The organism is Bowdeniella massiliensis, from assembly GCF_023634005.1.
GTDB classification, from domain to species: Bacteria; Actinomycetota; Actinomycetes; order Actinomycetales; family Actinomycetaceae; genus Bowdeniella; species Bowdeniella massiliensis.
On record NZ_JALIQR010000003.1, the window covers coordinates 1 to 55580 of the forward strand.

General features: G+C 65.0%; 66 protein-coding genes. 58 read left to right on the forward strand and 8 right to left on the reverse strand.

Translation table 11 applies throughout. The features are described 5' to 3' along the window. A partial coding sequence (locus MUN85_RS02255; RefSeq protein ID WP_250505022.1) for a hypothetical protein occupies window positions 1-196 on the reverse strand: 196 nt, incomplete at its 3' end. Window positions 197-814: 618 nt separating this feature from the next. On the opposite strand from MUN85_RS02255, the gene rplJ reads away from it, so the two are divergent. The 39 genes from rplJ to rplQ all read left to right on the forward strand — a co-directional run bounded on the left by rplJ (window position 815) and on the right by rplQ (window position 31225). Further along, on the forward strand, window positions 815-1336 hold the full coding sequence (gene rplJ / locus MUN85_RS02260) for a 50S ribosomal protein L10 (protein WP_250505213.1): 522 nt from the start codon (window positions 815-817) through the stop codon (window positions 1334-1336). A gap of 57 nt (window positions 1337-1393) precedes the next feature. Then, complete coding sequence (rplL, locus tag MUN85_RS02265) at window positions 1394-1789, forward strand: 50S ribosomal protein L7/L12 (RefSeq protein ID WP_092562787.1); 396 nt, start codon at window positions 1394-1396, stop codon at window positions 1787-1789. A gap of 165 nt (window positions 1790-1954) precedes the next feature. Continuing rightward, window positions 1955-2539, forward strand: coding sequence for a hypothetical protein (locus tag MUN85_RS02270; RefSeq protein ID WP_250505214.1), 585 nt, complete (start codon window positions 1955-1957; stop codon window positions 2537-2539). A gap of 134 nt (window positions 2540-2673) precedes the next feature. After that, the gene (gene rpoB / locus MUN85_RS02275; protein WP_250505215.1) at window positions 2674-6174 is read left to right on the forward strand and encodes a DNA-directed RNA polymerase subunit beta; all 3501 of its coding nucleotides are present in this window, start codon (window positions 2674-2676) and stop codon (window positions 6172-6174) included. An 86-nt stretch (window positions 6175-6260) separates the two neighbouring features. Continuing rightward, window positions 6261-10142 (forward strand): DNA-directed RNA polymerase subunit beta', encoded by a 3882-nt coding sequence (locus MUN85_RS02280; RefSeq protein WP_250505216.1) that lies wholly within the window; start codon window positions 6261-6263, stop codon window positions 10140-10142. A gap of 309 nt (window positions 10143-10451) precedes the next feature. Continuing rightward, window positions 10452-10826 carry a 30S ribosomal protein S12 gene (rpsL, locus tag MUN85_RS02285; RefSeq protein WP_092562797.1) on the forward strand — a complete coding sequence of 125 codons (375 nt, stop codon included), beginning with the start codon at window positions 10452-10454 and terminating at the stop codon, window positions 10824-10826. Next, window positions 10826-11296: a 30S ribosomal protein S7 gene (rpsG, locus tag MUN85_RS02290; RefSeq protein WP_092562801.1), complete on the forward strand. Its 471-nt coding sequence runs from the start codon at window positions 10826-10828 to the stop codon at window positions 11294-11296. Before rpsL ends, rpsG begins: the two co-directional genes overlap by 1 nt. Before the next feature lie 44 nt (window positions 11297-11340). Next, window positions 11341-13458, forward strand: coding sequence for an elongation factor G (gene fusA, locus MUN85_RS02295; protein ID WP_250505217.1), 2118 nt, complete (start codon window positions 11341-11343; stop codon window positions 13456-13458). A 117-nt stretch (window positions 13459-13575) separates the two neighbouring features. Beyond that, window positions 13576-14784: an elongation factor Tu gene (tuf, locus tag MUN85_RS02300; protein WP_250505218.1), complete on the forward strand. Its 1209-nt coding sequence runs from the start codon at window positions 13576-13578 to the stop codon at window positions 14782-14784. A 528-nt stretch (window positions 14785-15312) separates the two neighbouring features. Then, the gene (gene rpsJ, locus MUN85_RS02305; protein ID WP_092562810.1) at window positions 15313-15621 is read left to right on the forward strand and encodes a 30S ribosomal protein S10; all 309 of its coding nucleotides are present in this window, start codon (window positions 15313-15315) and stop codon (window positions 15619-15621) included. Between the two features lie 10 nt (window positions 15622-15631). Then, window positions 15632-16300, forward strand: a complete 669-nt coding sequence (gene rplC / locus MUN85_RS02310) for a 50S ribosomal protein L3 (protein WP_250505219.1) — start codon at window positions 15632-15634, stop codon at window positions 16298-16300. Between the two features lie 2 nt (window positions 16301-16302). After that, the gene (rplD, locus tag MUN85_RS02315; protein WP_092562816.1) at window positions 16303-16959 is read left to right on the forward strand and encodes a 50S ribosomal protein L4; all 657 of its coding nucleotides are present in this window, start codon (window positions 16303-16305) and stop codon (window positions 16957-16959) included. Next, window positions 16956-17261, forward strand: coding sequence for a 50S ribosomal protein L23 (rplW, locus tag MUN85_RS02320; RefSeq protein ID WP_092562819.1), 306 nt, complete (start codon window positions 16956-16958; stop codon window positions 17259-17261). Before rplD ends, rplW begins: the two co-directional genes overlap by 4 nt. Beyond that, entirely contained in the window at window positions 17261-18097 is an 837-nt protein-coding gene (rplB, locus tag MUN85_RS02325) for a 50S ribosomal protein L2 (protein ID WP_250505220.1), read from the forward strand. Before rplW ends, rplB begins: the two co-directional genes overlap by 1 nt. A gap of 12 nt (window positions 18098-18109) precedes the next feature. Then, entirely contained in the window at window positions 18110-18391 is a 282-nt protein-coding gene (rpsS, locus tag MUN85_RS02330; RefSeq protein ID WP_073715479.1) for a 30S ribosomal protein S19, read from the forward strand. Window positions 18392-18441: 50 nt separating this feature from the next. Continuing rightward, entirely contained in the window at window positions 18442-18804 is a 363-nt protein-coding gene (rplV, locus tag MUN85_RS02335) for a 50S ribosomal protein L22 (RefSeq protein WP_250505357.1), read from the forward strand. Then, window positions 18804-19622 carry a 30S ribosomal protein S3 gene (rpsC, locus tag MUN85_RS02340; RefSeq protein ID WP_092562828.1) on the forward strand — a complete coding sequence of 273 codons (819 nt, stop codon included), beginning with the start codon at window positions 18804-18806 and terminating at the stop codon, window positions 19620-19622. Before rplV ends, rpsC begins: the two co-directional genes overlap by 1 nt. A gap of 3 nt (window positions 19623-19625) precedes the next feature. Beyond that, window positions 19626-20045, forward strand: a complete 420-nt coding sequence (rplP, locus tag MUN85_RS02345) for a 50S ribosomal protein L16 (protein WP_092562831.1) — start codon at window positions 19626-19628, stop codon at window positions 20043-20045. Further along, window positions 20045-20281, forward strand: coding sequence for a 50S ribosomal protein L29 (rpmC, locus tag MUN85_RS02350; protein ID WP_073715475.1), 237 nt, complete (start codon window positions 20045-20047; stop codon window positions 20279-20281). The genes rplP and rpmC overlap by 1 nt, the downstream gene beginning before the upstream one ends. Window positions 20282-20297: 16 nt before the next feature. Next, complete coding sequence (rpsQ, locus tag MUN85_RS02355) at window positions 20298-20585, forward strand: 30S ribosomal protein S17 (RefSeq protein ID WP_250505221.1); 288 nt, start codon at window positions 20298-20300, stop codon at window positions 20583-20585. Between the two features lie 349 nt (window positions 20586-20934). Beyond that, complete coding sequence (rplN, locus tag MUN85_RS02360; RefSeq protein ID WP_092562837.1) at window positions 20935-21303, forward strand: 50S ribosomal protein L14; 369 nt, start codon at window positions 20935-20937, stop codon at window positions 21301-21303. Next, on the forward strand, window positions 21304-21645 hold the full coding sequence (rplX, locus tag MUN85_RS02365) for a 50S ribosomal protein L24 (RefSeq protein ID WP_092562840.1): 342 nt from the start codon (window positions 21304-21306) through the stop codon (window positions 21643-21645). It begins immediately after the preceding gene. Continuing rightward, complete coding sequence (gene rplE, locus MUN85_RS02370; protein ID WP_250505222.1) at window positions 21645-22205, forward strand: 50S ribosomal protein L5; 561 nt, start codon at window positions 21645-21647, stop codon at window positions 22203-22205. The genes rplX and rplE overlap by 1 nt, the downstream gene beginning before the upstream one ends. A 3-nt stretch (window positions 22206-22208) precedes the next feature. Then, window positions 22209-22394, forward strand: coding sequence for a type Z 30S ribosomal protein S14 (locus MUN85_RS02375; RefSeq protein WP_073715467.1), 186 nt, complete (start codon window positions 22209-22211; stop codon window positions 22392-22394). A gap of 61 nt (window positions 22395-22455) precedes the next feature. Beyond that, window positions 22456-22854: a 30S ribosomal protein S8 gene (rpsH, locus tag MUN85_RS02380; RefSeq protein WP_250505223.1), complete on the forward strand. Its 399-nt coding sequence runs from the start codon at window positions 22456-22458 to the stop codon at window positions 22852-22854. A gap of 22 nt (window positions 22855-22876) precedes the next feature. Then, complete coding sequence (gene rplF, locus MUN85_RS02385; RefSeq protein WP_250505224.1) at window positions 22877-23416, forward strand: 50S ribosomal protein L6; 540 nt, start codon at window positions 22877-22879, stop codon at window positions 23414-23416. Between the two features lie 3 nt (window positions 23417-23419). Beyond that, entirely contained in the window at window positions 23420-23791 is a 372-nt protein-coding gene (gene rplR / locus MUN85_RS02390) for a 50S ribosomal protein L18 (protein WP_092562852.1), read from the forward strand. Between the two features lie 32 nt (window positions 23792-23823). Then, a complete protein-coding gene (rpsE, locus tag MUN85_RS02395) occupies window positions 23824-24504 on the forward strand; it encodes a 30S ribosomal protein S5 (RefSeq protein WP_092562855.1) in 681 nt (226 codons plus the stop codon). Next, a complete protein-coding gene (gene rpmD / locus MUN85_RS02400) occupies window positions 24504-24686 on the forward strand; it encodes a 50S ribosomal protein L30 (protein WP_092562858.1) in 183 nt (60 codons plus the stop codon). The genes rpsE and rpmD overlap by 1 nt, the downstream gene beginning before the upstream one ends. Window positions 24687-24688: 2 nt before the next feature. Continuing rightward, on the forward strand, window positions 24689-25144 hold the full coding sequence (gene rplO, locus MUN85_RS02405; RefSeq protein WP_092562861.1) for a 50S ribosomal protein L15: 456 nt from the start codon (window positions 24689-24691) through the stop codon (window positions 25142-25144). Between the two features lie 208 nt (window positions 25145-25352). Continuing rightward, window positions 25353-26639 carry a preprotein translocase subunit SecY gene (secY, locus tag MUN85_RS02410; RefSeq protein ID WP_250505225.1) on the forward strand — a complete coding sequence of 429 codons (1287 nt, stop codon included), beginning with the start codon at window positions 25353-25355 and terminating at the stop codon, window positions 26637-26639. Then, on the forward strand, window positions 26636-27202 hold the full coding sequence (locus tag MUN85_RS02415; RefSeq protein ID WP_250505226.1) for an adenylate kinase: 567 nt from the start codon (window positions 26636-26638) through the stop codon (window positions 27200-27202). Before secY ends, MUN85_RS02415 begins: the two co-directional genes overlap by 4 nt. Then, window positions 27202-28038 carry a type I methionyl aminopeptidase gene (gene map, locus MUN85_RS02420; protein ID WP_284500856.1) on the forward strand — a complete coding sequence of 279 codons (837 nt, stop codon included), beginning with the start codon at window positions 27202-27204 and terminating at the stop codon, window positions 28036-28038. The genes MUN85_RS02415 and map overlap by 1 nt, the downstream gene beginning before the upstream one ends. Window positions 28039-28194: 156 nt before the next feature. Then, window positions 28195-28416 (forward strand): translation initiation factor IF-1, encoded by a 222-nt coding sequence (gene infA, locus MUN85_RS02425; protein WP_092562870.1) that lies wholly within the window; start codon window positions 28195-28197, stop codon window positions 28414-28416. Window positions 28417-28454: 38 nt separating this feature from the next. Further along, on the forward strand, window positions 28455-28568 hold the full coding sequence (rpmJ, locus tag MUN85_RS02430) for a 50S ribosomal protein L36 (protein WP_015746489.1): 114 nt from the start codon (window positions 28455-28457) through the stop codon (window positions 28566-28568). Between the two features lie 138 nt (window positions 28569-28706). Beyond that, complete coding sequence (gene rpsM, locus MUN85_RS02435) at window positions 28707-29081, forward strand: 30S ribosomal protein S13 (RefSeq protein ID WP_092562873.1); 375 nt, start codon at window positions 28707-28709, stop codon at window positions 29079-29081. A 57-nt stretch (window positions 29082-29138) separates the two neighbouring features. Beyond that, a complete protein-coding gene (rpsK, locus tag MUN85_RS02440) occupies window positions 29139-29546 on the forward strand; it encodes a 30S ribosomal protein S11 (RefSeq protein ID WP_092562876.1) in 408 nt (135 codons plus the stop codon). A 99-nt stretch (window positions 29547-29645) separates the two neighbouring features. Beyond that, window positions 29646-30647, forward strand: a complete 1002-nt coding sequence (locus tag MUN85_RS02445) for a DNA-directed RNA polymerase subunit alpha (protein ID WP_092562879.1) — start codon at window positions 29646-29648, stop codon at window positions 30645-30647. A gap of 74 nt (window positions 30648-30721) precedes the next feature. Then, a complete protein-coding gene (gene rplQ, locus MUN85_RS02450; RefSeq protein ID WP_431603536.1) occupies window positions 30722-31225 on the forward strand; it encodes a 50S ribosomal protein L17 in 504 nt (167 codons plus the stop codon). A gap of 75 nt (window positions 31226-31300) precedes the next feature. Here the strand turns inward: rplQ and MUN85_RS02455 are convergent, their stop codons facing one another. Then, window positions 31301-32062: an ROK family protein gene (locus tag MUN85_RS02455; protein WP_250505229.1), complete on the reverse strand. Its 762-nt coding sequence runs from the start codon at window positions 32060-32062 to the stop codon at window positions 31301-31303. A gap of 36 nt (window positions 32063-32098) precedes the next feature. Between MUN85_RS02455 and truA the strand changes: the two genes are divergently transcribed. Then, window positions 32099-32974 (forward strand): tRNA pseudouridine(38-40) synthase TruA, encoded by an 876-nt coding sequence (gene truA, locus MUN85_RS02460; RefSeq protein ID WP_250505230.1) that lies wholly within the window; start codon window positions 32099-32101, stop codon window positions 32972-32974. Between the two features lie 21 nt (window positions 32975-32995). On the opposite strand, the gene MUN85_RS02465 is transcribed toward truA, so the two are convergent. Together MUN85_RS02465 and MUN85_RS02470 are read right to left on the reverse strand one after the other, a co-directional pair. After that, the gene (locus tag MUN85_RS02465; RefSeq protein ID WP_250505231.1) at window positions 32996-33811 is read right to left on the reverse strand and encodes an aldo/keto reductase; all 816 of its coding nucleotides are present in this window, start codon (window positions 33809-33811) and stop codon (window positions 32996-32998) included. 2 nt (window positions 33812-33813) lie between these two features. Then, window positions 33814-34272, reverse strand: coding sequence for a hypothetical protein (locus tag MUN85_RS02470; protein ID WP_092562894.1), 459 nt, complete (start codon window positions 34270-34272; stop codon window positions 33814-33816). Window positions 34273-34550: 278 nt separating this feature from the next. Here MUN85_RS02470 and rplM point away from each other — a divergent pair, with 278 nt between their 5' ends. The 5 genes from rplM to MUN85_RS02495 all read left to right on the forward strand — a co-directional run bounded on the left by rplM (window position 34551) and on the right by MUN85_RS02495 (window position 38653). Continuing rightward, on the forward strand, window positions 34551-34994 hold the full coding sequence (gene rplM, locus MUN85_RS02475; protein ID WP_092562897.1) for a 50S ribosomal protein L13: 444 nt from the start codon (window positions 34551-34553) through the stop codon (window positions 34992-34994). 41 nt (window positions 34995-35035) lie between these two features. Then, on the forward strand, window positions 35036-35524 hold the full coding sequence (rpsI, locus tag MUN85_RS02480; protein ID WP_092562899.1) for a 30S ribosomal protein S9: 489 nt from the start codon (window positions 35036-35038) through the stop codon (window positions 35522-35524). 126 nt (window positions 35525-35650) lie between these two features. After that, on the forward strand, window positions 35651-36541 hold the full coding sequence (locus MUN85_RS02485; RefSeq protein WP_250505232.1) for a variant leucine-rich repeat-containing protein: 891 nt from the start codon (window positions 35651-35653) through the stop codon (window positions 36539-36541). A 106-nt stretch (window positions 36542-36647) separates the two neighbouring features. Further along, complete coding sequence (glmM, locus tag MUN85_RS02490; RefSeq protein ID WP_250505233.1) at window positions 36648-37994, forward strand: phosphoglucosamine mutase; 1347 nt, start codon at window positions 36648-36650, stop codon at window positions 37992-37994. Further along, window positions 37991-38653: a DedA family protein gene (locus MUN85_RS02495; protein ID WP_250505234.1), complete on the forward strand. Its 663-nt coding sequence runs from the start codon at window positions 37991-37993 to the stop codon at window positions 38651-38653. Before glmM ends, MUN85_RS02495 begins: the two co-directional genes overlap by 4 nt. Window positions 38654-38665: 12 nt before the next feature. Here MUN85_RS02495 and coaA read toward each other — a convergent pair whose 3' ends face one another. Next, a complete protein-coding gene (coaA, locus tag MUN85_RS02500; protein ID WP_250505235.1) occupies window positions 38666-39607 on the reverse strand; it encodes a type I pantothenate kinase in 942 nt (313 codons plus the stop codon). 83 nt (window positions 39608-39690) lie between these two features. On the opposite strand from coaA, the gene glmS reads away from it, so the two are divergent. From glmS to tsaD, 13 genes are all read left to right on the forward strand, one after another. Beyond that, entirely contained in the window at window positions 39691-41550 is a 1860-nt protein-coding gene (gene glmS / locus MUN85_RS02505; protein WP_250505358.1) for a glutamine--fructose-6-phosphate transaminase (isomerizing), read from the forward strand. A 9-nt stretch (window positions 41551-41559) separates the two neighbouring features. After that, on the forward strand, window positions 41560-41940 hold the full coding sequence (locus tag MUN85_RS02510) for a holo-ACP synthase (RefSeq protein WP_250505236.1): 381 nt from the start codon (window positions 41560-41562) through the stop codon (window positions 41938-41940). Continuing rightward, window positions 41940-43412 carry an NAD(P)H-hydrate epimerase gene (locus MUN85_RS02515; protein WP_250505237.1) on the forward strand — a complete coding sequence of 491 codons (1473 nt, stop codon included), beginning with the start codon at window positions 41940-41942 and terminating at the stop codon, window positions 43410-43412. The genes MUN85_RS02510 and MUN85_RS02515 overlap by 1 nt, the downstream gene beginning before the upstream one ends. Beyond that, the gene (alr, locus tag MUN85_RS02520) at window positions 43409-44557 is read left to right on the forward strand and encodes an alanine racemase (protein ID WP_250505238.1); all 1149 of its coding nucleotides are present in this window, start codon (window positions 43409-43411) and stop codon (window positions 44555-44557) included. Before MUN85_RS02515 ends, alr begins: the two co-directional genes overlap by 4 nt. Further along, on the forward strand, window positions 44554-45036 hold the full coding sequence (tsaE, locus tag MUN85_RS02525) for a tRNA (adenosine(37)-N6)-threonylcarbamoyltransferase complex ATPase subunit type 1 TsaE (protein WP_250505239.1): 483 nt from the start codon (window positions 44554-44556) through the stop codon (window positions 45034-45036). The genes alr and tsaE overlap by 4 nt, the downstream gene beginning before the upstream one ends. Next, a complete protein-coding gene (locus tag MUN85_RS02530; protein ID WP_250505240.1) occupies window positions 45033-45863 on the forward strand; it encodes a hypothetical protein in 831 nt (276 codons plus the stop codon). The genes tsaE and MUN85_RS02530 overlap by 4 nt, the downstream gene beginning before the upstream one ends. 10 nt (window positions 45864-45873) lie before the next feature. Then, on the forward strand, window positions 45874-46497 hold the full coding sequence (gene tsaB / locus MUN85_RS02535; RefSeq protein ID WP_250505241.1) for a tRNA (adenosine(37)-N6)-threonylcarbamoyltransferase complex dimerization subunit type 1 TsaB: 624 nt from the start codon (window positions 45874-45876) through the stop codon (window positions 46495-46497). Then, on the forward strand, window positions 46497-46967 hold the full coding sequence (gene rimI / locus MUN85_RS02540) for a ribosomal protein S18-alanine N-acetyltransferase (RefSeq protein ID WP_250505242.1): 471 nt from the start codon (window positions 46497-46499) through the stop codon (window positions 46965-46967). Before tsaB ends, rimI begins: the two co-directional genes overlap by 1 nt. A gap of 137 nt (window positions 46968-47104) precedes the next feature. Then, the gene (locus MUN85_RS02545; RefSeq protein WP_250505243.1) at window positions 47105-47803 is read left to right on the forward strand and encodes a succinate dehydrogenase cytochrome b subunit; all 699 of its coding nucleotides are present in this window, start codon (window positions 47105-47107) and stop codon (window positions 47801-47803) included. 15 nt (window positions 47804-47818) lie between these two features. Further along, window positions 47819-49774, forward strand: a complete 1956-nt coding sequence (locus tag MUN85_RS02550) for a fumarate reductase/succinate dehydrogenase flavoprotein subunit (RefSeq protein WP_250505244.1) — start codon at window positions 47819-47821, stop codon at window positions 49772-49774. Continuing rightward, entirely contained in the window at window positions 49771-50514 is a 744-nt protein-coding gene (locus tag MUN85_RS02555) for a succinate dehydrogenase/fumarate reductase iron-sulfur subunit (protein WP_092562941.1), read from the forward strand. Before MUN85_RS02550 ends, MUN85_RS02555 begins: the two co-directional genes overlap by 4 nt. Before the next feature lie 425 nt (window positions 50515-50939). After that, entirely contained in the window at window positions 50940-51062 is a 123-nt protein-coding gene (locus tag MUN85_RS12635) for a hypothetical protein (protein ID WP_284500850.1), read from the forward strand. Window positions 51063-51183: 121 nt separating this feature from the next. Continuing rightward, entirely contained in the window at window positions 51184-52230 is a 1047-nt protein-coding gene (gene tsaD, locus MUN85_RS02560; RefSeq protein ID WP_250505245.1) for a tRNA (adenosine(37)-N6)-threonylcarbamoyltransferase complex transferase subunit TsaD, read from the forward strand. Between the two features lie 194 nt (window positions 52231-52424). On the opposite strand, the gene MUN85_RS02565 is transcribed toward tsaD, so the two are convergent. The 3 genes from MUN85_RS02565 to MUN85_RS02575 form a co-directional block, all read right to left on the reverse strand. Next, entirely contained in the window at window positions 52425-52838 is a 414-nt protein-coding gene (locus MUN85_RS02565; protein ID WP_092562955.1) for a CBS domain-containing protein, read from the reverse strand. An 89-nt stretch (window positions 52839-52927) separates the two neighbouring features. Continuing rightward, entirely contained in the window at window positions 52928-54139 is a 1212-nt protein-coding gene (locus tag MUN85_RS02570; protein WP_250505246.1) for a glutamate--cysteine ligase, read from the reverse strand. Between the two features lie 53 nt (window positions 54140-54192). Next, the gene (locus tag MUN85_RS02575; protein ID WP_250505247.1) at window positions 54193-55410 is read right to left on the reverse strand and encodes a class I SAM-dependent methyltransferase; all 1218 of its coding nucleotides are present in this window, start codon (window positions 55408-55410) and stop codon (window positions 54193-54195) included. Window positions 55411-55580 lie beyond the last annotated feature (170 nt).

A 55580-nucleotide genomic window follows, 5' to 3' on the forward strand; every position in this document is an offset into this window, starting at 1 on the left:
AGGCGCGTTCGATGTTGCGTGCCGCGATCAACTTATGCAGCGCCTCCGGCAGGTCAACACCGTTCTCGACCGCTGCCGCGAGGATCCCAATCCCGAGATTCAATAGGCCTTCCGACACGACCGGAGCAGATCCTGCTGCGGGATGGCTGGTGGGCACATCAAGACCAGCCGCTTCGAACAGTGACGTCAGTTCCATGATGCGCCTCCCTCCCGCCAATCAGTGAGTGGATGATCTGTGCCTGCTGCGGGGTGCTGCAGGCGACTACCAGAAGGAAACCAAATGCCACAACCCCGAAAATCGAACACCCACCACAACGGGAATGCGAGAGGCGTCGGGAGGCGGGGTGTGGAGAACGACGGCCAGGCCAACAAACCCTCACCACAGAGCCACAAGGTCAACAGGCCGCAACAATCACACCCTCGCGCGCTGGTAGATAGGCTTGGGTACGAGGGTGCGTGCATATGAGGACGGGCCTGTAGCCGTCTGTTCGCGCAGGATGGTTGGGGAGCGAGGGGGTAGCCCGTGGCGGTGAGCGCGCAGAACTCTGTGAGATGGTGGCCTTGCCCGAGGTGGTCGATGTCACCCGTCGATGCGCGCCGCGCTACTTTACGTCTCGTCGCTCGCCTTGCTAGTGTTGTGGTTGCCGAAGACCGCCGGTCTTCCCGTCAGGGAAGCGAAGTCCGCAAGGAGCCCGCGTAGGTGGAAAGAGATACAGAGTTTTCTGTTGCCCTGTCCGCTTATGCGTGCAGGGTTTTTATTTTGCCCTCCTCGCTGCTTTGAGAAAGATCTGCGGCACCGATCGAAAGGAGGGCCATGGCGAGGCCTGATAAGGCAGCTGCCGTTGCCGAGATGGTGGAACTTTTCCGCTCCTCCAATGCGGTTGTGCTGACCGAGTACCGCGGACTGAAAGTGGAGCAGCTGAAAGAGCTGCGCCGTTCGCTTCGCGAGCACGCAACCTACGCCGTGGCGAAGAATACTCTCGCAGCCATCGCTGCCAAGGAAGCGGACATCGAAGGACTCGACGAGTACTTCGCTGGCCCGACCGCGGTGGCATTCGTATCCGGCGAGGTTCCGGATGCGGCCAAGGCGCTGCGTGATTTCGCCAAGGCGAACCCTCTGCTCGTGATCAAGGGCGCCTACATGGACGGCAAGGTTCTGCCGACCGAAGAGGTTTCCAAGCTCGCTGATCTCGAGTCCCGCGACGTCCTGCTGGCCAAGGCGGCTGGTGTCCTCAAGGCCACCATGTTCCAGGCTGCTTACGTCTTCAACGCACCCCTGTCCAAGGCGGTTCGTACTGTCGATGCCCTGCGCGACAAGCAGGCAGCCGACGCTTAAGTCGGCATTAACAACCCCCTGCTCGCGTAGCAGAAACTCTAAGGAAGGAAAGCCCCCATGGCTAAGCTCACCAACGAAGAGCTGCTCGATGCTTTCAAGGAAATGACCCTCATCGAGCTGTCCGAATTCGTCAAGCTGTTCGAGGAGACCTTCGAGGTCACCGCTGCTGCTCCGGTTGCCGCTGTGGCTGCCGGTGGCGCCCAGGCTGCTGGCGGCGACGCCGGCGCTGGCGAGGAAGAGAAGGATGAGTTCGACGTCATCCTCGAATCCGTCGGCGACAAGAAGATCCAGGTCATCAAGGCTGTTCGTGGCCTGACCTCCCTCGGCCTGAAGGAAGCCAAGGACCTCGTGGACTCCGCTCCGAAGCCGGTCCTGGAAGGCGCCAAGAAGGAAGACGCCGACAAGGCCAAGGAAGAGCTCGAGGCTGCCGGCGCGACCGTCACCCTCAAGTAACTCCTTGCAGGCGCTAGCCTGCTGAAGCGAGACGCTTACTCAAAGACCCGCTCATCCCTGGGGGTGAGCGGGTCTTTTGGGATCCGCGGGCGTCGTGAGATCGCTCGCAGCGAGCAGGAAAACATGGTCAAGGTATGGGGATCATCGAGGGTATGTAAGTCTTCCTTGCTCCGCGCCGCAGTCCTAGCAATCTCGGTTTCCACCGTTGGTGCACTGGCAGCCTGCACCGATTCGGAATCAACACAGTCGCCGACGAGCGCGTCGGCCGAGTCGGACAAGCTCTTCGAGCAGACCTACCAGAATCCCACGAAGGGCGGGGTAGAGGAGTATCTGTCGAAGAACCCCAAGATGTGGCTCTCACTCATTCCGTCGGAGCCTTACCCCACCTATGTCTCCTCGGTGGTCAACGGCGAAGATCTCACGGCGGACGTCAAGGTCAAGGACAACGAGGAAGTTGTCATCGTGCCAGTGTGTGCCGAGGAGGACTCGAAGTTCGCCCTGCTGGTCAACGGTAAGGAACAGGGCGAGGGCCCGTGCGGTTCGCCGACGTCGTCCTACCGGTTTGGCCCGATGCCGGTAACGCCAAGCTCGAGTTCACGTTCTCCAAGGAGACGCCATTCGAGGTGGCGATCTACACGCGCGAGCTGCCTAAGAAATAGCTCGGGGGCTCCCGGCGGCGGTAGTGTACCGCACGTGAGCAAGGCCATGAAGTCGACATCTAGACACGCGCGTAATTTGACCCTAATGTAGAGAGTTGCGCTTATCGTGTCCGAGGTGGACTGTGGTCCGGCATCCGTTTCCGCGCGCAGGATGTGGTTGGAACAGTACCAGGTAGGGGCCGATGACGCGCCAGTGCGCATGAGAACCGTAGGGAAGGACACCCTTTGGCTGCCTCGAGCACCCCATCGGCTGACGCCATTAAGAATCGTACGGCTTCGCGCCGTCAGTCATTCGCAAAAATCCACGAACCGCTGCAGGCCCCCGATCTTCTCGGGTTGCAGACCGAGAGCTTTGACTGGCTCCTCGGCTCGGAGGCTTGGCGGGAGCGGGTAGCTGCCGCAAAGAAGAGCGGCGACCGTCAGATCCCCGAGACCTCCGGCCTGGAGGAGATCTTCGCTGAGATCTCTCCGATCGAGGACCTCGGCCAGACTATGGAGCTGACGTTCAAGGAACACCACTTCTACGAGCCGAAGTACACGGTCGAGGAGTGCCGCGAAAAGTCCAAGACGTATGCGGCTCCGCTGTACGTCGTGGCCGAATTCATCAACCACGCCACCGACGAGATCAAGTCCCAGACGGTCTTCATGGGCGACTTCCCGCTCATGACCGACAAGGGCACCTTCATCATTAACGGCACCGAGCGTGTCGTCGTCTCCCAGCTTGTCCGTTCTCCGGGCGTCTACTTCGAGCGCAGCGAGGACCGCACCTCCGGTCGCGATATCTTCACCGCGAAGATCATCCCGTCGCGCGGCGCGTGGCTGGAATTCGAGATCGATAAGCGCGACGCCGTCGGTGTTCGTATCGATCGCAAGCGCAAGCAGTCCGTCACCCACTTCCTGCGGGCCCTTGGCATGACGACCGAGGAGATTCGCGAGGAGTTCGCGAACTACCCGGTCGTGCTGGAGACCCTGGAAAAGGACACCGTCACGACGCAGGATGAAGCGCTCGTTGACATCTACCGCAAGATTCGTCCCGGTGAGCCGCCGAGCGCGGACGCGGGCCGTAACCTGCTCAACAATTTCTACTTCACGGGCAAGCGCTACGACCTGGCGAAGGTCGGACGTTACAAGGTCAACAAGAAGCTTGGCCTGGACGCGGACCTGTCCGAGTCGGTCATGCGCGTGGAAGACGTCGTCGCGACGATCAAGTACCTCGCTGCGCTGCACGCCGGCCACGAAACGATGCCGGGCGTCAAGAAGGGCAAGGAGATCGAGGTTCGCGTCGAGACCGACGACATCGATCACTTCGGCAACCGCCGCATCCGCGCCGTCGGCGAGCTCATCCAGAACCAGGTTCGTACGGGCCTGGCTCGCATGGAGCGCGTCGTGCGTGAGCGCATGACCACGCAGGACGTCGAGGCGATTACCCCGCAGACGCTCATCAACATCCGCCCGGTGACGGCCGCGATCAAGGAGTTCTTCGGGACCTCGCAGCTCTCGCAGTTCATGGATCAGAACAACCCGCTCGCGGGCCTGACCCACAAGCGTCGTCTCTCGGCGCTCGGCCCGGGTGGCCTCTCGCGTGATCGCGCCGGCATGGAAGTGCGCGACGTGCACCCCTCCCACTACGGCCGCATGTGCCCGATCGAGACGCCGGAAGGCCCGAACATTGGTCTGATCGGTTCGCTCGCGACGTTCGCGCGCATCGATCCGTTCGGCTTTGTGGAGACCCCCTACCGCAAGGTCGAGGGCGGCAAGGTCACCGATAAGGTCGTCTACCTGACGGCCGACGACGAGGATCGTCACATCATCGCGCAGGCCAACGCCAAGCTCACCGACGATGGCCACTTCGAAGAGGATCACGTGCTGTGCCGCGTTTCCGGTGGCGAGCCGATCCTCGCGCCGATCGAGCAGGTCGACTACATGGACGTCTCCGCGCGCCAGATGGTCTCCGTCGCTACCGCGATGATTCCCTTCCTGGAGCACGACAACGCTAACCGCGCCCTCATGGGTGCGAACATGCAGCGTCAGGCCGTGCCGCTGGTCCGCCCGGTCGCCCCGCTCGTGGGTACCGGTATGGAGCGCCGCGCTGCCGTCGATGCCGGTGATGTTCTCATCGCCGAAGCGCCCGGCGTCGTCACCGAGGTTTCGGCCGATTCCGTCTACGTTGCGGAAGACTCCGGTAAGACCCGCGTCTACCGCGTGACGAAGTTTGCGCGCTCAAACCAGGGCAACGCCTACAACCAGCGCGTCGTCGTCTCCGAAGGCGATCGCCTGGAGGCGGGCTCGGTCATCGCTGATGGTCCGGCCACCGACGAGGGCGAGCTCTCGCTTGGCCAGAACTTGCTCGTGGCATTCATGAGCTGGGAAGGCTACAACTACGAGGACGCGATCATCCTGTCCCAGCGCGTCGTCTCCGAAGACCTCCTGACCTCGATCCACATTGAGGAGTACGAGGCCGAGGCGCGCGATTCGAAGCTGGGTCCGGAAGAGATCACGCGCGATCTGCCCAACGTCTCCGAAGACATGCTGGCCAACCTCGACGAGCGCGGCATCATCCGTATCGGCGCCGAGGTTTCCTCCGGCGATATCCTCGTCGGCAAAGTCACGCCCAAGGGCGAAACCGAGCTCACGAGCGAAGAGCGCCTGCTGCGCGCGATCTTCGGCGAAAAGGCTCGCGAAGTTCGCGACACCTCCACCCGCGTGCCGCACGGCGAGTCGGGCATCGTCATCGGGGTGCGTGAGTTCAACGTCGAAAACGGCGATGATCTCGGCCCCGAGGTGACGCAGAAGGTCGTCGTCTACATCGCTCAGCGCCGCAAGATCACCGACGGTGACAAGCTCGCTGGCCGTCACGGCAACAAGGGCGTCATCTCCAAGATCCTGCCCGTCGAGGACATGCCGTTCATGGAGGATGGCACGCCCGTCGACATCATCTTGAACCCGCTCGGTGTGCCCGGCCGAATGAACCTCGGCCAGGTCATGGAGCTGCACCTCGGATGGGTCGCCGCTAACGGCTGGGACATCACCGGGCTGAAGCAGGCCGGCGAAGAATGGGTCAACTCGCTTCCGGAAGAAGCACTGACGGGTGAGCCAGGCTCGCTCGTGGCCTCCCCGGTCTTCGACGGTATCCAGCGCCCCGAGCTCGAAGGGCTGCTCGCCAACGTCTACCCGAACCGCGACGGCGAACGCCTCGTGAACACGGATGGCAAGGCGCGCCTGTTCGATGGCCGCTCGGGCGAACCGTTCCCGGATCCGATCGCCGTCGGCTACATGTACATCCTGAAGCTGCATCACCTCGTCGACGACAAGATCCACGCGCGCGCCACCGGCCCGTACTCGATGATCACCCAGCAGCCGCTCGGCGGTAAGGCCCAGTTTGGCGGCCAGCGCTTCGGTGAGATGGAAGTGTGGGCGCTAGAAGCCTACGGTGCCGCTTACGCGCTGCAGGAGCTGCTGACGATTAAGTCCGATGACGTCACCGGTCGTGTGAAGGTCTACGAGGCGATCGTCAAGGGCGATAACATCCCCGAGCCCGGTATGCCGGAGTCCTTCCGCGTTCTCATCAAGGAAATGCGTTCCCTGTGCCTGAACGTGGAGGCGCTCGACGTCGATGGTAATGCCATCGAACTGCGCGAAACCGAAGACGACGACTTGCGCGCGACGGAGGAGCTGGGCATTGACCTCGGCCGCCGCCCCGATGGCGCGAGCTTCGACTCTCTGTAATAGGGCCGGCGCTGCCCGCCACGGCGGGCGGCGCGGTCACACCTTCGACACGGCTCTTATTAGAAATTTTGAGGAAGTAGGAAACCTTGCTCGACGTCAATGTCTTCGACTCGATCCACATTGGCCTCGCCACCGCCGACGACGTTCGTTCGTGGTCGCATGGCGAAGTGAAAAAGCCCGAAACCATTAACTACCGCACGCTCAAGCCGGAAAAGGACGGCCTGTTCTGCGAGAAGATCTTCGGTCCGACGCGCGACTGGGAATGTAACTGCGGTAAGTACAAGCGCGTCCGCTTCAAGGGCATCATCTGTGAGCGTTGCGGCGTGGAAATCACCCGCTCCAACGTTCGTCGTGAGCGCATGGCCCACATTGAGCTGGCGACGCCCGTCACCCACATCTGGTACTTCAAGGGCGTGCCCTCGCGCCTCGGCTACCTGCTGGACCTCGCGCCGAAGGACCTGGAAAAGGTCATCTACTTCGCCGCGTACATGGTCACGAAGGTCGACGAGGAGGGTCGTCACCAGGACCTGCCGGACCTGGAGGCCGAGATCTCGGTCGAGCGCAAGCAGATTGAGCAGCAGCGCGACGCGGACGTCGAGTACCGCCTGCGCAAGCTGGAAACCGATCTCGCCGCGCTCGAAGAGGCCGGCGCCAAGGCCGCGGACCTGGAAAAGGCTCGCAAGGGCGCTGACCGCGAGGTCAACAACCTGCGCCGCAACGCGGACAAGGAGCTCGATCGCCTCGAGCAGGTCTGGGACCGCTTCAAGAACCTGAAGGTCGGCGACCTGGAGGGCGATGAGTCGCTCTACCGCGAGATGCGTGCCCGCTACGGCATGTACTTCGAGGGCTCCAAGGGCGCTGCCGCGATCCAGGAGCGCCTGCGCAACTTTGACCTGAAGGGCGAGGCCGAGTCGCTGAAGGAAATCGCCGAGTCGGCCACCGGCCAGCGTCGCATCCGCGCGCTCAAGCGCCTGAAGGTCGTCAACGCATTCCTCACCACGGGCAACTCGCCCGAGGGCATGGTCCTGGACTGCGTCCCGGTCATCCCGCCGGATCTGCGCCCGATGGTTCAGCTCGACGGTGGCCGCTTCGCCACCTCGGACCTGAACGATCTCTACCGTCGCGTCATCAACCGCAACAACCGCCTCAAGCGACTGCTGGACCTGAACGCGCCGGAAATCATCGTCGACAACGAAAAACGCATGCTGCAGGAAGCCGTCGACGCGCTGTTCGATAACGGCCGCCGCGGCCGTCCCGTCACCGGACCGGGCAACCGTGCGCTGAAGTCGATCTCCGACATGCTCAAGGGTAAGCAGGGTCGCTTCCGCGGCAACCTGCTCGGTAAGCGCGTGGACTACTCGGGCCGCTCGGTTATCGTCGTCGGCCCGACGCTGAAGCTGCACCAGTGTGGCCTGCCCAAGGCCATGGCCCTGGAACTGTTCAAGCCGTTCGTCATGAAGCGCCTGGTGGACCTGCAGCACGCGCAGAACATCAAGGCCGCCAAGCGCATGGTCGAGCGCCAGCGCCCGCAGGTGTGGGATGTCCTGGAAGAGGTCATCCGCGAGCACCCCGTGCTGCTCAACCGCGCGCCCACGCTGCACCGCCTCGGCATTCAGGCCTTCGAGCCGCAGCTCGTGGAGGGTAAGGCCATCCAGCTGCACCCGCTCGTGTGTGGCGCCTTCAACGCCGACTTCGACGGTGACCAGATGGCGGTCCACCTGCCGTTGAGCCCCGAGGCGCAGGCCGAGGCCCGGATCCTCATGCTCTCGACGAACAACATCCTGAAGCCCTCGGACGGTCGCCCAGTGACCATGCCGTCGCAGGACATGATCATCGGGCTCTACCACCTGACGAACCTGCACGAGGACGCCGTGGGCACCGGCCGCGCGTTCGCTTCGCCGTCGGAGGCCATCATGGCGTTCGACGCGGGCGAGCTCGGTCTGGACGCGAAGGTGAAGATCCGCTTCACCTCCATCGTGCCCGGCCCCGACGTCGAGCTGCCCGAGGACTACGCCGCGGGCGAGCCCGTCGTCGTGGAAACGACGCTGGGCCGCACGATGTTCAACGAGGCGCTGCCCGTGGACTACCCGTTCGTCAACAAGATCGTGGACAAGAAGGTGCTCTCGGGCATCGTCAACGATCTGGCCGAGCGCTACCCGAAGGTCGAGGTTGCCGAGTCGCTGGATGCCCTGAAGGCCGCCGGCTACTACTGGGCCACCCGCTCCGGCACGACGATCGCGATTTCCGACGTCGTCGCGCCGCCGCAGAAGGCCGAGATCCTCGAGCGCTACGAAAAGATGGCCGAGGAGATCGAAGAATCCTTCCAGCAGGGCTTCCTGCACGACGCGGAACGTCGCGAGGAACTCATCAAGGTCTGGACGGAGGCGACCGATAAGGTAGCCGACGCGATGCGTGAAAACGTGCCCGAGTCCAACACCGTGAACCGGATGGTGACCTCCGGCGCTCGCGGTAACTGGATGCAGGTGCGTCAGATCGCCGGTATGCGTGGCCTCGTGGCCTCCCCGCGCGGCGAGATTATCCCGCGTCCGATTAAGTCGAACTACCTCGAGGGCCTGTCCGTCCTGGAGTACTTCATCGAGACGCACGGCGCGCGTAAGGGTAACGCCGATACCGCGCTGCGTACCGCCGACTCCGGCTACCTCACGCGTCGCCTCGTCGACGTCTCCCAGGACGTCATCGTGCGCGAGCATGACTGTGGCACCCGCGCCGGCCTCACGCTGCCGATCGCCGAGGTGCGCGAGGATGGCACGACGGTCCGCGCGGATCGCGTCGAGACCTCCGTCTACGCCCGCACCCTGGCCGCCGACGTGACCGACGCCGATGGCAAGGTGCTTGCCGCCGCCGGTGAGGACGTGGGCGACGTCATCATCGATCGCCTCGTGGCCGCCGGCATCACCGAGGTAAAGGTGCGCTCCGTGCTCACCTGCACCTCGCGCGTGGGCACCTGTGCGCTGTGCTACGGCCGCTCGCTGGCCTCCGGCAAGCTCGTCGATATCGGCGAAGCCGTCGGTATCATCTCGGCGCAGTCGATCGGTGAGCCCGGCACCCAGCTGACGATGCGTACCTTCCACACCGGTGGCGCCGCCTCCGCGGAAGACATCACGCAGGGTCTGCCGCGTGTCCAGGAGCTGTTCGAGGCCCGCACCCCCAAGGGTGAGGCCCCGATCTCCGAGGCCGCCGGCACCGTCAAGATCGAGGACCGCGACCGCGAACGGGTCATCGTTGTCACCCGCGACGACGGGGGAGAGGATCTGGAATACCCGATCGCCTCCCGCGCCAAGCTCATGGTGGAAGACGGCGGCCGCGTCGAGGTCGGTCAGCAGCTCGTGCACGGCGTCATCGACCCGAAGAACGTGCTGCGCGTCAAGGGCCCGCGGGCCGTGCAAAAGCACCTGGTGGACGAGGTCCAGGAGACCTACCGCTCCCAGGGCGTGGACATCCACGACAAGCACATCGAGGTCATCGTGCGCCAGATGCTGCGCCGCGTGACCGTGCTCGACGCCGGGGATACGAACCTGCTGCAGGGCGACCTCGTCGAGCAGGCCCGCTTCACCGACGAGAACCGCCGCGTCGTCGCCGAAGGTGGCCAGCCCGCCTCGGCACGTCCGGAGCTCATGGGTATCACCAAGGCCTCGCTCGCCACGGAATCCTGGCTCTCGGCCGCCTCCTTCCAGGAGACGACGAAGGTCCTGACCGAAGCGGCGATGTCCGGCAAGTCGGACCCGCTGCTCGGCCTGAAGGAAAACGTCATCATCGGTAAGCTCATCCCCGCCGGTACCGGCCTTGGCCGCTACCACAATGTGGATGTCGAGCCCACCGAGGAAGCCAAGGCGGAGGCGTTCAGCCGCCTCGGCCTGTCCGAGATCGACTTCGCGCCGGTATCGCGCGAACCGCTCAACCTGGACGATCTAGACTTCGGCGACGACTTCGACGTCGACTTCTCCTAGATCATCCGCGCTCGTGGCCGGTATCTTCGAACTGAGATACCGGCCACAGCCGTGCCCGCCGCCCGAACCTTCAAGGTGGCCGATACCACGCGGATTCACGTCGGTGCCCCTTTGACTCACGGATAAAGATCGCGCTAACCTGGTCGCTGGTGCCCGCACGCCGGGCCCCCGTGTGTGCTCCCCGCGATAAGCGGATTTCGAGCCAGATCGGGGCCAGCGGCGCGAGCCTGATTCGTTATCCGAATCCGCGCCGGCCGTAAGGCGGGCAAGAAACCAATTCAACTGTTAGAACTTCGAGACGGAGAAGTAGTGCCCACGATTCAGCAGCTGGTCCGCAAGGGCCGCAGCGTCAAGGCCGGGACCTCCAAGACGCCGGCCCTCAAGGGGAGCCCGCAGCGCCGTGGGGTGTGCACCCGTGTGTACACCACCACGCCCAAGAAGCCGAACTCGGCGCTGCGCAAGGTTGCTCGTGTGCGTCTTTCTAGTGGCATTGAGGTCACCGCATACATTCCAGGTGTCGGCCACAACCTGCAGGAACACTCCATCGTGCTCGTGCGCGGTGGCCGTGTGAAGGACCTTCCCGGTGTCCGTTACAAGATCGTGCGCGGCGCCCTTGATACCCAGGGTGTGCGCGATCGTCAGCAGGCTCGTTCCCGCTACGGCGCCAAGAAGGAGAAGAAGTAATGCCTCGTAAGGGTCCCGCGCCTAAGCGCCCCCTCGTTTCCGATCCGGTCTACGGCTCGCCGATTGTCTCCCAGCTCGTGAACTCGGTGCTGCTGGATGGCAAGAAGTCGACGGCCGAGCGCATCGTCTACGGTGCGCTGGAAGGCGTCCGTGAAAAGACGGACTCCGAGCCGACCGCCGTGCTCAAGCGCGCTCTGGACAACATCCGCCCGCAGCTGGAGGTTCGCTCCCGCCGCGTCGGTGGCGCCACCTACCAGGTGCCCGTCGAGGTCCGCTCCCTGCGTGCGACGACCCTCGCGATGCGTTGGCTCGTGGAATTCTCTCGGCAGCGCCGCGAGAACACGATGACCGAGCGCCTCATGAACGAAATTCTGGACGCCTCCAATGGCCTGGGTGCCGCGGTTAAGCGCCGCGAGGACATGCACCGCATGGCCGAAGCCAACAAGGCGTTCGCCCACTACCGCTGGTAAGCACCAGCTGGCTTGTGTCCGAACTTTAGGAAGAGAGACCACACGTGGCACTCGACGTGCTGACCGACCTGACCAAGGTCCGCAACATCGGCATCATGGCGCACATTGACGCCGGCAAGACCACCACCACCGAGCGCATCCTGTTCTACACGGGCATCAACTACAAGATTGGTGAAACCCACGACGGTGCGTCCACGATGGACTGGATGGAGCAGGAGCAGGAGCGCGGCATCACGATTACCTCGGCTGCCACCACCTGTTACTGGAAAGACCACCAGATCAACATCATCGACACCCCGGGACACGTCGACTTCACGGTCGAGGTAGAGCGCTCGCTGCGCGTCCTGGACGGTGCCGTTGCCGTCTTCGACGGCAAGGAAGGTGTGGAGCCGCAGTCCGAGACCGTGTGGCGCCAGGCCGATAAGTACAACGTGCCGCGCCTGTGCTTCATCAACAAGATGGACAAGCTCGGTGCCGACTTCTACTACTCGGTGCAGACGATTAAGGATCGCCTGAAGGCGACCCCGCTCGTTATGCAGATTCCGATCGGCGCCGAGTCGGACTTCCAGGGCGTTGTCGACCTGGTGGAGATGAAGGCGCTGTACTTCCCGGAGAAGGACGCCGACGGCAATGACTCGCTCGGCACCGTCATCGACGAGCGCGAGATCCCCGCGGAGCTTCAGGCGAAGGCCGAAGAGATGCGCGCCGAGCTCGTCGAGACCGTTGCTGAGGCCGACGAAGAGCTCATGGAGAAGTTCTTCGAAGACGGCGAACTCTCGATCGACGAGATCCGTCGCGGCGTACGCGCCCTGACGATCGCCGGCGATGCCTACCCGGTCTTCTGCGGTACCGCCTTCAAGAACAAGGGCGTGCAGCCCGTGCTCGACGCGGTCCTGTACTACCTGCCCTCCCCGCTGGAAGTTCCGGCGATTCAGGGTCACAAGCCCGGCGATGAAGATGTCACGATGGAGCGTAAGCCCAGCGAGGATGAGCCCTTCTCGGCGCTCGCCTTTAAAGTTGCTGCGCACCCGTTCTTCGGCAAGCTGACCTACGTGCGCGTCTACTCGGGCATTGCCCAGCAGGGCGCCCAGGTGCTCAACTCCACCAAGGGTAAGCGCGAGCGCGTCGGCAAGCTCTTCCAGATGCACTCCAACAAGGAAAACCCTGTTGAAGAGGCACACGCTGGCCACATTTACGCCTTCATTGGTCTGAAGGACACCACGACGGGTGACACGCTGTGCGCCCAGGATGCCCCGATCATCCTCGAGTCGATGACCTTCCCCGAGCCCGTGATCCACGTGGCGATCGAGCCCAAGACCAAGGGTGACCAGGAGAAGCTCGGCACGGCGATTCAGAAGCTGGCCGAAGAAGATCCGACCTTCACCGTCCGACTGGATGATGAGACCGGCCAGACCGTCATCGGCGGGATGGGCGAGCTCCACCTCGACGTCCTCGTTGACCGCATGCGTCGCGAGTTCAAGGTTGAGGCCAACGTCGGTAAGCCCCAGGTGGCCTACCGCGAAACCATCCGCCGCCCGGTGGAAAAGGTGGACTACACCCACAAGAAGCAGACCGGTGGTTCGGGCCAGTTCGCGAAGGTGCAGGTCACCTTCGAGCCGCTCGATACGTCCGAAGGCGAGACGTACGAGTTCAAGGACGCCATCACCGGTGGCCGCGTCCCGCGTGAATACATCCCGTCGGTGGACGCTGGCATCCAGGACGCCATGCAGCTCGGCGTACTTGCCGGATACCCGCTCGTGGGTATCAAGGCGACGCTGGTCGATGGCGCCTACCACGATGTCGACTCCTCGGAGATGGCATTCAAGATCGCTGGTTCCATGGTGCTGAAGGAAGGCGTTCGTCGCGCCGACCCGGTGCTGCTGGAACCGATGATGGCCGTCGAGGTACGTACGCCCGAAGAGTACATGGGCGACGTCATCGGCGACCTCAACTCCCGTCGTGGAATGATCCAGTCGATGGAGGACGCGACCGGCGTCAAGGTCGTTCGCGCCCTGGTGCCGCTGTCGAGCATGTTCGGTTACGTTGGTGACCTGCGTTCCAAGACGCAGGGGCGCGCAGTGTACTCGATGCAGTTCGATAGCTACGCCGAGGTTCCTCGGAACGTTGCCGAGGAAATCATTCAAAAGACCCGGGGCGAGTAGTCCCACCGGTCAACCGGAAGAAAAACAACCGACCAGTAGGACCTCTCCCCGCCAGCAGGTACACTGAAAACCTGCCATAGGCTGTGAGAAAACTACCCGAGTCCCAGGAGGACACCAGTGGCTAAGGCCAAGTTCGAGCGGACAAAGCCGCACGTTAACATCGGTACGATCGGTCACGTCGACCACGGTAAGACGACGCTGACCGCCGCCATCACCAAGGTGCTGGCTGACAAGTACCCGGATCTGAACGAGTTCCGCCCCTTCGACCAGGTCGACAACGCTCCCGAAGAGCGTCAGCGCGGCATCACCATCAACGTCTCCCACGTTGAGTACCAGACCGACAAGCGCCACTACGCGCACGTTGACGCCCCGGGGCACGCCGACTACATCAAGAACATGATCACCGGCGCCGCTCAGATGGACGGTGCGATCCTCGTGATCGCCGCCACCGACGGCATCATGGCCCAGACCCGCGAGCACGTTCTGCTCGCCCGCCAGGTGGGCGTGCCCTACCTGCTGGTCGCGCTGAACAAGACCGACCAGGCGATGGCCGAGTACGGCGACGACGCTGAGGACATGCTGGAGCTCATGGAGGAAGAAATCCGCGAGCTGCTCTCCTCGCAGGGCTTCGACGGCGACAACGCCCCGATCGTCCGCGTCTCCGCTCTGAAGGCCCTGGAAGGCGACTCCGAGTGGGTCGAGTCCGTTGCCACCCTCATGGAAGCCGTGGACGAGAACGTTCCGGAGCCCGTGCGTGACATGGACAAGCCGTTCCTCATGCCGATCGAAGACGTCTTCACCATCACCGGCCGCGGCACCGTTGTGACCGGCCGTGTCGAGCGTGGCAAGCTGCCGATCAACTCCGAAGTTGAGATCGTCGGTATCCGCGAGCCGCAGAAGACGACCGTCACCGGTATCGAGATGTTCCACAAGCAGATGGATGAGGCGTGGGCCGGCGAGAACTGTGGTCTCCTCCTGCGCGGCACCCGTCGCGAAGACGTGGAGCGTGGCCAGGTTGTCGTCAAGCCGGGTTCGATCACCCCGCACACCAACTTCGAGGCGCAGGTCTACATCCTGTCCAAGGATGAGGGCGGCCGCCACAACCCGTTCTACACGAACTACCGTCCGCAGTTCTACTTCCGCACCACGGACGTCACCGGCGTCATTTCGCTGCCCGAGGGCACCGAGATGGTCATGCCCGGCGACAACACCGAAATGACGGTCGAGCTCATTCAGCCGATCGCCATGGAAGAGGGCCTCGGCTTCGCCATCCGCGAGGGTGGCCGCACCGTTGGCTCCGGCCGCGTGACGAAGATCCTGAAGTAAGGCACCTGCTGAGCTTCTGATCTGACACGATCAGTCAAAGGGCCCGGTTCCGCAAGGAGCCGGGCCCTTTGCTATGCCCAGAGATTCCGGTGTGGCGGCTACAGCGGTGGTTCGGCGGGGGAGAGGGCTGCCTGACGGCGGTTCCTGACAGCGCGACACGCCCGAGCGCGGGGGCGTGGGCAGGCTCACGCCCCCATATGCCCCCTGCGGGTTTCACATCCGCGGCCACATGCGGTAATCTCGAACGGCCGGAACGCCTGGCGCCCATATGGGTTGCCGGCCAGAACGTACGCTGAATCACGCAGATGCGGGTTTACATGGTGCGGGAAGTTCTGGCAGACTAGTACGGTTGCTCGGATTCACGTCCGAGTGTGCAGACTTCGGGCGGGTGGTAAATCGCCCCCGTCCAACCAAGTAACCAACGACCCGGAACCTGCCGGAGCGTGGTCAAATGCGCTCATTGCGCACGCGACACGCCCGAGCGCGGGGGTCGGAGAAGTTGCGGTACGAGAGAGGTTAGACGACGCCATGGCGGGACAAAAGATCCGCATCCGGCTCAAGTCCTACGACCACGAGGTCATCGATAGCTCGGCACGCGAGATTGTCGACACGGTGACCCGCGCTGGTGCGACGGTCGTGGGCCCGGTGCCGCTGCCGACTGAAAAGAACGTGTTCTGCGTTATTCGGTCGCCCCACAAATACAAGGACAGCCGTGAGCACTTTGAGATGCGCACCCACAAGCGGCTGATTGACATTATCGACCCGACGCCCAAGGCCGTCGATTCGCTCATGCGTCTCGACCTGCCCGCGGACGTCAACATCGAGATCAAGCTCTGAGGAACCTGACATGACTACGATTACCCAGCCGGAAGCTGGCAAGGCCGTCAAGGCGCTTGTTGGCTCGAAGCTCGGCATGACCCAGGTCTGGGATGACGAGGCGCGCCTCGTCCCCGTCACCGTCATCAAGGTGGACACCAACGTGGTTACTCAGGTGCGCACCCTCGATGTCGATGGCTACCAGGCCGTGCAGGTTGCTGCCGGCGAAATCGATCCCCGCAAGGTGACCCAGCCGCTCAAGGGCCACTTTGCCAAGGCCGGTGTGACCCCGCGTCGCACCGTCCTCGAGATCCGCACCTCGGATGCGGACAACTACAGCGCTGGCCAGGAGATCGGCCTCGACACCTTCGCCGCTGGCGAGCTCGTCGACGTGACCGGTACCTCCCGCGGCAAGGGCTTTGCCGGTGTGATGAAGCGTCATGGCTTCGGCGGTGGCCCCGCCTCGCACGGTGCCCACAAGATTCACCGCAAGCCGGGCTCCATCGGCGGCTGCGCGACCCCGGGACGTGTGTTCCGTGGCATGCGCATGGCCGGCCGCATGGGCAACGAGCGCACCACAGTCCAGAACCTCACGATCCACGCCATCGACGAGGAGAACGGCTACGTTCTGCTCTCCGGTGCCGTTCCCGGCGTCAAGGGCGCCACGGTCGTGATCCGTAACGCCGCGAAGGGAGCCTAGTCATGACCGCCACCACGGTCGACGTTCTCGACGCAACTGGTAAGAAGACCGGCACGGCTGAACTGCCCGCCGAGATCTTCGACGTCGAAGTTAACGTTCCCCTGATTCACCAGGTCGTCGTTGCGCAGCAGGCCGCTCGTCGTGCCGGCACCGCCGCGACCAAGACCCGCGCCGCCGTTTCCGGCGGTGGCCGCAAGCCGTGGCGCCAGAAGGGCACCGGCCGCGCGCGCCAGGGTTCCATCCGCGCTCCGCAGTGGGCCGGTGGCGGCGTCGTTCACGGCCCGCAGCCGCGTTCCTACGCCCAGCGCACCCCGAAGAAGATGAAGGCCGCCGCGCTGCGTGGCGCCCTGTCGGATCGCGCCCGTCACGGTCGCGTCTTCGTCATCTCCTCGTTCCTCGACGGTGACACCCCGTCGACCAAAAAGGCCCTGGCCGCCCTCAAGGGCGTCAGCACCGGCCGCACGGCGCTCGTCGTCGTGACGCGTGAAGACGAGCTGACCCAGCTCTCGCTGCGCAACGTGCCGACCGTCCACCTTCTCTGGCCGGACCAGCTGAACACCTACGACGTCCTCGTTCGCGATGACGTGGTGTTCACCTCCGATGCGCTCGACGCATTCCTCGCCGGCCGCGAAGCGGACGCGAAGGAGGAAACCAAGTGAGCATCGAGCCGTCGAAGAACCCGCGGGACATCATTTTCGCTCCCGTCGTTTCCGAAAAGAGCTACAACCTGATCGACGAGGGTAAGTACACGTTCATCGTGGACCCCCGCTCGAACAAGACCGAGATCAAGAACGCCATCGAGCAGATCTTTGACGTCAAGGTCGCATCGGTCAACACCATCAACCGCAAGGGTAAGACCCGCCGTACCCGCGACGGTCTTGGCAAGCGCAAGGACACCAAGCGCGCCATCGTCACGCTGCGTGAGGGCACCATCGATATCTTCGGTGAGGTGGCTATCTAATGGCTATCCGCAAGTACAAGCCGACGACCCCGGGCCGCCGCGGCGCCTCGGTCTCCGAGTTCACGGAGATCACGCGCTCGACGCCCGAAAAGTCGCTGCTGCGTCCGCTGCACAAGACCGGCGGCCGTAACTCGACGGGCCGCATCACCTCGCGTCATCGCGGTGGCGGTCACAAGCGCGCCTACCGCGTCATCGACTTCCGTCGCCATGACAAGGACGGTATCCCCGCCAAGGTCGCGCACATCGAGTACGACCCGAACCGCACCGCGAACATCGCGCTGCTGCACTACGCCGATGGCGAGAAGCGCTACATCTTGGCTCCGGCCAAGATCAAGCAGGGCGATCGCATCGAGGCCGGTCCCGCCGCGGACATCAAGCCCGGCAACAACCTGCCGCTGCGCAACATCCCGCTCGGTACCGTCGTGCACGCCATCGAGATCAAGCCCGGTGGCGGCGCCAAGATCGCTCGCTCCGCGGGCGCCGGCGTTCAGCTCGTCGCCAAGGAATCGACCTGGGCCCAGCTGCGTATGCCCTCCGGTGAAATCCGCAACGTCGACGCGCGCTGCCGCGCGACCGTCGGCGAGGTCGGCAACGCCGAACAGTCGAACATCAACTGGGGCAAGGCCGGCCGCATGCGCTGGAAGGGCAAGCGCCCGCACGTGCGTGGCGTCGCCATGAACCCGATCGACCACCCGCACGGTGGTGGCGAGGGTAAGACCTCCGGTGGCCGTCACCCGGTCAGCCCGTGGGGCCAGAAGGAAGGCCGTACCCGCCGTCCGAACAAGCCGAGCGACAAGATGATCGTGCGTCGTCGCCGGACCGGCAAGAAGCGCTGATAGGGAGACGAAATGCCACGTAGTTTGAAGAAGGGCCCCTTCGTCGACGACCATCTGCAAAAGAAGGTCGATCAGATGAACGAGGCTGGTAAGAAGAACGTCATCAAGACCTGGTCGCGTCGTTCCGTCATTACCCCGGATTTCCTGGGTCACACCTTCGCGGTGCACGACGGACGTAAGCACGTGCCGGTATTTGTCACCGAGTCGATGGTTGGCCACAAGCTCGGGGAGTTCGCGCCGACCCGCACCTACCGCGGGCACGACAAGGACGACCGTAAGGCCCGCCGCCGCTAAGCGGGGCGCGATTACATCCTCGAACCATGAACCAAGTTAGGCAGGAAGCGATGGAAGCCAAGGCGCAGGCGCGATATGTGCGCGTCACGCCCATGAAGGCACGGCGCGTCATCGACGTCGTTCGCGGCAAGGGCGCAGTGGAGGCAATCGATATCCTCCGCTTCGCACCGCAGGCGGCAGCCGGTACCGTACGCAAGGTGCTCGAAAGTGCGATTGCAAACGCTCGGGTCAAGGCCGATCAGGCCTCCGAGTCGTTCAATGAAAATGACCTCGTGGTTCTCGCGGCATATGTCGACGAGGGCCCGACGATGAAGCGGTTCCGTCCCCGCGCCAAGGGCGCGGCGGGCCGTATCAACAAGCGGACCAGCCACATCACTGTTGTTGTCGGTGCGCCAGAAGAAGGGAATCGGTAATGGGGCAAAAGGTTAACCCGACCGGGTTCCGTCTCGGAATTACGACGGACCACCGTTCGCGTTGGTTCTCCGACTCCTCCAAGGAAGGCCAGCGGTACAGCGACTACGTCCGGGAGGACGTCGCGATCCGCAACCTCCTGTCCGAGGACCTGGAGCGCGCGGGCATTGCTCGCGTGGACATCGAGCGCACCCGTGACCGCGTTCGCGTCGATCTGCACACGGCCCGCCCGGGCATCGTGATCGGTCGCCGTGGCGCCGAAGCTGACCGCCTGCGCGGCCAGCTCGAAAAGCTCACGGGCAAGCAGGTCCAGCTCAACATTCTGGAAGTTAAGAACCCCGAGATCGACGCGCAGCTCGTCGCCCAGGGAATCGCCGAGCAGCTCGCTGCTCGCGTCTCCTTCCGTCGCGCCATGCGCAAGGGCATCCAGTCCGCCCAGCGTGGCGGCGCCAAGGGTATCCGCGTGCAGTGCTCCGGCCGCCTCGGCGGTGCGGAAATGTCGCGCTCGGAGTTCTACCGCGAAGGCCGTGTGCCCCTGCACACCCTGCGCGCCAACATTGACTACGGCTTCTTTGAGGCCCGCACTACCTTCGGACGCATCGGCGTGAAGGTCTGGATCTACAAGGGCGATGTCACCGATAAGGAACTCGCTCGCGCCCAGGCCCAGGCTGCCCCGCGTGGTGGCCGTCGCGGCGAGGGCCGCCGCGGACGCCGTGGTGAAGGTGCCGGCCGCCGTGGCGCTCCGCGCCGCAGCGAAGCCCCCGAGGCTGCCGCTAACCCCGAGCAGCCTCAGGCGAGTGAAACCGGATCGGAGGCATAACTCATGCTTATCCCGCGTCGGACTAAGTTCCGTAAGCAGCACCGTCCCAAGCGGAGCGGTCGCGCCAGCGGTGGCACCGAAATCAACTTCGGTGATTACGCGATCCAGGCCCTGGAAAGTGGCTACATCACGAACCGCCAGATTGAGGCTGCTCGTATCGCCATGACCCGTCACGTCAAGCGTGGCGGCAAGGTGTGGATCAACATCTTCCCCGACCGCCCGCTGACCAAGAAGCCGGCCGAAACCCGCATGGGTTCCGGTAAGGGTTCGCCTGAGTGGTGGGTGGCCAACGTTAAGCCGGGCCGCGTCATGTTCGAGCTCGGTGGTGTTCCCGAGCAGCTCGCTCGCGAGGCCATGAGCCGCGCGCAGCACAAGCTGCCGATCAAGACCCGCTTTGTGAGCCGTGAGGGTGGTGAAGGCTAATGGCCATCGGATCCAAGGGCCTGACCCCGTCCGACCTGGACGGAATGGACAACGAGCGCCTCGCCGAAGAACTTGCGAAGGCGAAGGCCGAACTGCTGAACCTGCGGTTCGCCGCTGCGACCGGCCAGCTCGAAGACCATGGCCGCGTTAAGGCCGTGCGTCGCGATATCGCACGCATCTACACGATCGTCAACGAGCGTGAGCTGGGCATTCGCACCGCTCCCGTGAAGAAGTAAGGAAGGTCTGTAGGCAATGAGCGATAACGCTACCGCTGAGGCCGCGCCCCAGGCGCGCAACTACCGCAAGACCCGCCGTGGCTACGTGGTCAGCGACAAGATGGATAAGACCGTCGTCGTTGAACTCGAAGACCGCGTCAAGCACGCCCTGTACGGCAAGGTCGTTCGCCGCACCTCCAAGGTGAAGGCCCACGATGAGAACAACGAGTGTGGCATTGGCGACCTCGTTCGCATCATGGAGACCCGTCCACTGTCCGCCACCAAGCACTGGCGCGTCGTGGAAATCTTGGAAAAGGCTCGCTAAACCCAGCTGCTCCAAGCATGACAACGGGGCCGGCAATCAGTCCGATTGTCGGCCCCGTTGATGTGTGCGGCCGCCTCGTGTGAGCGGGGGAGTACGGCAGTGCGCAGCGGCGTGAGCGATTACACGCCTAGCCGCCGAAAAACGCTTGGATTGCGCTTGGCCAATGATCTATACTCGAACGGTTGCCTTGTGGCCACTGGACCTCCCTGCGCCTTTAATTTCGCAGATTCTTCCGGTCCGGAACGGTCACCATGCCTCGCTTTAGGGGCCGGACAAGGCAGTGCAGTAAACCGTTCGGCTAGGCTCGGGCATTTGACCGAGAACCGGCACGACGACAGGAGAACACTCAATGATCCAGCAGGAGTCGCGGCTTAAGGTCGCCGACAACACCGGTGCGAAGGAGATTCTTTGCATCCGGGTTCTCGGTGGCTCCGGCCGGCGCTATGCCGGTATCGGCGACACGATTGTCGCCACCGTCAAGGACGCCATCCCCGGCGGCAACGTGAAGAAGGGCGACGTGGTCAAGGCCGTCATCGTCCGGACCAAGAAGGAACGTCGCCGTCCCGATGGCTCATACATTCGATTCGATGAGAATGCTGCCGTCATTTTGAAAAATGATGGTGAACCGCGCGGTACGCGTATCTTCGGCCCGGTTGGCCGCGAGCTGCGTGACCGTCGTTTCATGCGCATCATCTCGCTCGCCCCGGAGGTGCTCTAAATGGCAAAGGTGAAGAAGGGCGACCAGGTCGTCGTCATCGCCGGTCGCGATAAGGGCAAGACCGGACGCGTGCTCAAGGTTCTGACCGAGACCAACCGCGTGGTGGTCGAGGGCGTTCAGCGCGTTAAGAAGCACACCAAGGTTGGCCAGTCCACCCGTGGCGCCCGCACCGGTGGTATTGAAACCATCGAAGCGCCGATCCACATCTCCAACGTGATGGTCGTGGATCCGGAAACCAAGAAGGGAACTCGCGTGGGCTACCGCGTCGAGACCGTCGAGCGCAACGGCCGGACCAAGACCCAGCGCGTGCGCATCGCTAAGCGTTCGGGTAAGGAGCTGTAATGAGCGAAACCAAGACTCAGCCCCGTTTGAAGGTGCGTTACCGCGACGAGGTCATCAACGGCCTGCGCGAGGAATTCAACCACCCCAACATCAACGAGGTCGCTAAGCCCGTCAAGATTGTTGTCAACATGGGTGTGGGAGACGCGGCTCGCGACTCCAAGCTCATCGACGGCGCGATCAACGACCTCACGCTGATCACCGGCCAGAAGCCGCAGGTGACCAAGGCCCGCAAGTCCATCGCCCAGTTCAAGCTGCGCGAAGGTATGCCGATCGGTGCGCACGTCACGCTGCGCGGCGACCGCATGTGGGAGTTCCTGGACCGCCTCCTGTCGCTGGCCCTGCCCCGCATTCGTGACTTCCGTGGTCTGTCGCCCAAGCAGTTCGACGGCAACGGAAACTACACCTTCGGCCTCACGGAACAGTCCATGTTCCACGAGATCGACCAGGACAAGATTGACCGCGTGCGCGGCATGGACATCACCATCGTGACGTCCGCCAAGACTGACGACGAAGGTCGCTCGCTGCTGCGCCGCCTCGGCTTCCCGTTTAAGGAGAACTGACAGATGGCGAAGACCTCCCTGAAAGTCAAGGCCTCCCGCAAGCCGAAGTTCGGCGTGCGAGGCTACACCCGGTGCCAGAAGTGCGGTCGTCCGCGCTCGGTGTACCGCAAGTTCGGCCTGTGCCGTATCTGCCTGCGTGAGATGGCCCTTGCTGGCCAGCTCCCCGGCGTGACGAAGAGCAGCTGGTAACCACTACGTTGTAGGTCCCCACTAGGGAAACCGCGACGAGGAAGGGCGAAGGCCCAACAACATGACTATGACAGATCCCATCGCAGACATGCTCACGCGTCTGCGTAACGCCAACTCGGCGTACCACGAGACGGTGTCGATGCCGTACTCGAAACTGAAGGCGAACATCGCCGAAATCCTGAAGGCCGAAGGCTACATCGCGGACTGGTCCGCGGAGGACGCCGAGGTGGGCAAGAAGCTCACCCTCGAGCTGAAGTACGGCACCGACCGCAAGCGCGCCCTCGTCGGCGTCAAGCGCGTGTCGAAGCCGGGCCTGCGGGTCTACGCCAAGTCCACCAAGCTCCCCAAGGTGCTCGGCGGACTGGGTGTCGCTATTTTGTCCACGTCCTCCGGTCTGCTGACGGACCGCGAGGCCGAATCTAAGGGTGTAGGCGGGGAAGTCCTCGCGTACATCTGGTAAGAACCGGAAAGGAGAACGCACAATGTCACGTATCGGCAAGATTCCCGTTCCGGTTCCCTCCGGCGTGGACGTCTCGATCGATGGCAACGTCGTGACCGTCAAGGGCCCCAAGGGCACCCTGACCCACAACGTTCCCGCTCCGATCACCGTGGACCGCGACGAGGACGGCGCCATTGCGGTGACCCGTCCCAACGACGAGCGCGAATCGCGTTCGCTGCACGGCCTGACCCGCACCCTCATCGCCAACATGGTCGAGGGTGTCACGAAGGGCTACGAGAAGAAGCTGGAGATCGTCGGTACCGGTTACCGCGTCACCGCCAAGGGCCAGAACCTCGAGTTCGCGCTCGGCTTCTCACACCCCATCTCGGTCACCGCCCCCGAAGGCATCACCTTCGTGGTGGAAAGCCCGACCAAGTTCTCGGTCTCGGGTATTTCCAAGCAGCTCGTCGGTGAAACCGCGGCCTCCATTCGTAAGCTGCGCAAGCCTGAGCCCTACAAGGGCAAGGGTGTGCGTTACGCCGGCGAGCAGGTTCGCCGCAAGGCAGGAAAGGCTGGTAAGTAACCCATGTCCGTTAGCGTTAAGGGCAAGGGCAAGGCGATCGCCCGGAAGCGCCGCCACCAGCGCGTGCGCAAGCACATTGCCGGCACCGCGCAGCGTCCCCGCCTCATCGTCAAGCGCAGCGCGCGCCACATGGTGGCCACGCTCGTCGATGACGTTGCGGGTCACACCCTGGCGTCGGCTTCCACGATGGAAGTCGATCTGCGTCAGGCCGAAGGTTCCAAGGTCGATAAGGCACGCAAGGTGGGCGAACTGCTCGGCGAGCGCGCTAAGGCAGCGGGTATCGAGTCCGCCGTCTTCGACCGGGGCGGAAACAAGTACCACGGCCGCGTGGCCGCCGTCGCTGACGGTGCCCGCGAAGCCGGCTTGGCCCTGTAACCAGCGAGAACGAAGAGAGCAGGAGTAAATCCATGGCTGCACCGCAGCGAAATCGGACCGGCTCGGGTTCCGCCGAACAGGGACGCGAGCGTAACGAAGGCCGCCGGGGCCGCGACGAACAGCGTCGCGACAACCGCCGTGGCGGCGATGACAAGAACCAGTTCGTCGAGCGTGTTGTCACCATCAACCGCGTCGCGAAGGTTGTGAAGGGTGGCCGTCGCTTCTCCTTCACCGCCCTCGTGGTCGTCGGTGACGGCGATGGCACGGTTGGCGTCGGCTACGGCAAGGCGAAGGAAGTTCCCGCCGCCATTGCCAAGGGCGTGGAAGAGGCGAAGAAGAACTTCTTCCGCATCCCGCGCATTGCCAAGACGATCCCGCACACTGTGCAGGGTGAAGACGCTGCAGGTGTTGTCCTGCTGCGTCCGGCCGCTCCCGGTACCGGTGTTATCGCCGGCGGCCCGGTGCGCGCCGTCCTGGAATGCGCTGGCATCCACGACATCCTCACCAAGTCGCTGGGATCGCAGAATGCGCTGAACATCGTGCGAGCCACGGTTGCCGCGCTCAAGCAGCTCGAGCAGCCCGAAGCGGTTGCGGCTCGCCGCGGCCTGCCGCTGGACCGCGTCGCGCCCTCCGCGCTGCTGCGCCACCGCGCCGAAGGTGAAGCTCGTGCCAAGGCCGAGGCCGAAGCCGAATCCGCCGAGGCAGGTGCGTAATGGCAAATCTGAAGATCACCCAGAAGAAGTCCACCATTGGCGGACTTCGCAACCAGCGTGAGACGCTGCGCGCCCTCGGGCTGCGCAAGATCGGTCAGAGCGTCGTCCGTCCGGACAGTCCCGCGATTCGCGGGCAGATCCGCGTGGTCGACCACCTGGTCGCTGTCGAGGAGGTTGAGTGAGCATGGCTGAAGAGTCGACGCCACTGAAGATTCACGATCTTCGTCCTGCCCCCGGCGCCAAGAAGGCCAAGACCCGCGTGGGTCGAGGCGAAGGCTCCAAGGGTAAGACCGCTGGTCGTGGTACCAAGGGCACCAAGGCCCGCTACCAGGTCCCTGCCGGGTTCGAAGGCGGCCAGATGCCGCTGCACATGCGGCTGCCCAAGCTGCGTGGGTTCAAGAACCCGAACAAGGTGACCTACCAGGTCGTGAACCTGACGAAGCTCGCCGAGCTCTTCCCGAAGGGCGGGGACGTGACCGTCGCCGACCTCGTGGACAAGGGCGCGGTTCGCGCAAAGCAGCCCGTGAAGATTTTGGGCACGGGAGAAATCTCCGTGGCCGTCAACGTCACCGCTGATGCGTGGTCGGGCTCCGCCAAGGAGAAGATCGAGGCCGCGGGCGGCTCCATTACGGGGGCCTAACGCGGTCGGCACACCGAGTTTTCGGTGCTGCCACCCACCTGTGGAACGCCCCCGTGCCTCAGCGAGGCGCGGGGGCATTTCCGCAGATGCGAGTTTAGCTCGTACACTCTAAAGAGATTGACCCTCGAGTCGGACCCCGACTCTCCAGTTGGCCGTGCACCGGGCGAAGAGAACGGTGTCGCAGGCGGCCAACGCACTGGGAGGAATTTTGCTCGCTGCATTCGCTCAGGCGTTTAAAACCCCTGACCTGCGTCGGAAGCTGCTGTTTACGCTCGCCATCATGGCCATCTACCGGTTCGGCTCGTTCGTGCCCGCGCCGGGAGTTGACTACGGGAACGTGCAACAGTGCGTGGCCGGCGCCGAAAGCACCTTCCTTGGCATGATGAACCTCTTTTCCGGAGGCGGCCTACTTCAGCTCTCGGTCTTCGCCCTCGGCATCATGCCGTACATTACGGCGTCGATTATCGTGCAGCTCATGCGGGTCGTCATTCCGCGGTTCGAGGATCTGCACAAGGAAGGTCACGCGGGCCAGGCGAAGCTCACCCAGTACACGCGTTACCTGACGATCTTCCTCGGTGTCTTGCAGTCCACCGTCATGGTCACGACGGCGGCCAACGGCCTGCTCTTCCAGGGCTGCCCGGTCAGCCCGATCCCGAACGCGGGACCCGGCACCCTGCTGCTGACGATCCTGACGATGACCGCCGGTACCGGCCTGATCATGTGGCTCGGCGAGCTCATCACCGAAAAGGGCATCGGCAACGGCATGTCGCTGCTGATCTTCACCTCGATCGCCGCGAGCTTCCCGACGGGCCTTGGCCGCGTCTTCGGTCTCGAGTCCGGCCTCGTCAAGCTACTCATCATCATCGCGGTGATCCTCCTGATCACGCTGGCCGTCGTCTTCGTCGAGCAGTGCCAGCGTCGCATCCCGGTCCAGTACGCCAAGCGCATGGTGGGCCGCCGCCTGTACGGCGGCTCCTCGACCTACATCCCGATGAAGATCAACCTCGCGGGCGTTATCCCCGTGATCTTCGCGTCCTCGATCATGCACCTGCCGATCATGATCGCCGAGTTCAATCGGACCGCTGATTGGTCTCTCGCGCTGCAGCAGTGGTTCGCGCCCTCGCACCCGATGCGCCTGGCCGTCTACACCCTGCTCATCCTCTTCTTCGCGTTCTTCTACACCGCGATTACGTTCAACCCGCAGGAAGTCGCCGACAACATGAAGCGCTACGGCGGCTTCATCCCCGGCATCCGCGCTGGCAAGCCCACCGCCGACTACCTCAACTACGTGATGACGCGTATTACGGCACCCGGCGCTCTCTACCTCGCTGTCGTCGCCCTCGTCCCCGAGATCCTGTTTGCGGTCATGGGATTGGACGGCGCCATGCCATGGGGCGGCACATCGATCATGATTATGGTCGGTGTCGCACTGCAGACTGTTAAGGACATCGATTCACAACTGCAACAGCGTCACTACGAAGGATTCTTGTCATGAGCGCGCGATTAGTGTTGTTTGGTGCCCCCGGAGCTGGCAAAGGCACGCAAGCGGAGCGCCTGGCCTCCCACCTGGGAGTCCCGACGATTTCCACCGGCGAGCTCTTCCGCTCGCACATCTCGGAAGGCTCCGAGCTCGGCCACCTCGCCGGCTCCTACATCGCGCGCGGCGAGCTCGTGCCCGATTCAGTCACCGTCGAGATGCTGAAGGAACGCCTCGCTGCCAAGGACACCGGTAACGGTTTCCTCCTCGACGGCTTCCCGCGCAACCCCGCACAGGTCGAACTGCTCGACGAGCTGCTCGGCGATCAGGGCCTGGATGGCGTCATCGAGATCACCGTCGATGAGGACGCGGTTGTTGAGCGGCTGCTTAAGCGCGGCATCGACCAGGGCCGCACGGATGACACCGAAGAGGTCATTCGCACCCGGTTGAACATCTACCGCGACACGACCGCCCCTGTTGCCGACATCTACCGGGAGCGTGGCCTGCTGGTCTCCGTGGACGGCATGGGCGGAGTCGACGAGGTCACCGCACGCATCCTTGCGGCCGTTGACGCCCTGTGATGTTCGGACCTAAACCGGAAATCAAGACGCGCGCCCAACTCGCCGTGATGGCTGAGGCGGGCGCGATCGTCTATGACATGCTCACCGCCGTCGAAGCGGCCGCCGAGGTCGGAATCACGACGGGCGAGCTTGATGCGATCGCCGAACGGGTCTGCCGCGAGGCCGGCGCAAAGCCGAACTTCCTTGGCTACCACGGCTATCCCGCAACGGTCTGCCTATCGGTCAACGAGGAGATCGTTCACGGCATCCCGGGCGAGCGCGTACTGCGCGATGGCGATGTCGTCTCCGTTGACGGCGGCTGCAGTGTCGCCGGACCCTCGGGACGCCGCTGGCATGGCGATTCCGCCCGCACCTTCATCGTCGGAACGCCTCGTCCGGAGGATCTCAAGCTTTCGGAGATCACCCGGGAAGCCATGTGGCAGGGGATTGCCGCCCTCGCGGGCGCCAAATCCCTAAACGTTGTCGGCAAGGCTGTCCAGCGCGTGGTGGAAGACAACCCCGTCGACGGGCGTGAACTTGGCATCGTGCGCGAATACGTGGGACATGGCATTGGTTCCGCGATGCACCAGCCGCCCGACGTCGTGAACTATGCGAGTCCGAAGGGTCCCAAGATCAAGTCCGGCATGGCGGTGTGCGTCGAGCCGATGCTCGTGCTTGGCAGCCCCGATAACGAAACGCTCGACGATGACTGGACCGTCGTGACCCTCGATGGTTCACGCGCCTCGCACTGGGAGCACGCCGTCGCACTCGTAGATGGGGGAGTGCGCGTCTTGACGCTGCCCGATGGTGGCGCGGCCGACCTAGCGCGCTACGGCGTTACCCCGATCGAGCTGTAGCGCCCAGGTGGCGCGCTTCACGTCGGCGAAGAGTTTCTTTCGCGCTCTAATTCCCATAGGATGGTCAGCTGGACGTGCGTACACGTGCCATACATTCCTATGGCACCGCACGAGGGTGCCAATCGGCGCCGATATATGAGGAGAAGTACGTAGAGCATGGCAAAAAAGGACGGCGTCATCGAGGTTCAGGGCACTGTCGTCGAAGCGCTGCCCAACGCGATGTTTCGAGTAGAGCTTGATAACAAGCACATTGTGCTTGCCCACATTAGCGGGAAGATGCGTCAGCACTACATTCGTATTCTTCCCGAAGATCGGGTCGTCGTTGAGCTGAGCCCCTACGACCTCACTCGGGGTCGTATCGTCTACCGCTACAAGTAACTGTTAGCTGCCGAGATCATCGGTGGCGGAGGAATGACATGAAGGTCCAGCCTAGCGTCAAGAAGATCTGCGACAAGTGCAAGGTTATTCGCCGGCACGGTCGCGTCATGGTCATCTGCGAAAACGTTCGTCACAAGCAGCGTCAGGGCTAAGTGACGAGAAAGATGGGCATCGCCCATCGATCCTGCTGCCAGCGCATCGCGCAACCCCCGGTCCGGAGGCCGGGGCTCGCAATCCCGCGAGAAGGCAACGGGAAAGACCTCCGGTCCGAACAGTCAGGAGACTGATCAGTGGCACGTCTAGCTGGCGTTGACCTCCCCCGCGAAAAGCGGCTTGAGGTTGCGCTGACGTACATTTACGGTGTGGGTCGCACCCGCGCCCAGGAAGCTCTCGAAGCGACGGGCGTTTCGCCCGATCTGCGTGTCAAGGACATGCAGGAATCTGATCTCGTTGCCCTTCGCGATTACATCGAAGGCAACTTCAAGGTGGAAGGTGATCTCCGCCGCGAGGTCGCAGCTGACATTCGCCGCAAGGTGGAAATTGGTTGCTACCAGGGTCTGCGTCACCGTCGTGGCCTGCCGGTGCACGGCCAGCGCACCAAGACCAATGCTCGTACCCGCAAGGGTCCGAAGCAGACCGTTGCCGGTAAGAAGAAGACCCGCTAACTGTAGTCCGGCACAGCGCAAGCTGACCGGTCCGATGACCTGGAGATAGAAACACATATGCCTCCCAAGACCCGCACATCCGCGGTGGCGCGCAAGGGCCGCCGCCGGGATCGCAAGAACGTTGCCCAGGGCAACGCCTACATCAAGTCCACGTTCAACAACACGATCGTGTCCATCACCGATCCGGAAGGCGCCGTCATCGCATGGGCCTCCTCCGGTCAGGTGGGCTTCAAGGGTTCGCGTAAGTCGACGCCGTTTGCCGCTCAGCTCGCCGCTGAAGCCGCCGCGCGCCGCGCCCAGGAGCACGGCATGAAGAAGGTCGACGTGTTTGTTAAGGGCCCCGGCTCTGGACGTGAGACCGCTATCCGCTCCCTTCAGGCCACGGGCCTGGAGGTCTCCTCGATCTCTGACGTTACGCCGCAGGCACACAACGGGTGCCGTCCGCCGAAGCGTCGTCGCGTCTAAGACGCTTCCGCCCCGGTAGCGGTAGACAGAGACCCACCGGGGACCACACGTTGTCCCGCACGGCGTCAAATAGCGGATGCCGGCTGAAAGGATTACCAAGTGCTGATTGCCCAGCGTCCCACGCTGACCGAGGAGGTCGTGAGCGAGAACCGCTCGCGATTCGTTATCGAACCCCTGGAGCCAGGATTCGGCTACACCCTTGGCAACTCGCTTCGCAGGACTTTGCTGTCCTCGATTCCGGGTGCCTCGGTTACCTCCATCCGGATCGACGGCGTCCTTCACGAGTTCTCCACCATCCCGGGGATCAAGGAAGACGTCACCGAGATCATTTTGAACATTAAGAACCTGGTCGTCTCCTCCGACCACGACGAGCCCGTCGTCATGTACCTGCGCAAGCAGGGCCCGGGCGTCGTTGTTGCCGGCGATATCACGCCGCCGGCTGGCGTCGAGGTGCACAACCCGGATCTGCACATTGCGACCATTAACGCCAAGGGCAAGCTCGAGATCGAGCTCACCGTTGAGCGTGGCCGTGGTTACGTGCCGGCCGCCATGAACAAGGACGAAACCGCCGAGATCGGTCGGATCCCGGTGGATTCGATCTACTCGCCGGTGCTGAAGGTGACCTACAAGGTGGAAGCCACCCGTGTCGAGCAGCGCACGGACTTCGACCGCCTCGTGGTCGACGTGGAAACCAAGCCCTCGATGGCTCCGCGCGATGCTCTTGCCTCCGCTGGCAAGACCCTCGTCGAGCTGTTCGGCCTGGCCCGCGAACTCAACGTGGAAGCAGAAGGCATCGAGATCGGCCCGTCGCCGACGGATCAGGCCCTCGCCCAGGATCTGGCGCTGCCGATCGAGGACCTGGACCTGCAGTCGCGGTCGTACAACTGCCTCAAGCGCGAGGGTATCCACACCCTCGGGCAGCTGGTTGCACGCTCGAAGGAAGATCTGCTGGACATTCGTAACTTCGGTAAGAAGTCGATCGATGAGATCCAGGAGAAGCTGGCCGACTACGGTCTCGGCCTGAAGGATTCCGGCGTTGACTTCGCATCCGAAGACGACGGTGTCACCTTCGAAGACCTGCACTTCAGCGACGAGCTCTGATAAGAAAAGGACCAAACATGCCTACCCCGTCTAAGGGACCCCGCCTGGGGAGCTCCGCTTCCCACGAAAAGCACATGCTCAGCAACCTTGCGACGTCGCTGTTCGAGCATGAAGCGATCCGCACCACGGAAACGCGGGCCAAGCGCCTGCGCCCCGTCGCGGAAAAGCTCATCACGCTCGCTAAGCGCGGCGATCTGCACGCCCGCCGCAAGGTGATGGAGACGATCACCCGCAAGGACATCGTCGCCAAGCTGTTTGAGGATCTCGGCCCGAAGTTCGCCGAGCGTCCGGGCGGCTACACCCGCATCACCAAGATCGCCCCGCGCAAGGGCGATAACGCTCCGATGGCCTTGATCGAGCTTGTCACCGAGGCGTACAGCCCGAAGCAGGGCGTCGTGAAGGAAGCCGAGAAGGCAACCGAGAAGGCCGCCGACAAGGACGAGAAGAACATCCCCGCCACCCCGGTCGAGGAAACCGAATTCGCGCAGAGCGATGAGGAAACCGAAGAGACCGAGGTTGAGGTCAGCCAGGAGGCCGACGAGGCCGCCGAGTCCGACAAGGACGCTGACAAGGAGTAACGTCTCCTCGCACTGAGCTCGCGCAACGCAGCTGATCCCCGTCCGGGTATCCGGGCGGGGATCACGCGTGTCTGGCTAGTCCTGGGGCGCCATCTCCCAGGCGCGCACACCGCCCGAGATGCCGGCAGCGTTTGGAATGATGATGACCGAGGGGCCTAGGCGCGCGACATTCGCGGCGGTGATGCGTCGCCCGTTGCCGCCGCCGACGTAGAGGCGGTCCCAGTGGTAGACGGGCTGCAGCGACTCGATGACGAGGCGGGCGCGGCGTGACCAGTGCGCGTCCCCCAGTCGCAGGCGCTCGTGTTCGCCGATGTAGTCGTCGTAGGTCAGGCCCCATTTGACGGGGCACTGGCTCAGTTCGGCGTGCGGGGCAAGGACGCCGTTGTCGAAGATCGCATTGCCAAGCCCCGTGCCGAGCGTGATGACCATTTCGAGGCCGGTGCCGGTGACGACGCCGCAGGCGTGGACTTCGGCGTCGTTTAACACCAGGGCGGGCATGTCCAGGGATTCCTCGATCGCGCCGCGCATGTCGAAGCCCGTCCAGGCGGCCAGGAGCTCGGGCAGGACGCGGGTGCGGGGGCCGGCGCGGCAAATATAGTGCGGGGTGGCGACGACGACGCCGCGGCGAATCATGCCCGGCATTCCGACGGTCACGCGCCGAGCGGCGGGAAGCTGGGTGGAAAGGTCGCGGATGATAGAGACGAGGCGCGCGGGCGAAAGCGGGTAGGGCGTCACAGCGCGCACCGGGGCCGCGTGCATCACGCCGGAGTCGTCGAGGACGGAGGCCTTGATGCCGCCGCCGCCGCAATCGATGGCGAGCGTCGTGCGAGGGGTCATGACTGCACGCTATCGCACCTGCCTACAATGACGTGCGTGAGGCGAATCCGACTTGATCTGGCCTATGACGGCACCCAGTTTTCAGGCTGGGCGGCCCAGCCCGGGCAGCGCACCGTTGAGGGCGTGCTGACCGAGGCGTTCGCGACGGTGCTGCGCGAGGAGGTGCGCCTCACCGTCGCCGGTCGCACAGACGCCGGCGTTCACGCCGCCGGTCAAGTCGCACACTTCGACTGCTCGGCGGATGCGTGGCTGGCGCTGCCGGGACGCAGCGATCGCGCGCCGGCCGATGCACTCATCGATCGGCTGCACGGCATCATGACGCGCGGCGGGGTGCCGCCGAAGTCCTCCGACGTCGTCGTGCACCGAGCCGAAGAGGTCTCCCGCGACTTTGATGCGCGCTTTGCCGCGATCGGGCGCTCCTACCGCTATCGCATCACCGACCTGTCGGCTGGCGGATTTGATCCGCTAACGCGGCACTGTCGGTGGTGGGTGCGCGAGCATCTGGCGGTCGACGCAATGCAGGCCGCCGCCGATCACCTCATTGGGGAGTGGGACTTTGCGGCGCTGTGCAAACCTCGCGAGGGGGCGACAACGATCCGCCGGCTGCTGACCTGCGCCGTGACGCGCAGCGAGGCGGGCATCGAGATCGACCTGGCCGCCGACGCGTTTTGCCATTCGATGGTGCGCTCTATCGTCGGGTGCCTGGTGGAGGTGGGCCGCGGCAAGAAAAGCCCGGACTGGATGGGCGAGGTACTCGCGCGCAAGGACCGTTCGCTCGCCGCCGCCGTCGCGCCCGCGCACGGGCTCACGCTCACTGCGGTGCGGTATCCGCCGCCGGAGCAGTGGGCTGCCCGGCAAGAAGCGACCCGGCAGGTTCGCACGTCGGCCGCGGGGCGGGGAAGCGCCGACTAGCGGCGCGGTGCTGGCATCGTGCTACTGCCGGTCGGTGGGTGCGGTGCCAAAGTGCTGGCCGCGTTCTAGCTCGCCGATCGCCGCCATCTCCGCTGCGGTGAGGTCGAAGCTGAAGACGTCGGCGTTGCTGCGCAGCCGCTCGGCGTTCACGGACTTCGGGACGGCGGCGGTGCCGAGTTGCAGGTGCCAGCGGATCACCACCTGCGCCGGGCTGACGCCGTGTGCGCCCGCGATCGCGACGATCGTGGGATCACTCAAGAGGTGGCCGCGCCCGAGCGGGCTCCAGGCCTGGGTGACGATGCCGTGCTCGGCGTGAAAGTCCCGCAGCTCAGCCTGCTGCAGGTAGGGGTGGAGCTCGATCTGGTTGAGGACTGGTAGCTCGCCGGTTTCCTCGCCGAGGCGCGTGATCTGCTCGGCGGAGAAGTTCGCGACGCCGATGGAGCGCACCCGGCCGGCGTCGCGCAGCTCGATGAGTGTGCGCCACACGTCGACATATTGATTGCGGCTCGGTCGCGGCCAGTGAATGAGGTAGAGATCGATCCGGCCCAGGGCACGTTCGGAGGCATTGAAGGCAGCGCGGACGGCCTCGGGAGCTTGCGAGTCCTCGCCCCAGAACTTGCTCGTGACGGTGATGTCATCGCGCTCGACGCCGCTGCGGGCGAGCCCCCGCCCGGCCTGCGGCTCGTTGGCGTAGAACTCCGCGCTGTCGATCAGTCGGTAGCCGAAGGCAAGGCCGTGGGTGACGACGTCTTCGGCCTGGTCGGCCGGGACTTTATAGAGCCCGAAACCAAGGGAGGGCAGGCGGTGCCCATCGCGCAGGGTTACGTGGTGGTCCATCGCTAGGCGAGTTCGTCGTCTTCTTCCTCATCGAAGGCGAACTCAGCCGAGGAGTCGTCCCGGCGGTCGATCGCATCCTCGTATTCGGCCTCCGCGTCATCCTCGGCGCTGTCCTCGTAGTCCTCGTCGTCGCCGTCGTACAGATCGGCGTCGTCGTAGCCATCGGACAGGTGCATCGCGGATTCTTCCGGGGCGGCATCGCGGCGCGGTGCGCCCTCGGCGCGGGCTAGGATCGACTGCTCCTCGCCGGGCAGGTCCTCCGGGCCGTCATCGTCGGGCTCGGCGACGAGCTGTCCGACACCGCCGGGGGAGCGGTCATAGGGAATGTCATCGCGCGGCTCATCGTTTTCGGGTTCTTCTTGCCGCAGGCGATCATCGAGCGTGTTGCCAGTGCCCTGGTAGGTGTCCACGGGCGGCTGGTCGCCGTCGCCGAAGGTATCGTCGTTGATTGAAGTGCTCATAGCCTAAGTCTGCCACGGTGTGGACTGCCGCACACCCGCGTCACGACCTTTGACCCGCGCGGGCGGGCGCGATAATCTAAGTGATTGTTGTGCGACTGCCCCTTGGCGCCTCCCACTCGCCAATGGAGCTCGCGGTCCCACAGCGCAAACCATGACCATTTCCAGCGAAATGTCACTGCCGAGGCGTGTTTGAACCGGCTCGCTCTCGCATGTTCACGATGCGGGTGCCCGGCAAGGCCCAGGCAGTGATTGCTGAAGAGAAACGATAGGCAGAGTCCGTGCGTACGTACACTCCTAAGCCCGGGGAAATCGACAAGCAGTGGCACGTCATTGACGCCACCGACGTTGTCCTCGGCCGCCTGGCCTCCCAGGCAGCCCGCCTGCTCCGTGGGAAGCACAAGCCGATTTTTGCACCGCACGTTGATACCGGTGACTTCGTCATCATCATCAACGCCGAGAAGGTCGCCCTGACGGGCGCCAAGCTCGAACAGAAGATGGCCTACCGCCACTCCGGGTTCCCGGGCGGCCTGAAAGCCACCTCCTACGCCGAGCTCCTGGCCAAGCACCCGGAGCGCGCCGTCACGAAGGCGGTGGCCGGCATGGTCCCGAAGAACTCGCTGGGTCGCGCGCAGATGCGCAAGCTGAAGGTCTACGCCGGCAGCGAGCACCCGCATGCCGCTCAGAAGCCCCAGCCCTACACCATCGACCAGGTGGCGCAGTAACCCGTTAAGGGTTCGCCGCCGACACAGATCTGAGGAGAACAGTGGCTGAGACCATTGCAGACTACGAGCTGGAAGAGGACGCTCCCAGCACTTACACATCGGAAACCGAGAAGGTCAACACCGGCGCCGGCGTTTCCGCGACCGCCCCGGGCCAGGCCCTCGGTCGTCGCAAGCGCGCCATCGCCCGCGTCCGCCTGATCCCCGGTTCGGGCAAGTGGACCATCAACGGCCGCGAGCTCGATGAGTATTTCCCGAACAAGCTGCACCAGCAGCTGGTGAACTCGCCGTTCGAGCTGCTCGACATCGAAGGCCGCTTCGATGTTATCGCTCGCATCAACGGCGGTGGCTCGTCCGGTCAGGCCGGTGCGCTGCGTCTGGGCATTGCCCGCGCGCTCAACGAGATCGACCGCGACGCCAACCGTCCCGCGCTGAAGAAGGCTGGCTTCCTCACGCGCGACGCCCGCGCCACCGAGCGCAAGAAGGCCGGCCTGAAGAAGGCCCGTAAGGCTCCGCAGTACTCCAAGCGCTAACCCGCCTCGAGCTGCGTGCATGGCCCGCGTCCCATCATGGGGCGCGGGCCTTTGCGATGTGTGCCACAGCCGCTAGTCTGGTCCAGTCCGAGCGGCCCCGCCGCCATGCATGCAGGGAGGAACCCCATGACGAGCCCAGACCCCTCGACTTATACCGCCGAGACACTCAATGATCCGACGCTTTCGCCCGAAACCCTCGCCCACATCGCACAGCACCGGCCAGACCTGCGCGCCGCCGTCGCGAAGCACCCCGCGTGCTATCCGGCGCTGAAGGAATGGATCGATCAGCAGTCCGGCTCCGCGGCATACGCCGCTTCCGGTACGGATCAGGTGGGAGAGGGCGCGAAGAAGATCGCCGCCGAGGCGAAGGAATTCTTCCAGACCAACGTCGCGCCCGCCGCGAGCAGCGCCGCGAAGAACCTGCGCAATGCCACCACCGCCGAGTACGCCAAGGTCAAGGGCAGCAAGGACGTCGCCGCCTGGATCCCGCTCGCGATTCCCGCGCTCGGCCTGCTCGGGCTCATCAGCCTCTTCCTGCCGTTTGTCTCCGTCACGGTGGGCTTCCTGGGCGAGCGTCGCAGCCAATCGATCACGTTGTTTTCCGAAGGGATGAGTGGCCGCGGCGTGATGCTGCTGCTCCTACTGCTTGCGGTCATCGTCTTTGGCGCCTTGAGCCTGCTCAAGCAGGTGGCGTGGGCACCGCTCGCCTCCCACATCGCGGCAGCCGTCGCGGGGCTCCTCGGCCTGTTCATCAGCATCGACGCGCTCGGATCGCTGTCCAGCGTGTCCTCGGCCGGCTACGATTTCGGCGCGAAGATCTCGCCCAGCATTGGGCTGTTCTTGCTGTTGCTGGTCTCGCTAGCGCTCCTGGCTGCCGCGGCCCTCGCGCTGCGGCCGCGCATTGCGAAGGCCAAGCAGCAGCCGCCGGCCGCCCCGCCGTCCAGCACTCCGCCGCCCAGCGCGCCGCCGTCCAGCACTCCGCCGCCGAGCACACCGCCGACCACCCCCGAGGCCTGAGGCCGGGCCTCGGTCAGCTGCTCGGGGATGGATCGTGCTGCAGGGGGAGTTAACTGCCGAAATGGCGTGGCAGAATAATGGGGTTAGCTTGCGAAAGGATCCCACTGTGACCCGCCTTTTCGGTACCGACGGCGTTCGCGGACTCGCGAACCGTGACATCACCCCCGAACTCGCCCTTGGCCTTGGTGTGGCCGCCGCGCGCGTGCTCAGCCGCGAGGGTGCAAGCGATCACCGGCCGCGCGCCGTGATCGGGCGCGATACGCGGGTCTCCGGCGAGTTCATCGTCTCGGCGCTCGCGGCGGGCCTCGCCTCGGCGGGCGTGGATGTCACCCGCGTCGGGACGCTGCCCACTCCGGCGATCGCGCACCTGACGGCCGAGACCGACGTCGACCTCGGCGTCGTCGTCTCCGCCTCGCACAACCCGATGCAAGATAACGGCATCAAGTTCTTCGCGCACGGTGGCTACAAGCTGGAAGACGCCGTCGAAGACGAGATCGCCGCGATGCTCGGCACCGAATGGGATCGCCCGACGGGCGGTGATGTCGGCCGGATCGGCAAGGACGATGTTACGGCCGATCGCACCTATATCGACCACCTGCTCGCTGCCGTCGACACTCCACTCAAGGGGCTGCGCATCGCGATTGACTGCGCCAACGGGGCTGCCTCCGATGTGGCGCCCACCGCGCTGCGCGAGGCCGGGGCGGACGTCGTCGTCATTAATGCCTCGCCCGATGGCACGAACATCAATGCCGAGTGCGGCTCGACGCACCCGGAGACGCTGCAGGCCGTCACGGTCGCCTCGGGCGCTGCATTCGGCGTGGCCTTCGATGGCGATGCGGACCGCTGCCTGGCCGTCGACGCCGCGGGCCAGATGGTCGATGGCGATCAAATCATGGGACTGCTCGCGATCGATATGAAAGAGCGCGGCATGCTCAACTCCGACATGCTCGTCGTGACCGTCATGTCTAACCTCGGCTTGCTCCTCGCGATGCGGGATGAGGGCATCCAGACGATGCAGACGGCCGTGGGGGATCGCTACGTGCTGGAGGCGATGCGCGAGGGCAACTACGTGCTCGGCGGCGAACAATCCGGCCACATCATTAACGCGAACCATGCCACGACGGGCGACGGCCTACTGACGGCCCTCATGCTCGCCTCCAAGGTGGCGCGCAGCGGGAAGTCGCTTGCCGAGCTCGCCTCCGTCGTGCAGCGTCTGCCGCAGATCCTCATTAACGTGCGCGGCGTGGACAAGGCTGCGGCCGCCACCGATGAGGGCGTGGCCGAGGCCGTGCGCGTCGCCGAGGATTTCCTTGGCGATACCGGCCGCGTGCTGCTGCGCCCCTCGGGCACCGAGCCCGTCGTGCGGGTCATGGTCGAGGCCGCGACCCAGGACCAGGCCGATGGCGTGGCCCACCGGATCGCCGACGTCGTCAAGGAGCGACTCGCACTGTGATCGAAAGGTTCACGTCGGTGCAGGATGCGGTGCTGAGCCTCGTCGACAGCCCGTGGATCCTGCTCGCCGTGTTCCTGCTCACGGTGATCGACGGGTTCTTCCCGCCGGTCCCCAGTGAATCGATCGTCATCGCTGCGGGCGTGCTCATCGTCGCGGGGCAGGGCCCGCACATCGGCTGGCTCATTCTCGCGGCCTCGGCTGGCGCTTTTGTGGGCGACATGATCGCCTTCACGATCGGCCGATTCTTGCCGATCGAACGCATCCCGCTGCTGCGCGGCGAAAAAGTCGCGCGCGCCATGCTGTGGGCTGAGCGGGCGCTCGCTGAGCGTGCGACCGTCTACATCATGTCGGCGCGGTTCATCCCGATCGGGCGGGTGGCCGTCAACATTACGGCGGGCGCCGTCGGCTTCCGCCGCACCTTCTTTATCGTCATCGCCGCGTGCGCCGCCGTGTGCTGGGCGCTGTATTCGGTGGCGCTCGGCCTCGTTGCCGGCACGATCCTGTCCGACCGGCCGCTCGTCGGCGTCCTCGTCGGCGTCGCCGGCGGCGTCATCATCGGCTTCGTCCTCGACTTCGTGCTCAAGCGCGTCTACGGGCGCCTGCTGTCGCGCAAGGCCGAGAAGTTCGCGCGCGGCGAGTCCGCTCGCGCCGGGTTCTAGGGGCGCGCGCGGCTAGAGCTTGCGCAGCCGCATGCGGTGCATCGAGTGGTCGGCCGATTTTTGTAGCACGAGGCTCGCGCGGCCCCGCGTCGGGGCGATGTTCTCCATGAGGTTCGGGGCGTTGATCGAATCCCAGATGGTGGCGGCAACAGCGCGCGCGGCGTCGTCGTCGAGGCCAGCGTATTTCGCGAAGTAGGCGCCGGGCACCGAAAAGGCGGTAGAGCGCAGCTGCAAGAACCGCTCGATATACCAGCGTTTGACGTCGGCTGGGCGCGCGTCGACGTAGATGGAGAAATCGAAAAAGTCCGAGACGGCGAGGGAGGAATCCTTGCCGGTGCGCGCGGGCTGCAAGACGTTCAGGCCCTCGATGATGAGGACGTCGGGACGGCGGACGTGGATTTTCTCCCCGGGCACGATGTCGTAGGTGAGGTGGGAGTAAACGGGCGCGGTGACCTCGGGGGCGCCGGACTTGATCTCCTGGACGAAGCGCAGCAGCGCGCGGCGGTTATAGGACTCGGGAAAGCCCTTGCGCGTCATGAGGCCGCGGCGCTCGAGTTCCTCATTGGGGTAGAGGAAGCCGTCGGTCGTCACGAGTTCGACGTGCGGGGTCTGCGGCCAACGGCGCATCATCTCGCGTAGCAGGCGGGAGGTGGAGGATTTTCCGACGGCCACCGAGCCCGCGACGCCGATGACGAACGGGGTGCGGGAGGTGGAATCGCCAAGGAATCCCGAGGTGGTTTGGTGCAGGGCGCGGGTGCCGGCGACGTAGAGCTGCAGCAGGCGTGACAGCGGCCGGTAGACGGTGTCCACTTCCGCGAGGTCGATCGGATCTCCCAGGCCCGCCAGGCGCCGCACGTCCTCATCGGACAGCGGCAGCGGGGTCGATTTGGAGAGTTTCGCCCACTGCTCGCGAGTGAAATCCACGAAGGGGGAGTACTGGTTGTCGGTCCTCACGGCTCCTAGTTTCCCATAGTGCGATGCGCGCCACCTGCGCGGCGTTATTCCGTCGCAAGGACTACGGCGTTATTCTTTTCCCCATGTGTGGAATCGTGGGCTATGTTGGCCCGAATGCGCCGAGCAATCGACCGTTAGACGTGTGCCTTGAGGGGCTCGCGCGCCTGGAGTACCGCGGCTATGACTCGGCCGGGGTCGCGCTCGGGGCGCCGGGGCTGCTCGTGAGCCGGAAAAAGGCAGGCAAACTCGCCAACCTGCTCGACAGCCTGGCCGCCGATCCGCTGCCGGAGGCCGTGACCGCGATCGGACACACGCGCTGGGCGACCCACGGCTCGCCCTCGGATGTGAACGCCCACCCCCACCTGAGCGCTGACGGCAAGCTCGCGCTCATTCACAACGGCATTATCGAAAACTTCGCGTCGCTGCGCGCCGAGCTCGAGGCCGAGGGCGTGCCGTTTGCCTCGCAGACCGATACCGAGGTCGTCGCGCACCTGCTCGCCCGTGCTTTTGCTGAGATCGGGGACCTCACCGAGGCGATGCGCGTCGTTACCGCGCGCCTGGCGGGCGCCTTCACGCTGCTCGCGATCCACGAGGATGCGCCCGGCGTCATCGTCGGGGCGCGGCGGAATTCGCCGCTCGTCATCGGGCTTGGCGAGGGCGAGAATTTCCTCGGCTCCGACGTCGCCGCCTTTATCTCGCACACCTCACGGGCCCTGGAAATGGGCCAGGACCAGATCGCGACGGTCACCGCCGATGACGTGAGCATCATTGACGCCGAGGGGCAGCCGGTTACGGGGCGCACCTACGAGGTGGACTGGGATGCGTCGGCGGCCGTCAAGGGCGGCTTTGCCACGTTCATGGAAAAGGAGATCCACGACCAGCCGGGGGCCGTCGCCGATACGCTGCGCGGGCGCGTCGACGAATCCGGACACCTCGGCCTCGATGAGCTGCGCATCGATGAGGCCGTGCTGCGCACCATCGATAAGATCATCGTCATCGCCTGTGGGACGGCGGCCTATGCGGGCCACGTCGCGAAATACGCGATCGAACACTGGTGCCGCATCCCCGTCGAGGTCGAGCTCGCCCACGAGTTCCGCTACCGCGATCCGATCGTGTCCGAAAAGACGCTCGTCGTCGCGATCAGCCAATCCGGCGAGACGATGGACACCATCATGGCGGTGCGGCATGCACGCGAACAGGATGCCAAGGTGCTCGCGATCTGCAACACGCACGGCTCCACGATCCCGCGGGAGGCCGACGCCGTGCTCTATACGCACGCCGGGCCCGAGGTCGCCGTCGCTTCGACGAAGGCGTTCCTCGCGCAGATCACTGCCTGCTACCTGCTGGGCGCCTACCTCGCCCAGCTGCGGGGCAATATGTTCGGCGACGAAATCCGTGCGCTGCTGGCGGAGCTCGCCGAGATGCCGGACAAGATTCAGGCCGTGATCGACTCCGAGGACGCGGTGCGCGAGGTTGCCCGCGAGCTCAGCGACGTCTCCTCCGTTCTGTTCCTGGGGCGGCACGTGGGCTTCCCCGTCGCGCTCGAGGGCGCGCTGAAGCTGAAGGAACTCGCCTACATTCACGCTGAAGGGTTTGCCGCGGGTGAGCTCAAGCACGGGCCGATCGCCCTGATCGAAGACGGTCAGATCGTGATCGTCATCGTGCCCTCTCCGCGCGGGCGCGATCAGCTGCACGCCAAGGTCGTCTCCAATATTCAAGAGGTGCGCGCACGCGGCGCGAAGACGATCGTCATCGCCGAGGAAGGCGACACCGACGTCGAATCCTATGCCGAGGTCATCATGCGGATTCCGGCCGCGCCGACGCTGCTTGCGCCGCTGCTGGCCGTCGTGCCGCTGCAGCTGTTCGCCTGCCACCTGGCCGGTGCGAAGGGGCTGGATGTCGATCAGCCGCGCAACCTCGCCAAGTCCGTCACCGTGGAGTAGATATAAGGTATGGCAGTGCGCGGGATCGGGGTTGACGTCGTCGACGTAGAACGTTTTGCCGCGACCCTCGGCCGCAACCCGCGCCTGGCGTCGGCGCTGTTTACCGCGGGCGAGCTCGCGGGCCCGGGTGGGCGGCAGCGCCCGGCGCGCTCGCTGGCCGCGCGGTTCGCCGCTAAGGAGGCCGTCGCCAAGGCGCTCGGTTCGCCCGGCGGCATGCGTTGGCACGACTGCGAAGTGATCACCGTCGCCTCGGGGGCGCCGGCGCTTGCGGTGCGCGGCACCGTCGCCGAGGTCGCCGCCGCACGCGGGGTCACCTCCTGGCAGCTGTCGATGTCGCACGACGGCGGGGTTGCGATCGCCTTCGTCATCGCCGAAGGCGAGGCCCGCTAATGCGCGCCGCCTATTCCTCCGAAGCAATCCGTACCGCCGAAGCGCCCCTATTGGCCACCGGCGTTCCCCTCATGCGCCGGGCCGCCCGCGCTGTCGCCGAGCGCGCCGCAGCGGTCGTAAGCGAGCGCCGCGCCGCGGGTGTGAACGCCGAAGTGCTCGTGCTCGTGGGCGGCGGCAATAACGGCGGCGACGGCCTGTGGGCCGCCTACGAACTTGCCGATTTCGGCCTCGCGTCCCGGGTGCTCCTCGCCCACGCTGATCCGCACGCCGAAGGGCTCGCCGCCGCGCGCGGCGCCGGGGTGAAAATCGACCAGCTGGCAGACGTCGATGACGTCGCGGCCTATGCGGGCCGGTTCGGGATCTGGCTCGATGCGCTCGCTGGGATTGGGCTTTCCGGCCCGCTGCGCGAGCCACTCGCGAGCCTGATCGACGCACTCGCCGCCGAACGGGAGCGAGCCGAAGCCTTCGTTCTCGCCGTCGATTGCCCCTCGGGACTATCGGATGACCCGGGCGCAAGGCGTGCGATCCGCGCCGATGAAACGATCACCTTCGCGGCGCTGACGCCCGCGCTGCTGCTCCCGCCCGCCTACCGGCTCGCCGGGCACGTGAGAGTAGAAAACCTCGGCATCGAGCTGGTGGGTGCGCCCGCCGCGATCGAGCTCGGCACCGCCGAGGTGCGCTCGTCCTTCCCGCGCGCCCGCCACCTCGACCACAAATACACTCGCGGCGTCGTCGGCATCGACGCGGGCAGCCAGACCTACCCGGGGGCGGGCCTGCTCGCGACCCGCGCGGCGCTCGCGGCCGGCCCCGGCATGGTGCGATTCCTCGGCGAGGAGGGCGTCGCGCGCCTCATCATTCCCGCCATGCCCGAGGTCGTCACCGCGCCCGGGCGCATCCAGGCGGCGCTGATCGGCTCCGGCACCGAGGGCGGGCCGCGCATCGCCGCCGCGCTCGCCGATTTTCTCGCGCGCGACATTCCCGTCGTCGCCGACGCGGGCGCGCTGACGTGCGTGAGTGAGGTCGCGCGGGACCGCGGCGCGCTGATTCTCACCCCGCACCTGGGCGAATTGGCGACGCTGCTGGGCTGCGAACGCGAAGACGTCGAGGTCGATCCCGTGCGCTATGCCCGCCAAGCCGCCGAGCGCTTCGACGCCGTCGTCGTTGCCAAGGGTCCCGAGACGGTCATCGTCGAGGCCGGCCAGCCGATCGTGACGATCCCGCCCGCATCGCCCTACCTCGCGACGGCCGGCAGCGGGGATGTGCTCGCCGGAGTACTCGCCGCCACCTTCGCCCAGTTCGCCGCGCGCGCCGAAGCCGGCGAGACCGTGCCGGCGCTGTCCTACCAGGCGGGGCTCGCGGCCCAGCTGCATGCGAGCGCCGTCGCGCATTGCCCGGGTGCGCCCGGGCCGATCCGGGCGCTTGATCTCGCCGCCGGGATCGCGCTCGCGCTCGGTGCCACAATGGAGCCATGAGTTACCCGTCGCGCGCCATCATCGACCACGCGGCGCTGGCGCACAACTATGCCGTGATCGCCGGGCGCACCGCCGCCGAGGTCATGCCGATCGTCAAGGCCGATGCCTACGGCCACGGGTTGATGCCCTGTGTCGCGACGCTGCACCGCGCGGGCGCAACGATCGTGGGCGTCGCCCAGCTCGCCGAGGCACTCGAACTCGCCGCGGCCCTTGACGGCGCGGGCCCCACCATCTTCACGTGGCTGTACTCGCCGCACCAACGCGCCGAGTTGCGCGCCGCGATCCGCGCCGGGCTGCACCTCTCGGTGCCCGATCACTGGGCGCTCGCCGCGATCAGCCAGGCCCGGGCCGACCTCGCGGCCGGGGCCGCCGGGGGCGCGGACGCACTGCCACCGGTCGCCGTCCATCTCAAGGTCGATACCGGCATGGGGCGTGGGGGAGTGCTCGCCGAGGATGCGCCCGCCCTCATCGCGGCCGCGCTCGATACCGAGGGAATTGACGTCGTCGGCATCTGGTCCCACCTCGCGCGCGCCGACGATGACGCGGCAACGACGGCACGCCAGGAGGCCACCTTCGAGCGGGTCCTTGCCGAGGCACGCGCGGCCGGCGCCACCATCGACTACACGCACCTGACGGCGGCGGGCGGCACGCTCTGGCACCCCGCCACGCATCACACGCATGTGCGTCCCGGCATCGCGCTGTACGGCATCATGCCCGACGACTCGGACCCGGCGGCCGCAAATCTACGCCCCGTCATGCGCCTGGAGGCCGACCTCACCATGGTCAAGCGCGTGCCCGCGGGCACGCCCGTGTCCTACGGGCACACGCAGACCGTGGCGGCGACGACGCTTGGCATCGTGCCGCTCGGCTATGCCGACGGGATGGACCGCCACGCGTCCTCTCGCGCGCGCGTGCGCGTGGGCGCGCGAGAAGCCGGCGTCGTCGGCCGCATCTGCATGGACCAGTTCATTATCGACCTCGGGCCCGATTCGCCCGCGGAGCCCGGAGATGCGGCGATCGTGTGGGGGCCGGGCGGGCCATCGGTCTCGGACTGGGCGCGCGCTGCCGGCACGATCGGCTACGAGATGGTGGCCCGGCTCGGCCCGCGCGTGCCGCGCATCCACATCAACGAGGACAAGCCATGACGCACACCGTGATCCTGCCCGACGCCGACGCTACGCGCGCCCTCGGCGAGCGCCTCGCCCGGATCGCCCGCGCGGGCGACGTCATCGTCCTGACCGGGGCGCTCGGGGCAGGCAAGACGACACTCACCCAGGGCCTCGGCGCAGGCCTCGGCGTGCGTGGCCGCGTCACCTCACCCACGTTCACGATCTCTCGCATCCACCCCGCCCCGGCGCCCACCCCGGATCTCGTGCACGTCGATGCCTATCGCCTCACCGGCCTGCTCGACCTCGAGACGATCGACCTGGACGCCTCCATCCCGGAGACGATCACCGTCATTGAGTGGGGCGAGGCGCTCGTCGACGAACTGGGCGTCGACTACCTCACGATCACGTTGGACCGGGAGGCCGGCGGCCTCGCGGAAGGCGCCCGCCTCGCCCACCTCACGCCCCACGGCTCCCGCTGGAGCGCAGCCGAGTTGGCGGTGCTTGCCGGCTCATGATCTACCGCGTCGGCATCAGCGCCCTGCTCGCCGTGCTGCTGGTGTGCGGCGCGGCGCCGGGCGTGAGCGCCGCAGGCTGGATCGATCCGGATGAGGAGCCGAACCGCTCGATCGCGGCGTGGGTCGCCGATTCCGCGCGCGAGTGGATCGCACTCGATGACACGCGTAGCGCCGACCTCGATCCCGCCGCGCTGTCCCTCGGCACGCCCGTGCGCGCCCTGACGTGGAGCCCGCGCGTCCTCGGCGCGGGCGATGAGAGCGAGCCGCTCTGGCCCGATGAGGACGCGGGTCCAGGTCGCCTCGTGCCGCCCTCGCGCGAGAACGAGCCTGAGCGACGTCCCTCCCCGCCGCGCCACCCCGGTGCGCTTCCCGCCGGCAGTGATCCCGTGACCGAGGGCCTCGTCCAGGCCGTCGACGTCTGGTGGGTGCCCGTCCTGCTGGACGGCGCCGGCATCGGCGTCCTAGAAGTGGCCTTCGAGCGTGCGACGACGACGGTTGCGGCTACCTGGTCGGCGCCCGCGGCGCAGCGCATCATCGGCGCACCCCACACGATCGTGCGCGACGACTACGGCTTCATCGGGATCGACCTGCCGAACGTCATCGCCCTGGATGATGCCGCCCGCGACCACGTCGCCGGCGAGGTGCCGATCGAAACCTACCTGGACTCACTCACGGCCAGCATGAAGGACCCGGCCGCCGAGGCCGCCCGCACCGGCGGCGCCCGCGTCCCCATCATCGCGACGATTCTCGCGCTGCTGATCCTCGGTGCCCTCATGTGGCTCTTTGCCTGGCAGCGCGACCAGGATGAGGAGGATCAAACGCCGTAGAATCGGCGCTATGACCACCCCCTTTACTCACGTGCTCGCGATCGACACCTCGGCGGGCACGAGCGTTGCCCGCATCGACGACGAGCGCGTCCGCGTGGCGAGCGAGCCGAATCCGCGCGCCCACGCGGAAAACCTCGCGCCCCTGATCGCCGAGGTCGGCGGCACCGAGGCTCTGGATGCCATCGTCGTGGGCGTGGGGCCCGCGCCGTTTACCGGCCTGCGCGTCGGGATCGTGACCGCGCGCGTGTTGGCCGACGCCCTCGGACTTCAGCTCGCCGGCGTCTCGATCCTCGACGCGCTCGCGCGCCAGGGCCTCGATGAGCTCGGGGCGGGCCCCGTCACGGTCGTCACCGACGCCCGCCGCCGGGAGGTCTACACCGCATCCTTTGACGCCGCGGGGGACGACGACGTGCGCATCGTGCGCCCGCCTGAGGTAATCTCGCCCGCGGACCTCGTCCCTGCTGGCACCCTCGTCGGCGCGGTGCACCTTCTTGCCGACAGCGACGCCCCAGCGCTCCCGCTCGAGCTCGATGTCACGACGTATGTGCGCCTCGCGCGCTCGCGCGCCGCCGCCGGGATCGCCATGGACACCGAGCCGCAGTACCTGCGCGAGCCCGATATCCACCGCGGCTAGTGCTACGCGAGCTCACGCGCGCCGATATCGCGCGAATCGTCGAACTCGAAGCCGAGCTCTTCGGCCTCGATGCCTGGTCCGCCGCCACGTTCGAGGCCGAACTCGCGCGCAGCGATCGCGCCTGGTGGGGGATCGAGCGCGGCGGCGAGCTCGCGGCCTATGCGGGCATCCTCATCGCTCCGCAGGCCGAGCTGCTCTCGATCGCGGTCGCGCCCGCGCACCAGGGCAGCGGACTCGGCCGCGAATTGCTCGCCCAGATGATGCGTCTGGCAGCGGCTGGCGGAGCGCGAGAATTATTTCTGGAAGTGCGAATCGATAATGAGATTGCGCGCGCACTTTATGCCTCCGTGGGTTTTTCCGAGATAGGAATTCGGCGCCGATATTATCGCGGCGGAATCGATGCGGTCGTCATGGTCGCGCGCCTCGTGGCGCCCCCTATTGGACCGATCGGAGCCGACGCAATTACGTAACAAATTTCGTGCGTAATTCTGCGGAAATCCCGAAATCGGCGTGACGTGACCAACACCTCGTTAAATCGGTCGAACCGGACACATCTAGGACGTTCATCCGGGCTTATTGGTCGCCCTATCTCGGTATGATCACAAACGTGGTCTCTACAACTGTGACGACGAAACGTAAGGCGCGAGATACCTCTGTCGCACTCAAGATCGGCATGGCGGTCTCGGGCATTCTTTTCGTCCTGTTCATCCTCATGCACATGTACGGCAACCTGAAGATGTTCGCCGGCGCTCAGGCATACAACGACTACGCTGAGCACCTCCGGACCTTCGGTGAGCCCATTTTGCCCTATGAAGGCCTGCTCTGGATCTTGAGGATCGTCTTGCTGGCCGCGCTCATCCTGCACGCCTACGCAGCCTTCTCGCTGTGGCACAAGGCGAGCAGCGCGCGCGGGAGCAAGTACGTCGCCAGGCGGACCCTTGCACAGACCTACGCCTCCCGCACCATGCGCTGGGGCGGCGTCATTCTGCTGCTGTTCATCATCTTCCACATCCTGCAGTTCACGACGCTGACCATCCAGCTCGGCGGCAACTACCTGCAGATGACCCCGTATGACCGCATGGTCGTGGCATTTGGCGAATGGTACGTCTGGGTCATCTACCTGATCGCGATCCTCGCGCTGACGATGCACGTGCGCCACGGTGTGTGGTCCGCGATGGCAACGCTTGGCGGGAACAAGAAGCGTCGTCAGGACACCATTGATCTCGTCGCCATTTTCGTGGCCGCGATCGTTCTCGTGGGCTTCATGCTCCCGCCGACGGCGATCCTGTTCGGCTGGATCAGCTAGCTAAGGAGGAAGAACATGACTGAACTTATTGATGGTCTGTACACGCTAGGCGAGCCGATCGCCGATACCAAGGCACCCAAGGTGCCGATCGCCGAAGTCTGGTCGCAGCGCAAGTTTGAAGCCAAGCTCGTCAACCCGGCTAACCGCCGTAAGCTGCGCGTCATCATCGTGGGAACCGGCCTGGCAGGCGGCGCTGCTGCCGCTTCGCTTGGCGAAATGGGTTACAACGTTGACGCGTTTTGCTACCAGGACTCCCCGCGCCGCGCGCACTCGATCGCGGCCCAGGGTGGTATCAACGCAGCCAAGAACTACCGCAACGACAACGACTCGACCTACCGCTTGTTCTACGACACGGTCAAGGGCGGCGACTACCGCGCCCGCGAGTCCAACGTCTACCGCCTCGCCGAGGTCAGCGCCGATATCATCGACCAGTGCGTCGCCCAGGGCGTGCCCTTCGCCCGCGAATACGGCGGACTGCTCGATAACCGCTCCTTTGGTGGTGTCCAGGTCTCGCGTACCTTCTACGCGCGCGGCCAGACGGGCCAGCAGCTGCTCATCGGCGCCTACCAGGCGCTCGAGCGTCAGGTGGCCGCCGGTACCGTCACGATGTACTCGCGCCACGAAATGCTCGATCTCATCGTCGATAACGGCGTCGCCCGCGGCATCATCGCCCGCGACATGGTGACCGGAGAGATCCAGACCCACACGGCCGACGCGGTGGTCCTTGCTACCGGTGGCTACGGCAACGTCTTCTTCCTGTCGACCAACGCCATGGGCTGCAACGTCACGGCGAACTGGCGCGCCCACCGCCTGGGTGCCTACTTCGCCAACCCCTGCTTCACGCAGATCCACCCGACGTGCATTCCGGTGTCCGGCGACTACCAGTCCAAGCTGACCCTGATGTCGGAATCGCTGCGTAACGATGGCCGCATCTGGGTGCCCAAGAAGGCAGAGGACTGCAAGAAGGATCCGCGCGAGATCGCCGAAGAGGACCGCGACTACTACCTGGAGCGCAAGTACCCCGCCTTCGGTAACCTCGTGCCTCGCGATATCGCTTCGCGTGCCGCCAAGCAGGTCTGCGATGAAGGACGCGGCGTGGGCCCCTCCGGGCTCGGTGTCTACCTCGACTTCGCCGACGCGATCGAGCGCATGGGCAAGGATCAGGTCAGCGCCAAGTACGGCAACCTGTTCGACATGTACGAGCGCATCACGGGCGAAAACCCCTACGAGGTCCCGATGCGGATCTTCCCGGCCGTGCACTACACCATGGGCGGGCTCTGGGTCGACTACGACCTGCAGTCCAACATCCCGGGCCTGTACGTCACCGGCGAAGCCAACTTCTCGGATCACGGCGCGAACCGCCTCGGTGCATCCGCCCTTATGCAGGGCTTGTCCGATGGCTACTTCGTCCTGCCCAACACGATCAATGACTACCTGGCTCAGGGCCCGTTCGACAAGCTCGAGGACGACAGCCCGGCGATCACTGAGGCGCGTGCCCGCGTCCAGGACCGGCTTGACCACCTGCTGGCCGTTGACGGAACCCGCTCGGTTGATTCCTTCCATAAGGCGCTTGGCCACATCATGTGGGAAAAGTGCGGCATGGAACGCACCGAAGAGGGCCTGAAGGAAGCGATCCAGGAGATTCGCGAGCTGCGCGAAGAGTTCTGGCGCGATGTCAAGATCATCGACAAGTCGACCGATCTGAACATCGAACTGGAAAAGGCCGGACGAGTCGCCGACTTCCTGGAGCTCGGTGAGCTCATGTGCATCGATGCCCTGCACCGCCGCGAATCCTGTGGTGGTCACTTCCGGGCCGAATCCCAGACCGAAGACGGCGAAGCGATGCGTCACGACGAAGAGTTCGCCTATGTCGCCGCCTGGGAATTCACCGGGGACGGACAGCCCCCGATCCTGCACAAGGAAGACCTCGTGTACGAGTACGTCGAGATGAAGCAGCGGAGCTACAAGTGAACATCACACTCAATATTTGGCGTCAGCCCGGCCCGCAGGCCGAAGGCAAGATGGTGGCATACGAGCTCGCCGGCGTCTCCGAGGACATGTCGTTCTTGGAAATGCTCGACGTCCTCAACGAGGAGCTCTTTGCCCGCGGTGAAGCCCCGGTCGCTTTCGACTCGGACTGCCGCGAAGGCATCTGTGGCATGTGTGGCCTCGTCATCAACGGCGTCGCCCACGGCCCCGAGCGCACCACCACCTGCCAGCTGCATATGCGCACCTTCAAGGATGGGGACACCATCACGATCGAGCCGTGGCGCTCAAAGGCATTCCCCATCATCAAGGACCTCGTCGTCGACCGGCGAGCCCTGGACCGCATCATCGCGGCCGGCGGCTACATCTCGGTCAACACCGGCGCGGCCCCCGATGCCCACTCCCAGCTCGTGCCCAAGCAGGACGCCGACCGTGCGTTCGAAGCGGCGGCATGTATCGGGTGTGGCGCGTGCGTGGCGGCCTGCCCGAACGCCTCGGCGATGTTCTTCACCGCCGCGAAGGTCACGCACCTCGGAATGCTCCCGCAGGGACAGCCCGAGCGCGCGGCTCGCGTGGTCAAGATGCTGAACCAGCAGGATGCCGAAGGCTTCGGCGGCTGCACCAACATTGGTGAATGCGCCGCGGTCTGCCCCAAGGAGATCCCGCTGGATGTCATCAGCCAGCTGAACGCCGACCTGGCGAAGTCCTGGGCCGGCGGCAACTAGCCCCAGCCCTTTCCGAGACCACTGAAGCGGCCGGCAGCGCAAGCTGTCGGCCGCTTCGCTATGCCTGCAACACGCCCACGCGACCACATTGCTTTTGTGGACGCCCCACCGATTAAGTGGCGGTGGCGACCGGCGCCATGAGCCGGCTTCCGACTCTAGCCTCAAGGCTGCTCAAGTCCGCCTGGGCGAAGCTTGAAAGAAGCCTTAATCCGTCGCAAAGCCGTGAATCTCGCGTTAAATTGCGCCTCGGACCGCTGCTAAATTGCAAGTAACGTCCACACGAACTCAGGGGGATCCTTGACCACTTTTCGACCGCGCTCTTCTCGCCACGTGCTCGCCGCCCTCACGGCGGCAGCAGCCCTGACCCTGACCTTGCAACGGCCGGCGACGATATCGGCTACGGCCACAGCGCGGCAGAGGCCCGCTTGATCCACACCACCGACCAGGCGGGACTGGTGGACTATCTTGCGGCCGCGACGGCCTCGCTCATCGAGTACGCTTCCTCGCTCAGCGATGAGGACTTCGACGAGATTATCGATACCTCGTAGGACCCGCCGGTCACGCGCGGCACGCGGCTCGTCTCAATCGTCGACGACGCCGCCCAGCATGTGGGGCAGGCCGCCTATCTGGCGGGGATGCCGCACCTTGGCGCGGGCGTATCCTAGGGGAGTGTCCACTCAAGCGCCCCTGATCCTCGGAATCGAATCGACCTGCGATGAGACCGGCGTCGCGCTCGTGCGCGGCACCGAGCTGCTCGCCGATGTGACCGCGACGTCGATGGACGAGTTCGCGCGCTACGGCGGTATCATCCCCGAGATCGCCTCGCGCGCCCACCTGGAGTCCTTCCTGCCGACGATGCACGCGGCACTGGAGGCCGCGGGCGTCGAGCTCGCAGACGTCGATGCGATCGCATGCGCCGCGGGCCCCGGGCTCATCGGCTCGCTCACCGTCGGGACCGCGGCCGCCAAGGCGCTCGCGACCGCGACCGGCAAACCGCTGTACGGCGTCAACCACATCCTGGGGCATATCGCCGTCGATGAGCTTGTTCATGGCGAACTCCCGACCCCGGTCATCGGGCTCGTCGTATCCGGTGGCCACTCCTCGCTGTTGCTCATTCGTGATCTCGCGCGCGATGTTGTGGAGCTTGGCGGCACGCTCGATGATGCGGCGGGGGAAGCCTTCGATAAGGTCGGGCGCCTGCTCTCGTTGCCGTATCCCGGCGGCCCGCACATTGACAAGCTCTCGCAGATCGGCAACCCGGAGGCCATTCGCTTTCCACGTGGTCTGTCCCAGCAGAAGGACCGCGAACGCTACCCTTACGACTTTTCCTTCAGCGGCCTGAAGACCGCGGTCGCGCGCCATGTCGAATCGCTCGACGGGGACGTCGAGGACCAGAAAGCTGATATTGCCGCGTCGTTTTCTGAGGCCGTGAACGAGTCGCTTGTCGATCGGGCGATCCGAGCCTGCCTCGATCATGACTGTTCGGTGCTTGTCATTGGTGGCGGGTTCTCGGCGAATTCACGCCTGCGGGCGCTCGCGAACGAGCGTGCCGCCGAGCACGGCATCGAGGTACGGATCCCACCGATCCGCTACTGCACCGATAACGGTGCCATGATCGCTGCGCTCGGTTCCGTGCTCGTGCGTTCTGGCGTCGCGCCGAGCGGCATCGAGTTTTCCAATGATTCCTCGATGCCGCTCGAGTGTGCCTCGGTTTAGGTCGGCTTAGGGAGAACTCTGCGCGAGAGCTCGGACGTCATCAACCGTCAAGGCTCCCGCCCGCTGAGATTCCACAAGCGGCAGCAAGAGCCAACAGTACGGCGCACAGGGTAGTGATCGCCGCGGTGATCGGTCCTGGCTGCGGCCCGTGAGGCATCTTCGACGTACTTCGTTGTCCCTAGCGGATTGCCGTATTAGTTGTTCGGCGCTGCTTTCGAGACCTCGGCCAGGACATCGTCGCCGCCACCATGCTCGGCAAGGTCACCGAGCGAAATAATGCCCACGAGAGTGCCGCCGTCAACTACGGGAACGCGGCGCAGCGCGCCGTCAATCATGAGCTGGCGAACCTCGGTCACGTCATCGTTCGGCCCGACGGTGGTGACATCGGTTGTCATGATGGAATCGACGCTGTCCTCGGGGCCGAGACCACCGGCGAGCCCACGCACGACGAGGTCGCGATCGGTGACGACACCGACGACGAGGTCATCCTTGACGACGGGAACGACACCAAATTCGCCGGCCTTCATGAGCTTGGCGGCCTTGGAGATCGTCGAGTAGGTGTCGAGCACCTCGGGGTTGGTGGTCATGACATCGGCTACCGTGGTCATCGCATTCTCCTTTGACGTAGGTGCGGGCGCTGGTGCGCCTCGGTTCTTCCCAGTCTTGCGCGAACGACGCCCGGATGCCACCGCTGAGGCTAGCTGCGGGAGCCACCGGAGGCATCGGTGCGCACGATCAGGGGCTCGTGCTGACGTTGGAAGGTGAAATCCTCCGGCGGGATCGGCCGATCGGCCTTCATCTCTTCGACGAGATACTGCGCGACGGCCTCCAGTGAACCGCCGTGGTTGTCCGCGACTTTGAGCTGGCGCTGATAGGAGGCGCCGAGGGTGAGGATGTCGTTCACCCAGGTCAACTGTTCGGCGCAGCCGAGGCGCTTGGCAGCGGGCATGAGGTCGCTCAGCATCTTTTCCACGGTGTCTGTCACGAGTTCCTCGTTGCCTGCTTCATCGAGGATGAGGATGGCATCCATCCCGTAGCGGGCCGAGCGCCACTTGTTCTCGTCGACGAACCAGTCCGGGATGACGGGCAGTGTCTCGCCGGCGTCGAGGCGCGCAGAGAAATCTTCGACGAGGCAGTGAATGAGGGCGGCCAGGGCGAGCGTCTCACGCAGGTTGGAGGCCGCGTCGCAGACCCGAAACTCGATGGTGCCAAGCCGCGGGGCGGGCCGGATATCCCAGCGAATCTCGTCGACGTTATCGATGACGCCGGTGTGCAGCATGTCGCCCAGGTAGTGCTCGTATTCACTCCAGTGCGTGAACTGGCGGGGGACCCCGGCGGTTGGCAGCTGTTTGAAGACCATCGCCCGGTTGGAGGCATAGCCCGTGTCGTCGCCCGCCCAGTAGGGGGAGGAGGCAGCAAGGGACTGGAGGTGAGCGAAGCGGGTGAGCAGGGCGCGGATGAGCGGCAAAACCTTGTCCCGGTTCTCGACGCCAACGTGCACGTGGATGCCGTACAGGAGCATCTGGCGGCCCCAGTAGCCGGTGCGCTTGACGAGCTCGGCGTAACGGTCGGATTCAGTGACGCGCTGGTAGAGCGGCCGCGCAAACGGGTGAGAGCCAGCCGTGGCCAATTCGATGCGCAGAGCGTCGGTAATGGGCCGTACCCGGGTGATGAAATTGGCCAGGTCGGCACCACACTCTGCGACGGTGGCATGCGGTCGGGAGGTCACTTCGATCGTGTTGAGCAGCATTTCTTGCACGATGTGCTCGGACTCGCCGTGCTGCTCGCGCACCGCCCGTAGGACGGCGTCGGCGCTTTGTCTCAGATCCAGCGTGTCCTTATCGATCAGCTGTAACTCCCACTCGACGCCAACGGTCGAGCGGTCAGAGGTGGCGAAGTCGACTCCCATATCTCCATTGTCATCATGAATCGAGCCCTTGCGCGCGGCTTGGCGCCAAGCGATCAGATTCGCTCCACGAGCACTGCGGCGTGCCGACCTGCCACGCGAGTCATCATCAGGGTGGCTGCATGTGAACCCCGTAGCTTGAGCCGACGCCGAAAATCGTCGGGGACGATGTCTATTCCGCGTTTGAGGATCTCCACCGAGCCAATATCGCGCTGGCGTAGCTCGGCTGCGAGCACCTTTGCCTTGGCGGGCAGCGTTTCGATGACGCGGAAGCTCGTGACTCCGGCGAGATCTGCCGGGGCGCTGGAGGTGAGGTAAGAAATATCTGGCGAGATCAGGCCCGCTGAGAGTTGCTCAGCGATCGTTGCGAGGGCCCCGGCTCGCAGGATCGCGGGATCGACCTCGTGTACGAAGCCTTCCAGGGCGCGATGATCGACGATCGTTGCGGGGGCGCGCGCACTTGAGACGGGTGCCGCATACGTCGTAGCCTGGCCGCCGCGCGATAATACGACGGCGGAACGCCCGGGTCCTTCGGGCGCGAGATCTCCGCACCAGATCGCTGCTTCCACGAGCGAACCGTCAACGGAGGTCCACTGGACGTGAGAGTCCGACGGCAGATTCTCATACGCGATTCCGGGAGCGACCTTGACGCCGACATTCGCGACCACAGCGCGCAGCGCCATGATGCTCGACAGTGGGGGAGACCAGGTCTCCGGATCGAAGGATCTGCCAGCATCTGAGCGGCGCGCGGGATCGGCAAATATTCCGTCGATGCCAAGATCTGCGAGGTCAAGGTCCTCAATGCGGGCGTTCAGAACGGTAACCTCGGGGAACGTTTTGAGATTCAACAGTGCGAGCGCGGCGTGCGCCTCATCGGCGTCTACCGCAACCACCTTCAGGCCAAGGCCCGCGAGCGCGAAGGACTCGGTGCCGATCCCGCAGCCGAGATCGGCTACCCTCGTGCAGCCAGCGTCCCGGTAGCGCCTGGCATGTCGGGCGGCGACTTCTAGGCGGGTTGCCTGCTGCAGGCCCTCGGTCGTGAAGAGCAGGCTCGAGGCAAACGGTCCGAACTTGTCCGCCGCCTTGGCGCGCAGTCGCTGCTGGGTAAGCGCGGCTGCGATGATGTCCGGGTCGTGGCCGGCTTTACGCAGCGTCGAGCTGACCTCCAAGATGGCAGATTTTGAGGTGATCGGGGGTAGATCGGCGAGAAGTTCGAGGCCCTCGGGGTGAGCAAGGAGTGAGGTCAGTCCGGCGATCTCGCTGGCATGGGTCATGGCATCGAGCCTATCGCCCACCCGCCTGGCACTCACCTTGACCGAGTGCTAAGCAACGCCTAGATTATTGGTAGGCGCAACCACGGTTGCGACTCGTACCGAAGCACCGACCCCCGCGACGGCGGCGCACGAGGTACGTGTCCCGAACACCTACACGATTTGAAGGAAAG

Coding starts and splice junctions, on each gene's coding strand:
- map (WP_284500856.1), top strand. CDS start 27,202: ATGTTCGGACCTAAACCGGAAATCAAGACGCGCGCCCAACTCGCCGTG.
- MUN85_RS02550 (WP_250505244.1), top strand. CDS start 47,819: ATGACTGAACTTATTGATGGTCTGTACACGCTAGGCGAGCCGATCGCC.
- rplJ (WP_250505213.1), top strand. CDS start 815: ATGGCGAGGCCTGATAAGGCAGCTGCCGTTGCCGAGATGGTGGAACTT.
- infA (WP_092562870.1), top strand. CDS start 28,195: ATGGCAAAAAAGGACGGCGTCATCGAGGTTCAGGGCACTGTCGTCGAA.
- rpsS (WP_073715479.1), top strand. CDS start 18,110: ATGCCACGTAGTTTGAAGAAGGGCCCCTTCGTCGACGACCATCTGCAA.
- MUN85_RS02375 (WP_073715467.1), top strand. CDS start 22,209: ATGGCGAAGACCTCCCTGAAAGTCAAGGCCTCCCGCAAGCCGAAGTTC.
- rpmJ (WP_015746489.1), top strand. CDS start 28,455: ATGAAGGTCCAGCCTAGCGTCAAGAAGATCTGCGACAAGTGCAAGGTT.
- rpsH (WP_250505223.1), top strand. CDS start 22,456: ATGACTATGACAGATCCCATCGCAGACATGCTCACGCGTCTGCGTAAC.
- MUN85_RS02530 (WP_250505240.1), top strand. CDS start 45,033: ATGATCTACCGCGTCGGCATCAGCGCCCTGCTCGCCGTGCTGCTGGTG.
- MUN85_RS02565 (WP_092562955.1), bottom strand. CDS start 52,838: ATGACCACGGTAGCCGATGTCATGACCACCAACCCCGAGGTGCTCGAC.
- MUN85_RS02515 (WP_250505237.1), top strand. CDS start 41,940: ATGCGCGCCGCCTATTCCTCCGAAGCAATCCGTACCGCCGAAGCGCCC.
- rpsK (WP_092562876.1), top strand. CDS start 29,139: ATGCCTCCCAAGACCCGCACATCCGCGGTGGCGCGCAAGGGCCGCCGC.
- rpmC (WP_073715475.1), top strand. CDS start 20,045: ATGGCCATCGGATCCAAGGGCCTGACCCCGTCCGACCTGGACGGAATG.
- MUN85_RS02455 (WP_250505229.1), bottom strand. CDS start 32,062: ATGACCCCTCGCACGACGCTCGCCATCGATTGCGGCGGCGGCGGCATC.
- alr (WP_250505238.1), top strand. CDS start 43,409: ATGAGTTACCCGTCGCGCGCCATCATCGACCACGCGGCGCTGGCGCAC.
- rplC (WP_250505219.1), top strand. CDS start 15,632: ATGACTACGATTACCCAGCCGGAAGCTGGCAAGGCCGTCAAGGCGCTT.
- MUN85_RS02465 (WP_250505231.1), bottom strand. CDS start 33,811: ATGGACCACCACGTAACCCTGCGCGATGGGCACCGCCTGCCCTCCCTT.
- rpsJ (WP_092562810.1), top strand. CDS start 15,313: ATGGCGGGACAAAAGATCCGCATCCGGCTCAAGTCCTACGACCACGAG.
- rplR (WP_092562852.1), top strand. CDS start 23,420: ATGTCCGTTAGCGTTAAGGGCAAGGGCAAGGCGATCGCCCGGAAGCGC.
- MUN85_RS02470 (WP_092562894.1), bottom strand. CDS start 34,272: ATGAGCACTTCAATCAACGACGATACCTTCGGCGACGGCGACCAGCCG.
- MUN85_RS02510 (WP_250505236.1), top strand. CDS start 41,560: ATGGCAGTGCGCGGGATCGGGGTTGACGTCGTCGACGTAGAACGTTTT.
- MUN85_RS02575 (WP_250505247.1), bottom strand. CDS start 55,410: ATGACCCATGCCAGCGAGATCGCCGGACTGACCTCACTCCTTGCTCAC.
- rpsC (WP_092562828.1), top strand. CDS start 18,804: ATGGGGCAAAAGGTTAACCCGACCGGGTTCCGTCTCGGAATTACGACG.
- rplE (WP_250505222.1), top strand. CDS start 21,645: ATGAGCGAAACCAAGACTCAGCCCCGTTTGAAGGTGCGTTACCGCGAC.
- rpsG (WP_092562801.1), top strand. CDS start 10,826: ATGCCTCGTAAGGGTCCCGCGCCTAAGCGCCCCCTCGTTTCCGATCCG.
- MUN85_RS02570 (WP_250505246.1), bottom strand. CDS start 54,139: ATGGGAGTCGACTTCGCCACCTCTGACCGCTCGACCGTTGGCGTCGAG.
- rplQ (WP_431603536.1), top strand. CDS start 30,722: ATGCTCAGCAACCTTGCGACGTCGCTGTTCGAGCATGAAGCGATCCGC.
- rplX (WP_092562840.1), top strand. CDS start 21,304: ATGGCAAAGGTGAAGAAGGGCGACCAGGTCGTCGTCATCGCCGGTCGC.
- rpsE (WP_092562855.1), top strand. CDS start 23,824: ATGGCTGCACCGCAGCGAAATCGGACCGGCTCGGGTTCCGCCGAACAG.
- rplD (WP_092562816.1), top strand. CDS start 16,303: ATGACCGCCACCACGGTCGACGTTCTCGACGCAACTGGTAAGAAGACC.
- rplB (WP_250505220.1), top strand. CDS start 17,261: ATGGCTATCCGCAAGTACAAGCCGACGACCCCGGGCCGCCGCGGCGCC.
- rplF (WP_250505224.1), top strand. CDS start 22,877: ATGTCACGTATCGGCAAGATTCCCGTTCCGGTTCCCTCCGGCGTGGAC.
- rpsQ (WP_250505221.1), top strand. CDS start 20,298: ATGAGCGATAACGCTACCGCTGAGGCCGCGCCCCAGGCGCGCAACTAC.
- rplP (WP_092562831.1), top strand. CDS start 19,626: ATGCTTATCCCGCGTCGGACTAAGTTCCGTAAGCAGCACCGTCCCAAG.
- rplN (WP_092562837.1), top strand. CDS start 20,935: ATGATCCAGCAGGAGTCGCGGCTTAAGGTCGCCGACAACACCGGTGCG.
- rplO (WP_092562861.1), top strand. CDS start 24,689: ATGGCTGAAGAGTCGACGCCACTGAAGATTCACGATCTTCGTCCTGCC.
- tsaB (WP_250505241.1), top strand. CDS start 45,874: ATGACCACCCCCTTTACTCACGTGCTCGCGATCGACACCTCGGCGGGC.
- tsaE (WP_250505239.1), top strand. CDS start 44,554: ATGACGCACACCGTGATCCTGCCCGACGCCGACGCTACGCGCGCCCTC.
- rpmD (WP_092562858.1), top strand. CDS start 24,504: ATGGCAAATCTGAAGATCACCCAGAAGAAGTCCACCATTGGCGGACTT.
- MUN85_RS02415 (WP_250505226.1), top strand. CDS start 26,636: ATGAGCGCGCGATTAGTGTTGTTTGGTGCCCCCGGAGCTGGCAAAGGC.
- rplV (WP_250505357.1), top strand. CDS start 18,442: ATGGAAGCCAAGGCGCAGGCGCGATATGTGCGCGTCACGCCCATGAAG.
- rplL (WP_092562787.1), top strand. CDS start 1,394: ATGGCTAAGCTCACCAACGAAGAGCTGCTCGATGCTTTCAAGGAAATG.
- glmS (WP_250505358.1), top strand. CDS start 39,691: ATGTGTGGAATCGTGGGCTATGTTGGCCCGAATGCGCCGAGCAATCGA.
- MUN85_RS02485 (WP_250505232.1), top strand. CDS start 35,651: ATGACGAGCCCAGACCCCTCGACTTATACCGCCGAGACACTCAATGAT.